The sequence below is a fragment of the Micromonospora yangpuensis genome (assembly GCF_900091615.1).
Classification (GTDB): Bacteria; Actinomycetota; Actinomycetes; order Mycobacteriales; family Micromonosporaceae; genus Micromonospora; species Micromonospora yangpuensis.
In genome coordinates, this window is the sequence record NZ_FMIA01000002.1 from 2684966 (window position 1) to 2741886 (window position 56921).

Here is a 56921-nt window from a genome sequence, read left to right on the forward strand (position 1 = left end):
CCGAGGAGCCCCGGCTCACCGAGGGCGCGCAGATGCACGAGGGTGAGGTCTCCACCCGGCTCGGCCTGACCGGCTGGCCGGCGGTCGCCGAGGAGGCGATCATCGCCCGGGACGTGCTGCTGGCCGAGCACGTCGGCAGCCGCCTGCACATCTGCCACGTCTCCACCGCCGGCAGCGTCGAGGTGCTGCGCCACGCCAAGGCCCGAGGGGTACGCGTCACCGCCGAGGTGTGCCCCCACCACCTCCTCCTGACCGACGAGGTGATCGGTGGAAGCGGGGCGGGTGCCGTCGCGGGAAGCGGTGAGCCTGGGAGCCCCGCAGGTCGGAGCTACGACCCGGTGTTCAAGGTCAACCCGCCGCTGCGGACCGCCACCGACGTGGCCGCGTTGCGTGCCGCCCTGGTGGAGGGGGTGATCGACATCGTCGCCACCGACCACGCGCCGCACGCGGTGGAGGACAAGGAGTGTGAGTGGGCGTACGCCCGACCGGGCATGCTCGGGTTGGAGACGGCGCTGTCGATCGCGCTGGAGGTGCTCGGGCCCGAGTGGGACCTGATCGCCGAGCGGCTCTCCCGCGCCCCGGCCCGGATCGCCGGGCTCAGCGGACACGGCGTCGACCCCGCGCCCGGGGTACCGGCCAACCTCACCCTGGTCGACCCGGCGGTCCGGCGCACCATCGAGCCGGCCGACCTGGCCAGCCGTAGCCGCAACACCCCGTACGCCCACATGACGCTCCCGGGTCGCGTCGTCGCGACCTTCCTGCGCGGCGAGGCGACCGTGCTCGACGGAAAGGCCGTGAAGTGACTGTCAGAAAACCCGCGATTCTGGTTCTGGAGGATGGTCGGACGTTCCACGGTGAGGCGTACGGCAGCGTCGGGGAGACCTTCGGCGAGGCGGTCTTCAACACCGGCATGACCGGCTACCAGGAGACGCTTACCGACCCGTCCTACCACCGTCAGGTGGTGGTGCAGACCGCACCGCACATCGGCAACACCGGGGTCAACGACGACGACGACGAGTCGGGGCGGATCTGGGTGGCCGGGTACGTGGTCCGCGACCCGGCCCGGGTCAGCTCGAACTGGCGCGCCCGGGGCGGGCTGGCCGACCGGCTGGCCGCCGAGGGTGTGGTCGGGATCAGCGGCATCGACACCCGGGCGCTGACCCGGCACCTGCGGGAGCGGGGTGCGATGCGGGTGGGTATCTCCAGCGTCGACGACGATCCGCAGGCCCTGCTGTCCCGGGTCCGGCAGGCCCCCGAGATGGTCGGCGCGGATCTCTCCGCCGAGGTGAGCACCGCGCAGCCGTACGTGGTCGAGGCCGAGGGGGAGCACCGGTACACGGTGGCCGCGTTGGACCTGGGGATCAAGCGCAACGTGCCGCGTCGGCTCGCCGCCCGTGGGGTGACCACCCACGTGCTGCCGGCCGGTTCGACGATCGAGGACCTGCTCGCCACCGGCGCGGACGCGGTCTTCTTCTCGCCCGGCCCGGGGGACCCGGCCACCGCCGACGGCCCGACCGAGCTGGCCCGGGAGGTGCTGCGTCGGCGGGTGCCGCTGTTCGGCATCTGCTTCGGCAGCCAGATCCTCGGCCGGGCGCTCGGCTTCGGCACCTACAAGCTCGGCTACGGCCACCGGGGCATCAACCAGCCGGTGCTCGACCGGGCCACCGGCAAGGTCGAGGTGACCAGCCACAACCACGGCTTCGCGGTCGCCTGGCCGGGCCGCGAACAGCAGCCCGGTGCGGTGCGGGTGCCGGGTGCCCAGCCCGGCGCGGTGGTGCCCGACCAGGTGGTCGAGACGGACTTCGGTGGGGTGCAGGTCTCCCACGTCTGCCTCAACGACAACGTGGTGGAGGGGCTGCGGGCCAGGGACGTGCCCGCCTTCACCGTCCAGTACCACCCGGAGGCGGCGGCCGGCCCGCACGACGCGGACTACCTCTTCGACCGCTTCGCCGAACTCATCGAAGGTGGGAAGAATGCCTAAGCGGACCGATCTCAAGCACATCCTGGTGATCGGCTCCGGGCCGATCATCATCGGGCAGGCCTGCGAGTTCGACTATTCCGGCACCCAGGCCTGCCGGGTGCTGCGCGAGGAGGGGATCCGGGTCAGCCTGGTCAACTCCAACCCGGCGACGATCATGACCGACCCGGAGTTCGCCGACGCCACCTACGTCGAGCCGATCACCCCGGAGTTCGTCGAGCTGGTCATCGCCCGGGAGCGCCCGGACGCGGTGCTGCCCACCCTGGGTGGGCAGACCGCGTTGAACACGGCCGTCGCCCTGCACGCCGCCGGGGTGCTGGACAAGTACGGCGTGGAGCTGATCGGCGCGAACGTCGACGCCATCAACCGGGGCGAGGACCGGCAGCTGTTCAAGGACGTCGTGGCCCAGGCCGGGGCGCGGCTGGGGGTCGAGGACCCGACCGCCCTGGTGCCCCGCTCCCGGGTCTGCCACTCGATGGCCGAGGTCGAGGCGACCGTCGCCGAGTTGGGCCTGCCGGTGGTGATCCGGCCGTCGTTCACCATGGGTGGCCTCGGCTCCGGTATGGCGCACACCGACGAGGACCTGGCCCGCATCGCCGGTGCCGGGTTGGCGGCCAGCCCGGTGCACGAGGTGCTGATCGAGGAGAGCGTGCTCGGCTGGAAGGAGTACGAGCTCGAACTCATGCGCGACCGGCACGACAACGTGGTGGTGGTCTGCTCGATCGAGAACGTCGACCCGATGGGCGTGCACACCGGCGACAGCGTCACGGTCGCGCCGGCGATGACCCTTACCGACCGGGAGTACCAGCGCCTGCGTGACCTGGGCATCGCGGTGCTGCGTGAGGTCGGGGTGGACACCGGTGGTTGCAACATCCAGTTCGCGGTGAACCCGGCCGACGGCCGGATCGTGGTGATCGAGATGAACCCGCGGGTGTCCCGCTCCTCGGCGCTGGCGTCGAAGGCGACCGGCTTCCCGATCGCCAAGATCGCCGCGAAGCTGGCCATCGGGTACACCCTCGACGAGATCCCCAACGACATCACCCGCAAGACCCCGGCGGCGTTCGAGCCGAGCCTGGACTACGTGGTGGTGAAGATCCCCCGGTTCGCGTTCGAGAAGTTCCCCGGCGCGGACCCGGAGCTGACCACCACGATGAAGTCGGTGGGCGAGGCGATGAGCCTGGGGCGTAACTTCACCGAGGCGCTGAACAAGGCGATGCGCTCGATGGAGACGAAGGCGGCGGGCTTCTGGACCGTGCCGGACCCGGCCGACGCGACCAGGGAGAACACCCTGGCCGCGCTGCGGGTGCCGCACGACGGTCGGCTCTACACCGTCGAGCGGGCGCTGCGGCTCGGCGCCTCGATCGACGAGGTCCATGCCGCCTCGGGCGGGATCGACAGGTGGTTCCTGGACCAGATCGCCGGTCTGGTCGAGCTGCGGGCGGAGATCGTGGCCGCCCCGGTGCTCGACACGGAGCTGCTGCGGGTGGCCAAGCGGGCCGGGCTGTCGGACCGGCAGCTGGCCGCGTTGCGTCCGGAGCTGGCGGCCGAGGACGGGGTACGCACCCTGCGGCACCGGCTCGACGTCCGGCCGGTGTTCAAGACGGTGGACACCTGCGCGGCCGAGTTCGAGGCGACCACGCCGTACCACTACTCGACGTACGACGCCGAGACCGAGGTGACCGGTTCGGCCCGGCCGAAGGTGCTGATCCTGGGCTCCGGACCGAACCGGATCGGGCAGGGCATCGAGTTCGACTACTCCTGCGTGCACGCGGTACAGGCGCTGCGAAGCGCGCCGAGCGGGGCAGCCGTTGCGTCCGGTTCCGGTGCCGACGGTGCCGGCTTCGAGACCGTCATGATCAACTGCAACCCGGAGACGGTCTCCACCGACTACGACACCGCCGACCGGCTCTACTTCGAGCCGTTGACCTTCGAGGACGTGCTGGAGGTCTGGCATGCCGAGGACACCTCCGGCCGGGCGGCCGGCGGTCCGGGCGTGGTCGGGGTGATCGTGCAGCTCGGCGGGCAGACCCCGCTGGGGTTGGCGCAGCGGCTCAAGGACGCCGGGGTGCCGGTGGTCGGCACCTCCCCGGAGTCCATCCACCTGGCCGAGGAGCGGGGCGCCTTCGGTGAGGTGCTGGCCCGGGCCGGGCTGCGCGCCCCGGCACACGGCATGGCCACCTCGTACGAGCAGGCCCGGGCGATCGCCGAGGAGATCGGCTACCCGGTGCTGGTCCGCCCCTCGTACGTGCTGGGCGGGCGGGGTATGGAGATCGTCTACGACGACCCGACGCTGCGGGACTACATCGGCCGGGCCACCGACATCTCCCCGGACCATCCGGTGCTGGTGGACCGCTTCCTCGACGACGCGATCGAGATCGACGTGGACGCCCTCTGCGACGCCGACGGCGAGGTCTACCTGGGTGGCGTGATGGAGCACATCGAGGAGGCCGGCATCCACTCCGGTGACTCGTCGTGCACCCTGCCGCCGATCACCCTGGCCGCCTCGCACATCGAGCAGGTCCGCCGCTACACCGAGGCGATCGCGCACGGGGTGGGCGTACGCGGTCTGCTCAACGTCCAGTACGCGCTCAAGGACGACGTGCTGTACGTCCTGGAGGCCAACCCCCGGGCGTCGCGGACCGTGCCGTTCGTGTCTAAGGCGACGGCGGTGCCGTTGGCCAAGGCGGCGGCCCGCATCGCGCTCGGCGCGAGCATCGCCGAGCTGCGCGCCGAGGGGATGCTGCCGCCCAGCGGGGACGGTGGCACGATGCCGCCGGGCGCGCCGATCGCGGTGAAGGAGGCGGTGCTGCCGTTCAAGCGGTTCCGCACCCCGGCCGGCAAGGGGGTGGACTCGCTGCTCGGCCCGGAGATGAAGTCCACCGGCGAGGTGATGGGCATCGACCCGCACTTCGGGCACGCCTTCGCCAAGTCCCAGTCGGCCGCGTACGGTTCGCTGCCGACCGGGGGGAAGATCTTCGTCTCGGTGGCCAACCGGGACAAGCGCGCGATGATCTTCCCGATCAAGCGCCTGGCGGACCTGGGCTTCGAGATCGTCGCGACCGCCGGCACCGCCGAGGTGCTGCGCCGGCACGGCGTCACCTGCGAGGAGATCCGCAAGCACTACGAGACCGGGCAGGACGACGACGCGGTGTCGCTGGTCCTGCGCGGCGAGGTGGCCCTGGTGGTCAACACGCCGCAGGGCTCCGGGGCCAGCGCCCGCTCCGACGGGTACGAGATCCGCAGCGCCGCCGTGACCGCGGACATCCCGTGCGTCACCACGGTTCCCGGTGTGGCGGCCGCGGTGATGGGCATCGAGGCCCGGATCCGGGGGGACATGCAGGTCCGCCCCCTGCAGGATCTGCACGCCACCCTGCGGGGACTGCGGTGACCGGGTGCCTGCTGCCGGGCGAGGGCGGTCCGGCGTGATCTTCGAGCGGGCGGTACGTCCGTGGCTGTTCCGCCTCGGCGGCGGTGACGCCGAGGCGGCGCACGACTGGACGCTGCGCCGGCTGGCGGTGCTGGCCCGGCAGCCGGCGGCGCTGGCCGCGCTGCGGGCCCGGTACCTGGTCCAGGCCCCCCGCACGGTGTTCGGGGTGCGGTTTCCCAACCCGGTCGGGCTGGCCGCCGGGATGGACAAGAACGGGTTGGCGTTGCCGGCCTGGTCGGCGCTGGGCTTCGGCTTCGTCGAGGTCGGCACGGTGACCGCGCACGCCCAGCCGGGCAACCCCCGGCCCCGGTTGTTCCGGCTGCCCGACAGCGCCGCCGTGGTCAACCGGATGGGCTTCAACAACGCCGGGGCCGAGGCGCTCGCGGTCCGGCTGGCGGCGTTGCCCCGCCCGCTCGGGGTACCGCTGGGCATCTCGCTCGGCAAGTCCAAGGTGACCCCGTTGGACGAGGCGGTCGAGGACTACCTCGCCTCCTACCGGGCGTTGCGTTCCCACGGCGACTACTTCGCGGTCAACGTCTCCTCGCCGAACACCCCGGGGCTGCGGTCGTTGCAGGACAAGGAGCACCTGGACGCCCTGCTGGCGGCGCTGGTGGGGGAGAAGCCGGTGCTGGTCAAGATCGCTCCGGATCTGACCGAGCCGGCCATCGCCGAGCTGCTGGAGGTCTGTCTGGCCCGGGGTGCGGCCGGGGTGATCGCCACCAACACCACGTTGTCGCGCGACGGCCTGGCCGCCGCCGACCGGCCGCGGGGCGCGCAGGCCGGTGGGCTCTCCGGGCGACCGTTGGCCGAACGGGCCCGCGCGGTGGTCTCCTTCGTGCACACCGAGACCGGTGGGCGGCTGCCGGTGGTCGGGGTGGGTGGGATTCTCGACCCGGACGACGCCACCCGGATGTTCGACGCCGGCGCGAGCCTCGTGCAGCTCTACACCGGTTTCATCTACCGTGGGCCGGGCCTGACCCGCGCCGTGGCCCGAGCCGCGGCGGGTGTCGCGCCGCCGACCGCGGCCACCCTCCGGTGACCCCCGCCCGGCGTCCGCGACGTCGATCCGGCGCGCGCCGCCGGGCGGGACACCCCCAGCAGGTACGGCAGGAGCAGCGGTGACGCCCGAGGAGATCCTGGCCGCCGACCGGGCCCACGTCTGGCACCCGTACGCGCCACTGCCCCCGGCCACCCCGCCGTACGTGGTGGCCGGTGCCGAGGGGGTGCGGCTGCGCCTGGCCGACGGGCGGGAGCTGGTCGACGGCATGTCGTCGTGGTGGTCGGCGATCCACGGGTACCGCCATCCGGTGCTCGACGCCGCGGTCACCGACCAGCTCGGCCGGATGAGTCACGTGATGTTCGGCGGGCTGACCCACGAGCCGGCGGTACGACTGGCCCGTACCCTGGTCGAGCTGGCCCCCGACGGGCTGGAGCGGGTCTTCCTCTGCGACTCGGGGTCGGTCAGCGTCGAGGTGGCGGTCAAGATGTGCCTGCAGTACCAGCGGGCCACCGGTCGACCGCAGCGGCGCCGGCTGGGCACCTGGCGCGGCGGGTACCACGGGGACACCTTCCACCCGATGAGCGTCTGCGACCCGGTCGGCGGGATGCACCATCTCTGGACCGACGTGCTGCCCCGGCAGGTCTTCGCCCCGCAACCGCCGGACGGCTTCGCCGCCCCGCCCGATCCGGCGTACGCCGCGACGCTTGTCGAGGCGGTGGAGCGGCACGCCGACGAGCTGGCCGCGGTGATCGTCGAGCCGGTGGTGCAGGGCGCCGGCGGGATGCGCTTCCACCACCCCGAGTACCTGCGGGTGCTGCGCGAGGTGACCCGGGCGCACGGGGTACTGCTGGTCTTCGACGAGATCGCCACCGGGTTCGGCCGGACCGGGACGATGTTCGCCGCCGAACACGCCGGGGTCACCCCGGACGTGCTCTGTCTCGGCAAGGCGCTGACCGGCGGGTACCTCAGCCTGGCCGCCGCGCTCTGTACCCCGGAGGTCGCCTGGGGCATCTCCGCCGACGGCGGTGTGCTGGCGCACGGCCCCACCTTCATGGGCAACCCGTTGGCCTGCGCGGTGGCCAACGCCTCCGTGGGGCTGCTGCGCGCCGGTGACTGGGCCGCCGAGGTCCGCCGGGTGGGCGCCGGTCTGGCGGCCGGGCTGGAGCCGCTGCGCGGCGCGCCGGGGGTACGCGACGTGCGGGTGCTGGGCGCGATCGGCGTGGTGCAGCTCGACCACGAGGTGGACCTGCCCGCCGCCACCGCCGCGGCGGTGGGGCGGGGCGTCTGGCTGCGTCCGTTCCGGGACCTGGTCTACGCCATGCCGCCGTACGTGACCGACGACGACGACCTGGCCCGGATCACGGCCGGGATGGCCGCGGCGGTGGCGGCGGGCTGAGCCGCCGGGACCCTCGGGCCGCCCCGTCCCACCGGGCGGCCGGTGGGAGGCCGTGGGCCCGCCCCACGACGGGGGACCGGTCGGGAAGTGTCCGGGCCACCCGGTGGCGTCGGTCGCCCCGGTGTGGGGCCACCCGGGGGCGTCGGGGACCCGACGGCGTGAGCCACGCGACGGCGTGGGAGGACGTGCGACGGCGCAGCCGTCGCGGGAGAGAGGGAGTTGCACAGCGATGGAGACCTTCGGGAGCCGACTGCACCGGGCGATGACCGAGCGGGGACCGCTCTGTGTCGGCATCGACCCGCACCCCGAGTTGCTCCGCCGGTGGGGCCTGCCGGACACCGTCGAGGGGCTGGACCGATTCGCCCGGACCGTCGTGGAAGCGCTCGGTGACCGGGTTGCGGTGATCAAGCCGCAGTCGGCCTTCTTCGAACGTTTCGGAGCCTCGGGCGTGTCGGTTCTAGAGTCAACTATCCGACAGTTACGAGATGTCGGCTCGCTCGTTCTGCTGGACGTCAAGCGCGGTGACATCGGTTCGACGGTGCGCGCGTACGCCTCCGCGTACCTCCATCCATCCAGCTCGCTGTATGTCGACGCGATCACCGCGAGTCCGTACCTGGGGGTCGGGTCGCTGGCTCCGATGTTCGAGTTGGCCGCCGAGCACGGTGGCGGCGTCTTCGTCCTCGCGCTCACCTCGAACCCGGAGGGTGCCGCCGTGCAGCGCGCGGTCAGTCCCGACGGGCGGACTGTCGCGCAGACGGTCATCGACGAGATTTCCCAGCTCAACAGCGGTTGTGAACCGCTCGGTAACTTTGGGTTGGTGGTGGGGGCGACCATTGGCGAGACAGGTCACGACCTGTCGTCGGTGGGCGGGCCGCTGCTCGCCCCGGGGCTCGGCGCACAGGGTGCCACGGCCGCCGATCTGCGTACCGTCTTCGGCTCCGGGCTCTCCGCCGTGCTGCCGTCGTACTCCCGGGAGGTGCTCAACGCGGGCCCGGACACCGCCGCGCTGCGGGCCGCTGCGGACCGGGTGCTGGCGGACTGCCGGGCCGCGCTGAGGCCTGTCGACTGACTGACGGCTCGGTCACTTTGCGTCCATGGGCGCGTGCCCACGTTGCCGAAAGCTCCGTTGACCGCTAGTTTTCCCCGCGCTGGGAACCACGGACCCCTTTGGTTGCCAGCGACACCACGTTTCACAGATGCGGCGGTGCGTCCCGCCCGTCGCGATAGGGACCTGAGGAGAACTGGTGCCGCTCCCGTCACTGACCCCCGAGCAGCGCGCAGCCGCGCTGGAAAAGGCTGCGGAGATCCGCAAAGCCCGTGCTGAGCTGAAGGAGCAGCTCAAGCAGGGCAAGACCACCCTCGCCGCCGTGCTCGACCGGGCCGAGTCCGACGATGTCGTCGGCAAGCTCAAGGTCTCGGCCGTCCTGCAGTCGATGCCGGGCATCGGCAAGATCCGGGCGACCCAGATCATGGAGAAGCTGAAGATCGCCGACAGTCGCCGCCTGCGTGGGCTCGGCGAGCAGCAGCGCAAGGCGCTGCTGGGAGAGTTCGCCGCGAACTGAATCGCGGCAGCGTGTAGAAACAAGCAGTGAGCACGGACGGCGAGACGCGCCCGGCAGCTCGGCTCACTGTCCTGGCCGGACCTTCCGGTGCCGGCAGGGAGAGTGTGGTCGAGCTGGTCCGGGCGCGTTCCCCGGCCATCTGGACTCCGGCGCCGGCCACCACCCGGCCGCGCCGCGAGTGCGAGGTGGACGGAATCGACCGGGTCTTTCTCGACCCGGTCGAGTTCGACCAACTGGCCGCCGCCGGCCAGTTGCTGGAGTGGGCCCGGATCGGGCCGTACCGGCGGGGTACGCCGGGCGAGTCGGTCCGGTCCCGGTTGCGTGCCGGTCGGCCGGTGCTGCTCCCGCTGGACCTGGTCGGCGCGTCGCAGGTGCGTGCGGCGTTCCCGGGGTCCCGGCTGGTGCTGCTCCGGCCGCCCGGGTACCGTCCCGAGCCGGCCGTCGACGCCCTCGTGGACCACACCGTGCTGCACGACCGTACCGAGCGGGCCGTGGACGAACTGGTAGGCTTGCTCGGTTCTGTCACTTGAGACGACGCTGAGGTTATTCGTGGGATCCATCGCCAACCCCGAAGGCATCACCAACCCGCCGATCGACGAGCTGCTCGACAAGACCACCTCGAAGTACGCGCTGGTGATCTTCGCCGCCAAGCGTGCCCGTCAGGTCAACGCCTACTACAGCCAGCTCGGCGAGGGCCTGCTGGAGTACGTCGGCCCGCTGGTGGAGACCACCCCGCAGGAGAAGCCGCTCTCCATCGCCATGCGGGAGATCAACGCGGGCCTGCTCACCGCCGAGCCGACCGACCAGCCGTAGTCCGCCCCGGCCCGCCGATGTCCGCCGAGATCGTCCTCGGAGTCGGCGGCGGCATCGCCGCCTACAAGGCGTGTGAGCTGCTGCGACTGTTCACCGAGTCGGGGCACCGGGTCCGCGTCGTGCCGACTGGGTCGGCCCTGCGCTTCGTCGGCGCGCCGACCTGGGCCGCGCTCTCCGGACAGCCGGTCGCCGACGACGTCTGGGCGCAGGTGCACGAGGTGCCGCACGTGCGGCTCGGTCAACGGGCCGACCTCGTGGTGGTCGCGCCGGCCACCGCCGACCTGCTGGCCCGTGCCGCCCACGGCCTCGCCGACGACCTGCTCACCAACACCCTGCTCACCGCCCGGTGCCCGGTGCTGCTGGCCCCGGCCATGCACACCGAGATGTGGGAGCACCCCGCCACCGTGGCCAACGTCGCGACCCTGCGCTCCCGCGGGGTACGGGTGATCGAGCCGGCCGTCGGGCGGCTCACCGGCGCGGACAGCGGCAAGGGGCGGCTGCCCGATCCGGCCGAGATCTTCGCGATCGCCCGCCGGACGTTGGCCCGGGGCCCGGCCTCCGCCGACCTCGCCGGCCGGCACGTGGTGGTCACCGCCGGTGGCACCCGGGAGCCGTTGGACCCGGTGCGGTTCCTCGGCAACCGCTCGTCGGGCAAACAGGGCTACGCCTTCGCCCGCGCGGCGGTGGCCCGGGGCGCCCGGGTGACCCTGATCTCGGCCAATGTCTCCCTCGCCCCGCCGGCCGGCGTGGACCTGGTCCGGGTCGGCACCACCGAGCAGTTGCGTACCGCGACGCTGTCGGCAGCCGCCGGAGCGGACGCGGTGGTGATGGCGGCGGCACCTGCCGATTTCCGACCGGCGAGCTACTCCACCAGCAAAATCAAGAAGTCGACGGACGAAGCCCCTACCATCGAACTCGTCATCAATCCCGACATCGCCGCCGAGTTGGGTCGGGACCGTCGGCCGGAGCAGGTACTGGTGGTGTTCGCAGCGGAGACCGGTGACGCCGAGGCCAACGGCCGGGCCAAACTCGCCCGCAAGCGAGCCGACCTCATCGTCATCAACGAGGTCGGTCCGGACAAGGTCTTCGGCGCCGACACCAACGCGGCCACCGTCGTCGGTGCCGACGGCGCCACGCACACCCTGGCCGAGCGGTCCAAGGAGGAGCTGGCCGACGACGTCTGGGACCTCGTCGTCGCGCGGTGGCCGGCCCTTCCCGAAAGGTGAGTGTGGCCCACCGTTCAAGCGTTCGTCGAAACCCGATGACTACACTTCCGCGGAACGACTTTTCCTCAGCTTAGGAGTGCCGTGACACGCCGCCTCTTCACTTCCGAATCGGTCACGGAAGGCCACCCGGACAAGATCGCCGACCAGATCAGCGACGGTATTCTGGATGCGCTGCTCGCCGAGGACCCGCACAGCCGGGTGGCCGTGGAGACCCTGATCACCACGGGTCAGGTCCACGTCGCCGGCGAGGTGACCACCAAGGCGTACGCCGACATCCCGACGATCGTGCGGGAGACCATCCTGCGGATCGGGTACGACTCGTCGAAGAAGGGTTTCGACGGGGCGTCCTGTGGCGTCAGCGTCTCGATTGGCGCCCAGTCGCCGGACATCGCCCAGGGCGTCGACAACGCCTTCGAGCTGCGTACCGGGTCGTCGGAGAGCGCGCTCGACGCGCAGGGCGCCGGTGACCAGGGCATGATGTTCGGCTTCGCCTGCTCCGAGACGCCGGAGCTGATGCCGCTGCCGATCGCGCTGGCGCACCGGCTGTCCCGCCGGCTCGCCGCGGTCCGCAAGGACGGCACCGTGCCGTACCTGCGCCCGGACGGCAAGACCCAGGTCACCATCGAGTACGAGGGGCTGCGCCCGGTCCGGCTGAACACCGTCGTGGTGTCCAGCCAGCACGCCGCGGACATCTCGCTGGAGTCGCTGCTCACCCCGGACGTACGGGAGCACGTGATCACCCCGGAGCTGGAGGGCCTCGGCCTCGACACCGAGGGTTACCGGCTGCTGGTCAACCCGACCGGCCGGTTCGAGGTCGGCGGCCCGATGGGCGACGCCGGCCTGACCGGGCGGAAGATCATCGTCGACACCTACGGCGGGTACGCCCGCCACGGCGGCGGCGCGTTCTCCGGCAAGGACCCGTCCAAGGTGGACCGGTCGGCCGCGTACGCGATGCGCTGGGTGGCCAAGAACGTGGTGGCCGCCGGCCTGGCCGAGCGGTGCGAGGCGCAGGTCGCGTACGCGATCGGCAAGGCCCACCCGGTCAGCCTCTTCATCGAGACCTTCGGCACCGAGACCGTGCCGGTCGCCTCGATCGAGAAGGCCGTCAGCGAGATCTTCGACCTGCGTCCGGCCGCGATCATCCGCGATCTCGACCTGCTCCGCCCGATCTACCAGCAGACCGCCGCGTACGGCCACTTCGGCCGGGAGCTGCCCGAGCTGACCTGGGAGAGCACCGACCGGGCCGCCGACCTCAAGTCGGCTGCGGGAGCCTGACCGGCACCAGGCGCAGCGACCGGCGACCCGCGACGGGGTCGCCGGTCGCTCGTGTCTGTGTCGACGTACCCCTGCCCCACCTGGACCGCCCCTTCGACTACCTGGTCCCCGCCGACCTGGCCGACATCGCGGTGCCCGGTGCCCGGGTCAAGGTGCGCTTCGCCGGGCAGCTCGTCGACGGCTGGCTGCTGACCCGGGTCGCCGAGTCGGCGCACCCGGGCAAGCTGGCATACCTGGAGAAGGTGGTCTCGCCGGTGCCGGTGCTGGCCCCGGAGATCGCCCAGCTCGCGCGGGCGGTCGCCGACCGGTACGCCGGCGTCCTGGCCGACGTGCTCCGCCTCGCCGTGCCACCCCGGCACGCCCGGGTGGAGAAGGAGGTCACCGCCGAACCACCGGCCCCAGCCGGCACGGCCGAGCTGACTGAGCCGGCCGGCACCGCCGGCGTGCCGGTCGCCGTCGGCCAGCCGACGCCCACCGCCGCCCCGGGTCGGCCCGAGCCGGCCGACACCGGGTGGCGGGACTACCCGGCCGGGTCGGCCCTGCTGCGGGCGTTGACGCAGGGCCGGGCCCCCCGGGCCGTCTGGTCGGCGTTGCCCGGCGCGGACTGGGCCGACCGGTACGCCGAGGCCGCCGCGGCCACCGTGGCCGGTGGCCGGGGCGTGGTGATGGTGGTCGCCGACGCCCGTGACCTGGACCGGCTCGACGCGGCGCTCACCGCGGTGCTGGGCGACGGCCGGCACGTCTGCCTCTCCGCCGCACTCGGGCCGGCCCGGCGCTACCGGGCCTTCCTCGCCGCCCGGTTCGGTGCCGTGCCGGTGGTGATCGGCACCCGGGCGGCGATGTTCGCCCCGGTACGGCGACTCGGTCTGGTGGCGATCTGGGACGACGGGGACGACCTGCACGCCGAACCCCGGTCCCCGTACCCGCACGCCCGGGAGGTGCTGCTGACCCGGGCCCGGCTCGCCGACGCCGCCGCCCTGGTCGGCGGGTACACCCGTACCGCCGAGGCACAACTGCTGGTGGAGACCGGGTGGGCCCGGGAGGTGGTCGCCGGCCGGGAAACGGTGCGGGCGCGTACCCCGGCGATCGCCCCGACCGGTGACGATCCGCAACTGGCCCGCGACCCGGGTGCGGTCACCGCCCGGCTGCCCAGCCTGGCCTGGACCACCGCCCGGGACACCCTGCGGGCCGCGCTGCCGGTGCTGGTGCAGGTGCCCCGCCGGGGTTACCTGCCGGCGGTGGCCTGCGCCGAGTGCCGCACCCCGGCCCGCTGCCCGCACTGTGCCGGGCCGCTGGCCCTGCCGTCGGCGACCGGTACGCCGGCCTGCCGCTGGTGTGGCCGGGTCGCCGCCGCCTACGCCTGCCCGGAGTGCGGCGGGCGGCGGCTGCGGGCCGCCGTCACCGGTGCCCGGCGCACCGCGGAGGAACTCGGTCGGGCCTTCCCCGGGGTGCCGGTGCGCACCTCCGGACGGGAGGAGGTGCTGGCCACGGTGCCCGGCGGGGCCGGGTTGGTGGTCGCCACGCCGGGGGCCGAGCCGGTCGCCGAGGGTGGCTACGGCGCGGTGCTGCTGCTGGACTCCTGGGCCCTGCTCACCCGCGCCGACCTGCGGGCGGGGGAGGAGGCGCTACGCCGCTGGATGAGCGCCGCCGCGCTGGCCCGGCCCGCCGCGGCCGGCGGGCGGGTGGTGGTGGTCGCCGACGGCGCCCTGGCCCCGGTGCAGGCGCTGCTGCGCTGGGACGCCGGCTGGTTCGCCGCCCGGGAGCTGGCCGAACGCCGGGAGCTGGGCTTCCCGCCGGCGGTCCGGATGGCCAGCCTCACCGGGTCGGCCGCGGCGGTGGCCGACCTGCTGGCCGAGGCGCGCCTGCCGGACGCGGCCGAGGTGCTCGGCCCGGTCCCGGCCGACGACGACCGGGAGCGGATGCTGGTCCGGGTCCCCCGGGCGCGGGCCGCCGCGCTCGCCGAGGCGTTGCACTCCGCAGCCGGCGTACGCACCGCCCGTAAGGCCACCGATCCGGTACGTCTGCAGGTCGATCCGCTGAGCCTGTTCTGAGCGTCGCGGTGACGGAGTGTGCTGGGCGGGGTGGTAGCATCGCCCGTCATGCCGTGCCGGTCCCGGTGTCCCCATGGTGCCAGGGTCGATGACGTGTTCCATTGGTGATCTGAGGTGGACCAGCGTGACCGTTCGTCAGTCGATCGTCTTCAACGGTGACCTCGGTAGCGGCAAGAGCACCGTTTCCGTCGAGATCGCCAAGCGGCTGGGGCTGCGCCGGGTCAGCGTGGGTGACCTGTACCGGCAGATGGCCCAGGAGCGGCAGATGACCGCGCTCCAGCTGAACCTGCACGCCGAGCTGGACCAGGCGGTGGACGGTTACGTCGACCAGCTCCAGCGGGACATCGCCGCCTCCGGTGAGCGCCTGGTCATGGACTCCCGGCTGGCCTGGCACTTCTTCACCGACGCGCTCAAGGTGCACATGATCACCGAGCCGGGTGAGGCGGCCCGGCGGGTGCTGGCCCGTCCGTCCGGCCCGGCCGAGAGCTACACCTCGCTGCAGGAGGCGAAGGCCAAGCTGCGCGAGCGCAGCGAGAGCGAGCGGAACCGGTTCATCGTCCGCTACGGCGTGGACAAGGCCCGGCTGCGCAACTACGACCTGATCTGCGACACCACCCGGGCCCCGGCGGAGGAGGTGATCGAGCACATCGTCGCGGTGTTCACCGGCGCGCTCGGCACCGACGTGGTGCAGGACAGCCCGCCGTTGCTGCTGCTCGACCCGGCCCGGGTCTACCCGACCGAGGACATCGCCGCCCTGCGGGACCTGTGGGACTCCGACTTCGTCGACGCGGTGGCCGCCGGCGGCAACGCGGCCCTCGAACCGCTGCGGATCGGCTTCACCGGGGAGTACTTCTTCGTCGTCGACGGGCACCGCCGGCTCAGCGCCGCGCTGCAGGGCGGGTTCCGGCTGGTCCCGGCCCAGTTGGTCGCCGAGGTGGACGAGCCGGTGGTGGGCGGGATGAGCGCGGTGGACTACTTCGCCGCCCAGGTCCGCCCCAGCACCGTCTACGACTGGGAGGCGGCGCACCGGATCCACCTCCCGTTGCCCGAGCACGCCCTGCTCGGCGGGGACGCGGTGCTGGCCGGGGAACCGGGCCCCGCCCTCTGACCGGTGGTGGGGTGACCCGACACGCCGCGACCGGTCCGTAGACTGGTACGGCAGAGTTCCACCCGCCGTCTTCCGCCGTCGCGGCACCGATCCGCCGTAGTGGTACCAATCGGCCGTTACGGTACCGATCCGCCGCAGCGGTGCTCATCCGCCGTCGCGGTACTAAGGAGCATTCCCGCGTGACCGTCCAGCCCATCCGTCTCTTCGGCGATCCCGTGCTGCGCACGCCGGCCGATCCGGTGGTCGACTTCGACGTCGAGCTGCGCAAGCTCATCACCGACCTCACCGACACGATGCGTGACCGCAGCGGTGCCGGCCTGGCCGCACCGCAGCTCGGGGTGGGTCTGCGGGTCTTCGCCTTCGACGTCGACGACGTGGTCGGGCACCTGGTCAACCCGGTGCTGGAGTTCCCCGATGCCGAGGAGCAGGACGGCCCGGAGGGGTGCCTGTCCATCCCCGGCCTCTACTTCGACACCAAGCGTCGACAGAACGTGATCGCCAAGGGCTTCAACGGCTACGGCGACCCGATGCAGATCGTCGGCACCGGGCTGATGGCGCGCTGTGTCCAGCACGAGACCGACCACCTCGACGGGGTGCTCTTCCTCGACCGGCTCGACCCGGCCGGCCGGAAGGCCGCGATGAAGGCCATCCGGGAGGCCGAGTGGTACGACGCGGCCGCTCCACCGACGGTCAAGACCAGCCCGCACGGCAGCCCCTTCGGCCTGGGGCGGTGACCGGCCGATGCGACTGATCTTCGCTGGTACGCCCGCTGTCGCGGTACCCGCCCTGGCCGCCGTGGCGGCCTCCGGGCACGAGCTGCTCGCCGTGGTCACCCGCCCCGACGCGCCCGCCGGCCGGGGCCGGGGTCTGGTCCGCTCCCCGGTGGGAGCCTGGGCCGACGAGCACGGGGTCGAGGTGCTGACCCCGGCCCGCCCCCGGGAGCCCGAGTTCCTGGACCGGCTGCGCGAGCTGGCCCCGGACTGCGCGCCGGTGGTCGCCTACGGCGCCCTGGTGCCGCCGGTGGCGCTGGAGGTGCCCCGGCACGGCTGGATCAACCTGCACTTCTCGCTGCTGCCGGCGTGGCGGGGGGCCGCGCCGGTGCAGCACGCCGTACTGCACGGCGACGAGCTGACCGGGGCCAGTGTCTTCCAGCTCGAAGCGGGCCTGGACACCGGACCGGTCTTCGGCACCCTGACCGACGAGATCCGCCCCGCCGACACCTCCGGGGACCTGCTGGAGCGCCTCGCGCACTCCGGTGCCGGCCTGCTGGTGGCGGTGCTGGACGCGATCGAGGCGGGCACCGCGCGGGCCGAGCCGCAGCCCGCCGACGGCGTGTCGTTGGCCCCGAAACTGACCGTGGAGGACGCCCGGGTGCGCTTCGGCGACCCGGCCTTCGCGGTGGACCGGCGGATCCGGGCGTGCACCCCGGCACCCGGTGCGTGGACCACCTTCCGGGGTGACCGGGTCAAGCTCGGCCCGGTCACGCCGGTGCCGGACGGCCCGGCGCTGAAGCCCGGCGAGCTGCTGGTGGAGAAGGCCCGGGTGCTGGCCGGTACGGCCACCACCCCGGTGCGCCTCGGTGAGGTGCGGGCGGCCGGCAAGAAGGCGATGCCGGCCACCGACTGGGCCCGGGGTGTCCGGGTGGGCGCCGGCGAGGAGCTCGCGTGAGCGCCGCGCCGGTCGGCGGAGAGCCCGGCCACCCGCAGCGCCGTGACGACCGACCGCGCCGTGACGACCGACCGGGCCGTCACGACCGCGGGGACCGGGGCAGCGGCCGGGACCGGGACAGCAGGGACACCCGGGGCAGCGGCCGGGACCGGGACACCCGCGGTGGCGCCGGCGGACGCGACGGTCGAGGTCGGGTCGACTCCGGCCGGTACGGCGGGGGACGGGTGGCCCGGGCGGCCGTGGACCGGCCCCGGTTGGCGGCGTTCGAGGCGGTGGCCGCGGTGCACCGCGACGACGCCTTCGCCAACCTGGTGCTGCCGATCATCCTGCGCGAAGCCGGGCTGTTCGGTCGGGACGCGGCCTTCGCCACCGAGCTGACCTACGGCACGCTGCGTCACCTCGGCACCCTGGACGCGATCCTCACCGCCGCCGCCGGGCGGGACGTGGCCCGCATCGACCCGCCGGTACGCGACGCGCTGCGGATCGGGGCGTACCAGCTCCTGCACACCCGGGTGCCGGCGCACGCGGCGGTTTCCTCCACGGTCGACCTGGTCCGGGTGATCGGTGAGGGGGCGACCGGGTTCGCCAACGCGGTGCTGCGCGAGGTCACCACCAAGGACGCCGACGCCTGGGTGGCCCAGCTCGCCCCGCCGGTGGACACCGATCCGGTGGGACACCTCTCGGTGGCGTACAGCCATCCCCAGTGGATCGTGCGGGCCTTCTCCGACGCGCTCGGCGGTGACCTGGGGGAGACCACCCGGCTGCTGATCGAGGACAACGTCCGGCCGCCGGTGCACCTCTGCGCCCGGCCGGGGCGGGCCGACGCGGCGGCGCTGGCCGACGAGGTAGGCGGTGCCCCCGGCGCCTTCTCGCCGTACGCGGTGTATCTCTCCGGTGGCGCGCCCGGTGACCTGGCGGCGGTGGCCGACGGCCGGGCGCACGTGCAGGACGAGGGTTCCCAACTGGTCGCCGACGCCCTGGTCGCCGCGGACCTGGACGGCCCGGACCGGCGCTGGCTCGACCTCTGCGCCGGACCTGGCGGCAAGGCCGGGCTGCTCGGCGCGCTGGCCGTGGGGCGGGACGCCCAGCTGACCGCGGTCGAGGTGGCCGAACACCGGGCCCGGTTGGTCGCCGAGGCGACCCGGGGGCTACCGGTGACCGTGCTGACCGCCGACGGGCGTGACGTCGGCGTCGAGCCGGAGCTGCCGGAGGGGCACTTCGACCGGGTCCTGGTCGACGCGCCCTGCACCGGCCTCGGCTCGTTGCGGCGGCGGCCGGAGTCACGGTGGCGGCGGCAGCCCGCCGACCTGCCGCCGTTGACCCGGTTGCAGCGGGAACTGCTCACCGCCGCCCTGCGGGCGGTCCGTCCCGGCGGGGTGGTGGCCTACGTGACCTGCTCACCGCACACCGTGGAGACGCACGTGACAGTGACCGAGGCGGCCCGCCGCTGCGGCTTCGGGGTGGATTTCGTCGACGCCCGGCCGCTGCTGCCGGCGGGGATGCCGGGGCTGGGGGACGGGCCGACGGTCCAACTCTGGCCGCACCGGCACGGCACCGACGCGATGTTCCTGGCCGTTCTGCGCCGCAGCTGAGCCACTCCGGTGGGCGTCGGCCGGGGGTGACCCTCCCCCGGCCGACGCGCGCGCCTGGGCGGCCCGGACAATTGACCGCCCATCCCGGGTGGCTCAGATGGCCGGCAGCCCCTTCGGTCCGGCGTCGCGCATGGACCGGGTCAGCTTGCGGTCGTCGCTCCACAGGAAGCAGCGCACCCCCCGGTCGCCCTCCTCCCACTCCCGCTGCGACGGCGGGTAGAAGATCGAACCGGCCCGGTACGGCAACTCGTTGTTGTTCGGCACGGCGGCGAAGGCCGCGATCAGGCTCATGCACCGCCGGTGCACCTGCGCGTTGGCCTTGCTGAACGCGGCCCAGCTCATGTCCTTCTCGACGTACACGCCGACGAACTCGGCCCGGTGCGGCTCGGTGCAGAGCACCGGGGCCATGTAGTTGAGATTGCCGCCGATCAGTTTGGGGTCGAAGCACCGGTGCGCCAGCGGGGAGTCGCCGAGCAGGGCCCCGCGCAGGCTGCCGACCCGGTTGACCGGGCGGGTGTTGTCGATGCTGTCGGTCTCGCTCAGATCGCAGCGGAACCAGCGGGCGCCGGCCCGCCAGGCGGAAGTGGACGGTACCGCGATGTTCAGGGTGAGCCGGGCCGACCGCCAGTCGCCACCGAGCACCTCCCGGACGCGTAGGTCGCACTCGCCCCGGGCGGTCCGCAGGGCCGGTGATCCCGGCTCCGGGCGGGTGTCGTCGGTGACCTCGTCGGCCACGAAGCTGCCGACGTGGATGGCCTCGGCCAGGTGGGGCCGGGAACAGTCCACCGTGTCGTAGGTGCTGGCCTGCGCGACCACGCTGATCCGGGGCAGGCAGGCGCCGGCGGCGGGGACGAACAGCTGCGGCTCCCGCAGGGCCGGCCAGTCGTCGGTCAGGTCACCGTCTCCGCCATGCGCCGGCAGGCAGCCGCCCAGCACCACTGTGCCGGCCAGCGCCAGCGCCCCAAGCCACCGTCGCATCGTCTGCCCTTTCCGGGAGCTGACGGCCGGTTGCCGCGACCCGAGCGGCGTTGCCCCGCCGGGCGTGCAGCATACGACACCGTCCCTCATGGAGTTTCGTCCCGTTTCCGTCGATCGGCCAGTCATCATTGGCCTTTCGTGCTAGATCGCCGGATCGGACGGGTCATTCTGCACCGCCGGTCACGGTTGGGTGACAGGGGGTTCGGAATGGTGCCGCGATGGCGACCGGGGATGGCTGCGTTCGTACACTGGCCTGGTGACCGTACCGCCGCCGATCGTGGCACCCAGCATCCTGGCCGCTGATTTCTCCCGTCTGGCCGAGGAGGTGCGCGCCGTCGAGGGCGCCGCGGACTGGCTACACGTCGATGTCATGGACAACCACTTCGTGCCCAACCTGACCATCGGGCTGCCGGTGGTGCAGAGCCTACGGGCGGTGACCGAGCTGCCCTTCGACGTGCACCTGATGATCACCGACCCGCGCCGGTGGGCACCCGGGTACGCCGACGCCGGGGCGTACAACGTCACCTTCCACGCCGAGGCGTGCGACGACCCGGTGGCGTTGGCCAAGGACCTGCGCTCGGCCGGGGCGAAGGCGGGGCTGGCCATCGACCGGGACACCCCGATCGAGCCGTACCTCGACCTGCTGCCCAGCTTCGACACGTTGCTGATCATGACGATCAAGGCCGGCTTCGGCGGGCAGCGATTCCTGCCGCACCTGCTGGACAAGGTGCGTGCCGCCCGTCGGCACGCCGCCGCCGGTCACCTGGAGCTGCGCATCGAGGTCGACGGCGGGATCGCCGCCGACACCATCGAGCAGGCCGCCGCCGCCGGTGCCGACGCCTTCGTCGCCGGCACCGCCGTCTACGGCGCTGACGACCCCGCCGAGGCGGTGCGCAACCTCCGGTCCCTGGCCGACCGCGCGACCAGCGGTCACTGAGCGTGGAGCAGGCCGACGACGCACCCGACGTCATCCTGGTCGTCGACGACGACGAGGACATCGCCCGCTTCGTCGAGTTCAACCTCCGCCTGCACGGTTTCGACGTGCTGCACGCCTTCGACGGCCAGGAGGCGCTGGAGGTGATCGAGCGGCGGCGGCCGGACCTGGCGGTGGTGGACCTGATGATGCCGCGCATCGACGGGATGGAGCTGACCCGGCGGCTGCGCGCCAACCCGCTGACCTCCGCCCTGCCGGTGATCATGTTGACCGCCAAGGGCATGACCGTGGACAAGGTGCACGGGCTCAGCGCCGGCGCCGACGACTACCTGGTCAAGCCCTTCGACACCGCCGAGCTGGTGGCCCGGGTCAGCTCCACGCTGCGCCGCAACAAGGAGTTCCGGGAGGTCTCCCCGCTGACCGGCCTGCCCGGCAACAGCCGGATCCGGCGGGAGATCGGTGACCGGGTCCGCAGCGGGGTCGACTACGCCGTCGGCTACATCGACATCGACCGGTTCAAGAGCGTCAACGACCGGTACGGCTTCGTCCGGGGCGACGAGTTCATCTCGACGCTGGCCCGCAGCCTGCACCGGGCGGTGGTCGCGGTCGGTCAGCCGCCGGCCTTCCTCGGCCACGTCGGCGGCGACGACTTCGTGATCGTCTGCAGCCCGGACCAGATCCGCCCGCTGACCTCCCGGGCGGTGGTCGACTTCGAGACCGCCGCCGACCGGCTGTACGACCCGACCGACGCCCAACGGGGCTTCGTCGAGCTGAAGGACCGGCGGGGCAACATCCGCAAGGCCGCCCTGGTCACGCTCTCCATCGGGGTGGCCCTCTCCGACGTGAACAAGCGGATCACCGATCCGCTCGCCGCCATCGCCACCGCCTCGGAGATGAAGACCGTGGCCAAGAGCCAGCCCGGCTCGTACGTCGCGGTCGACCGTCGCCGAGCCGACGGTGTGAGGTAGCACGCCGGAATAGCGACATCCGGCGGTTGGCGTGTAAGACTTCTTCAGGTACCCACCACGCGCTGGCGGGACTCGGTGTAATTCCGAACCGGCGGTGATCCACGGCCCCGGCCGTGGTAAGCCCGCGACCCGGACGGCTCTGCCGCCCGGTGGACCTGGTGAGACCCCAGGGCCGACGGTTGAGTGCGGCACCACCGCGCTCAGACAGTCCGGATGGGAGACAGCGCGCGGGACGGACGGGTCTGCCCGGCCGCTGGTCTCAGCTGCCGCGTCGCCCCCCGGGGTCGGCTCTGCCGTACCCGGCCTCCGCCACCGCCGTGCTCCACCGCCTGCGCGCGACCGGCGAGTGAGAGGGCAGGCAGACGATGACCGGCGTCTCCGTCGACGAGGCGATGCGTCGCGCGAACGAACTGGCCGCGCGGGGGCTCGGCACCACCAGCCCCAACCCGGTGGTCGGCTGCGTGCTGCTGGACGCCGACGGTCAGGTCGTCGGCGAGGGCTTCCACGCCTACGCCGGCGGCCCGCACGCGGAGATCGTCGCGCTGGCCCAGGCCGGCGAGCGCGCCCGCGGCGGCACCGCGGTGATCACCCTGGAACCCTGCAACCACACCGGCCGCACCGGCCCCTGCAGCACCGCCCTGGTCTCCGCCGGCCTCGCCCGGGTGGTGATCGCGGTGGAGGACCCCGATCCGGTGGCCAAGGGCGGCGCCGACACGTTGCGCGCCGCCGGCATCCGGGTGGATCTCGGAGTACGCGCCGACGAGGCCGAAGCCGGCAACATCGCCTGGCTCACCTCGATTCGCCGGGGCCGGCCGTACGTGATCTGGAAGTACGCGGCGACCCTCGACGGGCGGTCGGCGGCGGCCGACGGCACCAGCATGTGGATCACCTCCGAGGCGGCCCGCATGGACGTGCACGCCCTGCGCGCCACGGTCGACGCGGTGATCGCCGGGATCGGCACCGTGCTGGCCGACGATCCCCGGCTCACCGCCCGTAACCTGCGCGACGGCAGCCTGGCCATCCGCCAGCCGCTAAGGGTGGTGGTGGACTCCTCGGGGCGTACCCCGGCCGACGCCCAGGTCCGCGACGGTGCCGCCCGGACGTGGATCGCCACCGGTGCGGAGGTCGGGGTCGACCCGGCCGGCCGGGTGGACCTCGCGGCGCTGCTCGACGCCCTGCACACCAGGGGCATCCGGGCGGCGTTGCTGGAGGGCGGCCCCCGGCTGGCCGGCGCGTTCCTCGCCGCCGGTCTGGTCGACCGGGTGGTCGCCTACCTCGCACCCCGGCTGCTCGGCGCCGGCCCGACCGCGCTTGTCGACGCCGGGGTGCACACCATCACCGAAGCCATCGACCTGGACGTGACCGACGTGACGCAGTTCGGTCCGGACCTGAGGATCACCGCAGTACCCCGCAAGAGGGAGGGCTGACATGTTCACCGGCATCGTCGAGGAACTCGGTGAGGTCGTCCGGGTGACCGGGACGGGCGGCGACTCGTCGCTGTTCGCCCTGCGTGGCCCGGTGGTCACCGCCGACGCCCGGCACGGCGACTCGATCGCCGTCAACGGGGTCTGTCTGACCGTGGTCGACGTCGACGGCGACGTCTTTACCGCCGACGTGATGGGCGAGACGCTGCGCCGCTCCGCCCTCGGCGCGCTGCGCCCCGGTGACCCGGTCAACCTGGAACGGGCCGCGACGCTCGGCAGCCGGCTCGGCGGGCACCTGGTCCAGGGCCACGTCGACGGCGTCGGCGAGGTGCTCGCCCGGGAGCCCGCCGAGCAGTGGGAGACGGTCCGCTTCCGGCTCCCCGACGCCCTGAGCCGGTACGTGGTGGAGAAGGGTTCGATCACCGTCGACGGGGTGTCGCTGACCGTCGCCGCGGTCGGCCCGGACTGGTTCACCGTCGGGCTCATCCCCACCACCCTCAAGCTGACCACGCTCGGCGCCCGAGGCGTCGGCGACCCGGTCAACCTGGAGGTCGACGTGCTGGCCAAGTACGTCGAACGGCTCCTGGGCGCCCGCCCGGACGCGGGTGAGCGGTGATGGACCCGCTGAGCTGGCTACTGCACGCCGAGCTGGTCGTGGCCGGCGCGCCGGTGCTGGTCCGCGAGATCGTCGGCAACGGCTTCGGGCTCGCCTCGGCGCTGCTCGGCCTGCGCCGGGTGGTCTGGGCCTGGCCGGTAGGCATGGTCGGCAACGCGTTGCTGCTCACCGTCTTCCTCGGCGGCGTCTTCGCCACGCCACAGGCCCACGACCTCTACGGCCAGGCCGGCCGACAGGTCTTCTTCTTCGCGGTCAGCCTCTACGGCTGGTGGCGCTGGTCGCGGACCCGTCGCTCGGGCACCGCGCCGCATGGCGCGGCGGTGACCCCCCGCTGGGCCACCGGTCGGGAGCGGCTCGGGCTGCTGGTCGTCGCCGTCCTCGGCACTGCGGTGGCGTACCCGGTGCTCGCCGCGCTCGGCTCCTGGGGGCCGCTGCCCGACGCCTGGATCCTGGTCGGCAGCCTGCTGGCCACCTACGGCATGGCCCGGGGCTGGGTCGACTTCTGGCTGATCTGGATCGCCGTCGACGCGGTCGGCGTGCCGTTACTGCTGCGCGGCGGCTTCTACCCCTCGGCGGCGATGTACCTGCTCTACGGGGGCTTCTGCGTCGCGGGTCTGGCCACCTGGTGGCGGACCTCCCGGGCGCTGTCCGCCCGGCACGCACCGGCGCTCGGCTCGACCTACTCGGAGGCTGTCGCATGAACGAGCAACCCACGGACGGTGCTGCCGGCATCAGCGCGTTCGGCAGCATCGAACAGGCGCTGGCGGAGATCGCCGCCGGCCGGCCGGTGGTCGTGGTCGACGACGCCGACCGGGAGAACGAGGGCGATCTGATCTTCGCCGCCGAGCTGGCCACGCCGCAGTTGCTGGCCTTCATGGTCCGCTGGACCTCCGGCTACGTCTGCGTCCCGATCACCGAGGCGGAGGCCGACCGGCTGGACCTGCCGCCCATGCACCACACCAACCAGGACCGGCGGGGCACCGCCTACACGGTGACCGTGGACGCCCGCGAGGGCGTCGACACCGGCATCTCCGCCGCCGACCGGGCGCACACCATCCGGCTGCTCGCCGACCCGGCGACCGGCCCGACCGACCTGGCCCGCCCCGGGCACGTGGTGCCGCTGCGCGCCCGTCCCGGCGGGGTGCTGCGCCGTCCCGGGCACACCGAGGCGGCCGTGGACCTGACCCGGCTGGCCGGGCTGCGTCCGGCCGGGGTGCTCTGCGAGCTGGTCAACGACGACGGCACCATGATGCGTCTGCCGGAGCTGGAGAAGTTCTGCGCCGAGCACTCGCTGACCCTGATCAGCATCGCCGACCTGATCGCCTACCGGCGGCGTACCGAGAAGCAGGTGGAGCTGGCCGCGGAGGCCCGGATGCCGACCCCGCACGGGGTGTTCCGGGCCCTGGGTTACCGCACCGCGCACGACCCCGCCGAGCACGTCGCCCTGGTCATGGGTGACCTCGGCGACGGACACGACGTGCTGGTCCGGGTGCACTCCGAGTGCCTGACCGGTGACGTCTTCGGCTCGTTGCGCTGTGACTGCGGCCCACAGCTGGACGCCGCGCTGGCCCGGGTCGCCGCCGAGGGGCGGGGCGTGGTCCTCTACGTCCGGGGCCACGAGGGGCGGGGGATCGGGCTGCTGCACAAGCTGCAGGCCTACCAGTTGCAGGACACCGGCCGCGACACCGTCGACGCCAACCTCGACCTCGGCCTGCCGGCCGACGCCCGGGACTACGGCACCGGCGCGCAGATCCTCTACGACCTGGGCGTGCGCTCGATGCGGCTGCTGACCAACAACCCCGCCAAGCGGGCCGGCCTGGAGGGCTACGGCCTGACCATCCTCGGCCGCGAGGGGGTGCCCGTCCGGCCGCACCCGGAGAACGTCCGCTACCTGCGTACCAAGCGGGACCGGATGGGACACCTGCTCGACGGACTTGACGACCCACCAGCCGACCGCGTGACGGTCGGCGACGAGATCGGAGCATGATCATGGCAGGCTTCGGGGAGCCCGGGGTGGACGCGATCGACGCCGCGGGCCTGACCGTCGGCGTGGTCGCCGCGCGGTGGCACGGCCAGTTGACCGACCACATGCTCGACCGGGCGGTGGCCGCCGCGCGGGCCTGCGGCGCCCGCCCGGTGGTGGCCCGGGTGGCCGGCTCGGTGGAGCTGCCGGTCGTCGCGCAGGCGCTGGCCCGGCGCTGTGACGTCGTGGTCGCCCTGGGCGTGGTGGTACGCGGCTCGACCGCGCACTTCGACTACGTCTGCCGGTCGGTCACCGACGGTCTGACCCGGATCGCGCTGGACGAGGGCAAGCCGGTGGCCCACGGGGTGCTCACCGTGGACACCATCGAGCAGGCCCGGGACCGGGCCGGGCTGCCCGGCTCGGCCGAGGACAAGGGCTGGTCGGCGACGGTGGCGGCGCTGGACGCGGCGCTGGCGATCCGGGGTCTGGACGCGGCCACCGGCCAGCGGGTGGGCTTCGGCGGCTGACCTCCCGCGGTCGGCGGCGTTTCTCCGGTGCTGCTCACCCGGCCCGCGAACGCACCTCCGCCGAGCGGTTCACTCATCGAGGTTGATGGATTGGGAGCGCTCCCGTAACATGCCTGACACGGCTGTTAACGCTCACACAACGGCGATTGTCCGACTGTGCCGGCCGTCATCCGTCAGGAGGGTGCTTCATGATCAAATTGAGACCGGCGAATGTCGGCCTGGCGTCGGCCGTCGCGTTGCTGGTGCCGGCCGCGGCGGTCGTCGTGGCGCTGCCGGCCGGCGCGGCAGCTGCGGGCTGTTCGGTCAACTACACGGTGTCGTCACAGTGGGGCGGCGGATTCGGTGCCAACGTGGCGGTCACCAACCTCGGTGACCCGGTGAGCAGCTGGACGCTCACCTGGTCGTTCGGTGCCGGACAGGCGGTCACCCAGGCGTGGAACGCCACGGTGACGCAGAGCGGCTCGGCGGTCACCGCGAAGAACGTCAGCTACAACGGGGCGATCGGGGCCAACGCCAGCGTGTCGTTCGGCTTCAACGGCTCGTGGACCGGCAGCAACCCGGTGCCGGCGAGCTTCGCGTTGAACGGCGTGACCTGCACCGGCGGCGTGGCCCCGACCAACCCGCCGACCACGCCGCCCACCACCCCACCCACCACGCCGCCGACCACCCCGCCGCCCACCAACTGCGCCCTGCCGTCGACGTACCGCTGGTCGTCGACCGGTCCGCTGGCGCAGCCGAAGTCCGGATGGGTGTCGCTGAAGGACTTCACCACCGTGCCGTACAACGGTCGGCACCTGGTCTACGCCACCACGCACGACAACGGCACGCGCTGGGGCTCGATGAACTTCGGCCTCTTCAGCAACTGGTCCGACATGGGCTCGGCCAGCCAGAACACGATGAACTCGGGCACCGTCGCCCCGTCGCTGTTCTACTTCGCCCCGAAGAACATCTGGGTGCTGGCGTACCAGTGGGGTGGGCCGGCGTTCTCCTACCGGACCTCGAACGACCCCACCAACGCCAACGGCTGGGGGCCGGCGCAGACGCTCTTCTCCGGCAGCATCTCCAACTCCGGCACCGGGCCGATCGACCAGGCGCTCATCGGTGACGGGCAGAACATGTACCTGTTCTTCGCCGGTGACAACGGGCGGATCTACCGGGCCAGCATGCCGATCGGCAACTTCCCGGGCAGCTTCGGTACGAACTACACCACGATCATGACCGACACCACGAACAACCTCTTCGAGGCGGTGCAGGTCTACAAGCTCCAGGGTGAGAACCGGTACCTCATGATCGTCGAGGCGATCGGTGCGCAGGGTCGGTACTTCCGGTCGTTCACCGCCACCAGCCTGGGTGGTACGTGGACGCCGCAGGCGGCCACCGAGAGCAACCCGTTCGCCGGCAAGGCCAACAGCGGCGCCACCTGGACCAGCGACATCAGCCACGGCGAGCTGATCCGGACCAGCGCCGACCAGACCATGACCATCGACCCCTGCAACCTGCAGCTGCTCTACCAGGGCCGGGACCCGAACTCCGGCGGCGACTACGGGCTGCTGCCGTACCGGCCGGGTCTGCTGACCCTGCGCCGCTAGACACCGGGGGACCCACTCCGGCAAGTGGCAGGAGGGGGTGTGCCCACCGTGAGAGCGGCGGGCTCGGTACCAGACCGAGCCCGCCGTCACGTATGACGGAGGTGCTCCCGGGTCCACTGCGCCAGCAGGCGGGCGCAGGCGTCGACGGACTCCTGCCAGGTCCGCTCCGCGCCGTCGCCGGCGGCGTCACTCACCTGCTTGACCAGCCGGACCGGCACCCCGAAGTGCTGTGCGGTGGCGGCCAGGGCGTAGCCCTCCATGTCCACCAGATCGGCGTGCCGGGCCAGCCGGTCCCGGGCGTCGTCGTCGGCGACGAACTGGTCCCCGGTGGCCAGCACCGGCCCGGTACCGGCCAGGGCCAGCGGTGCGCCGACGGTCTGCCCGGTAAGCGTCCGGAGGAAGTCGGTGTCGAGGTCGTGCTGGCGTACGCTGCTCACCTCGTGGACGCCGTGGTAGCCGGGACGCAGCGCGCCGGCCGTGCCGAGGTTGACCACCGAGGCGGGCAGCGGACCCCGGGCGAGCGTGCTGGCCAGGGCGAGCGTCGCATTGACCTTACCCATCCCGGTGAGCAGGACCGGTAGGTCGGCGTCGAGATGAACGGCCTCCTCGGCGAGGGCCAGGACGAGCAGCGGACGGTGCGGGCTGATCGTTCCGCGTAGATCCATCGCGCGATGGTAGCCGGACCCGCTCTCGCCAGGAGCCACCCCTCTCGGCTCGACCAGCCTCGTCCGCCGAGGTAGTCGTGTGACTCCGTCAGGCATAAGCTGTGATTTATAGTATCGCTATGTGGCAGGTCGTCTTGCTCTCTCCAGTCGAGGACTGGTTCCTGGATCTCTGTGAACGGGATGCCTTGACCGCGAATCGCGTCTTCGAGGCCGTCGAGATGTTGGCGGAGGCTGGGCCCGGTCTCGGCCGTCCGATGGTCGACCGGATTCAGGGCAGCCGGTTGCATAACCTGAAGGAGTTGAGGCCGGGATCGACCGGCCGGTCAGAAATCCGATTACTGTTCATGTTCGATCCCGAGCGGGAAGCGGTCGTGTTGGTCGCTGGGGACAAGGCCGGTCAGTGGAACCGCTGGTACCGGGAGAACATCCCGGTCGCGGAGCGGCGTTACGAGCAGTATCTGGTTGATCGCAAGAACGAGGAGGCGTCATGACTGGCCGCCGATGGAACGACGTGAAGGCTGAGGCGATGGCTCGGCACCCTTGGTTGGTCGGTGCTGAGGCCGAGGCTGATCGCGAGAAGATCCGTGCCGAGAATCTCGGCCGCATCCGTGGACACGAGCTGGCCGAAATGCGTAAGTCCGTTGGTCTGACCCAGGCGGAGGTGGCGGTTTCCCTTGGTGTGAGCCAGGCGCGGATCTCGCAGATCGAGCACGGTCAGGTCGACAGTCTGGACACTCTCCGTGCGTACGCGGAGGCACTTGGTGCCGAGGTTTCGATCGTCGTGTCGCGAGGGCCGATCACGCTGCGGGTCGCCTGACGCAGGTCGGCACGCCGGGAACGGCCGGTCACGGTCAGAGGCGGCCGGCTTCGATGATGCGGGCCAGGAACTGGCGGGTGCGGGGTTGGGTCGGGGCGCCGAAGAGCTGCTGCGGCGCTCCGGTCTCGATCACCCGGCCGCCGTCCAGGAAACAGACCTGGTCGGCGACGTCGCGGGCGAAGGTCATCTCGTGGGTGGCCAGCACCATCGTCGTGCCGTCGGCCTTGAGGTCGCGGATCAGGGCCAACACCTCGCCGACCAGCTCCGGGTCCAGCGCCGAGGTGACCTCGTCGAGCAGAAGCAGCCGGGGGTTGTTGGCCAGCGCCCGGACGATCGCCACCCGCTGCTGCTGGCCGCCGGAGAGCCGGTCCGGGTACGCCCCGGCCCGGTCACCCAACCCCACCCGGTCGAGCAGTTCCCGGGCGTGCGCCTCCGCCTGCGCCCGGCTGCGGCCGTGCACCCGGCGCGGGGCGAGCGTGACGTTGTCCAGCACGCTCAGGTGCGGAAAGAGGTTGTACGCCTGGAAGACCAGGCCGATGCGGCGGCGTACCCGGTCGGGGTCGACGCCGGGGGCGGAGATCTCCTCGCCGTCCAGCTCGATGGTGCCGTCGTCGAGGTCGTCCAGCAGGTTGACGCAGCGCAGCAGGGTCGACTTGCCCGAACCGGAGGCCCCGATCAGCGCCACCACCTCGTGTTCGGCCACGGTCAGGTCGAGCTGGTCGAGGACGACCTGCCCGCCGAAGACCTTGCGTAGCCCTCGACACCGCAACAACGCCACGGTCAACCTCCGGACTGGCGGCGGGCGGCCCGCAGGGTCACCCGGTCGGTGACCGCGATCAGCGGGACGGCGAGCAGGACGAAGAGCACCCCGGCCACGACGTACGGGGTGTAGTTGAAGGTCTGGGCGGTGGCGATCTGCGCGGCGCGTACCGCGTCGATCGGGCCGGCCAGACTGACCAGCCCGACGTCCTTCTGCAGCGCGACCACGTCGTTGAGCAGCGGCGGCGCGACCCGGCGGACGGCCTGCGGCAGCACCACGTGCCGCATGGTCTGCCGGTGGGTCAGCCCCAGCGAGCGGGCCGCGGCGAGTTGGCTCGGGTGCACCGACTCGATGCCGGCGCGGAACACCTCGGCCAGGTACCCGCCGTAGGTGAGCACCAGGGCCAGCCCGCCGAGCACCAGCACCGGCGGCATGCCCTGCAACCGCAGACCGGGTGCGCCGAGGGTGAGCAGGTAGAGCACGATGATCAACGGCAGGCCCCGGAAGGTGTACGTGTAGCCGGCGGCCAGGGCTCGGACCGGGAAGAGCACCGGGCCGCGCAGGGTGCGCAGGACCGCGACGAGCAGCCCGAGTCCGAGCGCGCCGAGGGCACAGCAGACCAGCAGCCGGACGTTGAGCCAGAGCCCGGTGAGCACCGCCGGCAACGCGTCGCGGGCGATCGTCGGGTCCAGGAACGACTCGCGTACCCGCGGCCAGCCGGGCGCGCCGGTGACCGCGACCGCCAGCAGCGTGCCGATCGCCGCCGTGGAGGCGGCGGCGACCAGCACGCTGAGCACGCTCTGCCGACGCCGGTACGCGTCGCGGGCCCGCTGGGCAGGCGACGGCAGGTGGGTCACGTCGCTCATGTGATGTCGGGTGCCCCGGCCTCCTCGGTGAGCCACCGCTGTTCCAGCTGCTTGAGGAAGCCCTCGTTGGTGAGCTGCCCGACGGCCCCGCTGACACAGCCGGTCAGCGGCGAGTCACGGTCCAGCAGCAGGCCGAAGACCTCGGGGGAGCCGACCTGGGGCAGTTGCCCGACGACCACCGCGTCCTTGATCTCCGTGCCGGTGATGTAGAACGCCGTGGGCAGGTCGACCACCAGCCCGTCGAGCTGGCCGTTCTGCAGGGCCTTCTTGGCGTCGTCGTTGCTGTTGTAGACAAGCGGCCTGACCTTCGGCTGGATCAGGTCGGTGATCGCCTGGTAGCTGGTGGTGCCGACCTGGGCGCCGAGTTTGGCGTTCTTGAGGTCGGCCAGCGACCGCTTGCCGGCGATCTTGGAGGACTTCAGCGCGATCACGGTCTGCCGGACCAGGTAGTACGGTGCGGAGAAGTCGACCGCCTGCTTGCGCTCCTCGGTGATGGAGAACTGGTTGATGTCGAAGTCGAACTCCTTGGGCCCCGGCGCGATGGCGCTGTCGAACTTGACCCGGGTCCAGGTGACGTCCTCGCGGGCGTACCCGAGTTTCGCAGCCACCGCGTAGGCCACGGCGGACTCGAAGCCCTCGCCGCTGTCGGGCTTGTCGTCGACGAACCACGGCGGGTACGCCGGCTGGTCGGTGGCGATGGTGAGCTTGCCGGGGGTACGGGTCGCCAGGTTCTCCTTGGTGCACGACGCGGAGGCGGCGGGGCCGGGAGTGCCGGTGGGCTGCTGCGGGGAGCAGGCGGTCACCGAGAGGACGACGGCACCGGCGAGGGTCAGCGCGACTGTTCGTGGGGTGCGGGCCATGGCCGACAGCGTAGAGGCATCCCTCGATGTCGTCGACGATCTTCCCACCATGTTGGTGGGAAACGCCGAACCGGTGATCCGTCGATATGTCGGACGGCCGGGGGCCGGCCCGCCGTCGACGGCTCGACGACGGGCCGGCGGTGGGACCGCCGGCTGACCGGGACCGTCAGCCGGTGATCTGGATCTTGCGGCCGATGCCGGCCCGGAACTGGGCCATCGCCTCGGCGTACCTGTCCAGCGGGAAGCGGTGGCTGATGAACACCTGCGGGTCGATCACCCCGGCGGTGAACAGGTCGCCGGCCCGCTCGAAGCTGTGCAGCACCGCCATCGACCCGGTGACGGTGATCTCCTTGTTGTAGATCCGGTACGGCTCGATGCCGGCCCGGGTCCGGTACTCGGAGACGCCGAACTGCAGGAAGGTGCCGGCCGGGGCGACCCGGCCGAGACCGTCCTCGATGGCCGCCTGGACACCCGTGCAGTCGATCACCACGTCCCAGCCGCGCGGGCGGTCCAGCTCCTCGGCGCTGGCCGCCGAGGCCGTGCAACCCAACTGCACCGCGGTGGCCAGCCGGTCGGCGTTCAGGTCCACCATGCTCACCGTCGCCGCCCCGCACCGCTTGGCCAGCTCCATCATCATCAGCCCCATGGTGCCGGCGCCGTAGATCAGGTAGTGGTCGGCGAGCCGCCGGGGCAGCACGTCGAAGCCGCGTACCGCGCAGGAGAGCGGCTCGATCAGGGCGGCGTCGGCAGGTGCAACCGACTCCGGCAGGGTGACGCAGTTGCGCACCGGGGCCAGGGCGTACTCGGCGGCCCCGCCGGAGACGGTGACCCCGATGGCGTTCCACCGTTCGCAGAGGTTGCCCCGGCCCCGCCGGCACTGGTAGCACTCCATGCAGTGCAGCGACGGGTCCACCGCGACCGGGTCACCGACGCGTACCTCGGTGACGTCCCGGCCGACCGCGGCCACCGTGCCGGCGAACTCGTGGCCCGGCACGATCGGGTACGCGGGCGCGAACTCACCGTCCATGATGTGCAGGTCGGTGCCGCAGATGCCGCTGCCGGCGACCTGCACGACGACGTCGCGGGGGCCGGGCGTGGGGTCCGGCACGGACTCGACGCTGATCTGCCCGGGTGTGACGATGACTGCTGCCTTCACTTGACGGCTCCCATTGAAAGTCCTCTGACCAGTTGCTTCTGGGCGATCCAGCCGGCCAGCACGACCGGCAGCGACACGATGGTCGCCGCCGCGCAGAGCCGGGCCAGGAACAGCCCCTCGGAGGTGATGAAGCCGACCAGGAAGATCGGCGAGGTGCCGGCCCGGGTGGCGGTCAGGTTGACCGCGAAGAAGAACTCGTTCCAGCTGAAGATGAAGCAGATCAGCGCGGTGGCGGCCAGGCCGGGCGCGACGATCGGCAGCAGGATCCGCCGGATGGTGACCAGCAGGCTGGCGCCGTCCATCGCCGCCGCCTCGATCAGCGCCGTCGGCACCTCCAGCAGGAACGAACGCATCATCCACACCGCGAGCGGCAGGTTCATGGCGGTGTAGAGCACCACCATGGTCCAGATGTTGTCCAACATGCCCACCTGCTTGACCAGCAGGTAGATCGGCAGCAGCGCGGCGACCACCGGCAGCATCTTGGTGCTGATGAAGAAGAACAGCACGTCGCGCCAGCGTTCGACCGGCCGGATCGACAGCGCGTACGCCGCCGGGGTGGCCAGCACCAGCACCAGCAGGGTGGAGACCACGCTGGCCGTCATCGAGTTGAGCAGGTACGGGGTGATGTCCCGGTCGAAGACCTGCCGGTAGCCGTCGAGCACCGGGGTGAAGAACCAGGTGGGCGGGTTGCTGGCGGCGTCGACCTCCTGCTTGAAGCCGGTCAGCACCATCCAGAGCACCGGCAGGAAGAACAGCAGCCCGGCCAGCCAGGCCAGGGTGGTCCAGAGCGCCCCGGCCGGGTCGGTACGGCGCCGGCGCGCCCGGACGGTACGGCTCTCGGCGACTCGGCTGTCGCCGGTACGGGTGACGGTCATCGGGCGTCCTCCATCCGGAACAGGCTGGAGATCACCCGCAGTGCGAAGGTGGCCACCACGATGGTGCCGACCACCGCCACCACACCGGCCGCGGCGGCCTCGCCGTACTCGAACTTGCGGAAGGTGGTCAGGTAGATCTCGTACGGCAGGTTGGTGGTGGCCCGGCCGGGGCCGCCCTGGGTGATGGTGAAGACCGCGTCGAAGGTCTGCACCAGGTAGATCGAGCCGAGCAGGGCGCCCAGCTCCAGGTACGGCCGCAGGTAGGGCAGGGTGATCCGGGTGAAGATCTGCCAGGCCCCGGCCCCGTCGACCCGGGCGGCCTCCAGCGTCTCGGTGGACTGACCCTGCAACCCGGCCAGGATGATCAGCATCATGAACGGGGTCCACTGCCAGACCAGCGCGGTCACCACCGAGGTCATCGGGTACGCCGAGACCCAGTCGGTGCTGCCCCCGAGGATTCCGTTGATCAGGCCGTACGACGGGTTGTAGATGGCGTGCTTCCACAGCAGTGCCGCCGCCATCGGCATCACCAGGAACGGGGTGATGAGCAGGGTGCGCACGATGCCCCGGCCGGGGAACCGGCGGTCGAGCAGGAGTGCCAGGCCCAGCCCGAGCAGCACCGAGACGATCACCGACGAGGCGGTGAGCATCACCGTGTTCAGCAGGGCCGAGCGGAGCCGGTCGTCGGTCAGCACCTGACCGTAGTTGGCCAGCCCGGCGAACTCGCGGCTGCCCGGCCGCAACGCGTTCCAGCTCTGGGTGGACAGGTAGATGGTGAACAGGAACGGCAGCTGCGTCACCACGATGGCGAAGATCAGGGCGGGCAGCAGCGGGGCCCGCCGGGACCAGCGTTGGGCCGGGCCGGGGCGACGGGCGGGCGGAACGGTGCGGCGCGGTGTCGCGTCCGCACCGGTGGTGACGGTCGTGGTCATCGGGGTCCACCTCGGGACAGGGCCGGGGCCGGCCGACGGGCCGGCCCCGGCGCGCGGCTACCGGTGCCTGGCGGCGACGCCCTCGGCCAGTCGCTGGCCGTCGGCCAGGGCCTTGTCGACGGTGGTCTGGCCGGCGATCGCGGCGGAGACCTCCTGCGAGACCTTGGTGCCCAGGTCGGCGAACTCGGGGATGCCGACGAACTGCACGCCGAGGGCGGGACGGGGCTGCGCCCCCGGGTTGACCGGATCGGCCTCCTGGATGGACTTCAGGGTGATGTCGGCGAAGGACTGGGCCGACTGCCGGTACTCCGGGATCTGGTACGTGGACTGCCGCTTGCCGGCGGGTACCCGGGGCCACCCGAGCGAGCCACCGATCAGCTTCTCGTACTCCTTGCCGGTGGCCCAGGAGATGAACTTCCAGGCGGCCTCGGCGTTCTTGGTGGTCTTCGGCATCGCCAGCGCCCAGGTCCAGAGCCAGCTCGACGACTCCGTCCTGTTGACCGGCGCGTACGCGTAGCCGACCTTGCCGGCGACCGCGCTGGACGCCGGGTCCTCCAGGGTGCCGGCGGCGACGGTGGCGTCGTACCACATGGCGGCCTTGCCCTGGCCGAACGTGTTCAGGCACTCGGTGAAGCCGGCCTGCGGCGCGCCCGGTTGGCCGTGCGCCCGCAGCAGGTCGACGTAGAACTTGGTCGCCTCGGTGAACTCCGGGGCGTTGACCTTCGGCGTCCAGTCCTTCTCGAACCAGGTGCCGCCGAAGGTGTTGACCACGGTGGTCAGCGGCGCGAACAGCTCACCCCAGCCGGGCAGGCCACGCAGGCAGATGCCGGCGACGCCGGCCGGCTTGTCGTCGAGCTGGGCGGCGAACCCGGCGACCTGCTGCCAGGTCGGCCGCTCGGGCATGGTCAGCCCCTTGGCCGCGAAGAGGTCCTTGTTGTACATCAGGAACGACGACTCGCCGTAGAACGGCGCGGCGTAGAGCTTGCCGTCGGTGCCCGACAGCGAGGCGACCATCGGTTCGAGCAGGTCACCCTTGTCGTAACCGGCGTCGGCGTCGGCGTACGAGCTGAGTTCGTGCAGCCAGCCGTTCTGCGCCCAGATGGGTGCCTCGTACGCGCCGATCGTGGCCACGTCGTACTGCCCGCCCTGGGTGGCGACGTCCTGGGTCACCTTGTCGCGAAGTTCGTTCTCCGGCAGGATCGTGAACCGCACCGTGATCCCGGTGTCCTTGGTGAAGTTCTCCGCGGTGACCTTGGCCAGGTCCTCCATCTGCGGGTTGCCGACCATCAGCACGGTCAGCGTGGTGTCGTCGTCGCCGGACGAGCCGCCGCCGGCTCCGGAGCAGGCGGTCGAGACCAGCGCGACCGTGAGGGCGACAGCGAGTGTGCTCCGCCATCGGCGGGGAGTTCGTGTTCTGGGCACAGCGAACCTCCGTTGGTGGGGTGGGGTGGGATGGTGCGGGTGGCGGGTCGGTCGGCGGCGCTCAGACGCGCAGGACCACCGGACCGAGCAGCGAGTAGCGGTGGGCCTCGGACGCCGGCAGGGCGGTGTCGGTGACGATGGTGTCGAGGTCCGCGACGTCCCCGAAGCGGCAGAAACTGCTCGCGCCGAACTTGGTGTGCACGCCGGTGAAGACCACCCGGCGGGCCACCGCCATCACCTGGGCCTTGACCGCCGCCACGGCGGGGTCGGGGGTGGTCAGCCCGTGTTTGCGGGAGATGCCGTTGGCCCCGACGAAGGCCAGGTCGATGACGAAGCTGGCGAGCATGGTGGTGGCCCACTGGTCGACCGTGGCCAGGGTGCGGCCCCGGACCCGGCCGCCCAGCAGCAGGACGGTGACGCTCGGGCTGGCCGCGAGCGTCGCCGCGGTGTGCAGGGACGCGGTCACCACGGTCAGCGGGCGGTGGGTGGGCAGCGCCTCGGCTACCAGTTGCGGGGTGTAACCCTCGTCGATGAAGATCGACTCGGCGTCACCGAGGTGCTCCACGGCGGCGGTGGCGATCCGCCGCTTCTCCACGGTCAGCCGGGTGGTCCGGCTCTGCAGGGCCGTCTCGAAGCGCGCGGTCTCCACCGGGTACGCCCCGCCGTGCGTGCGGCGGACCAGCCCCTGTTGGGCCAGCAGACTCAGGTCGCGGCGGATGGTCTCCGGTGCGACCTCCAGGTCGACGGCGAGCTTCTGCACGTCGACGTCGCCCTGTCGACGGGCCAGCGACAGGATGTGCTGGCGGCGTTGCGCTGCGTCCACTTTGCGCCTCCCGTCGGCTGGTGTCTCTTTTGTAACACCGGCCGCTGAGGGCAACATCGATCGTTGTGCGGGGAATCTGGTGGGTTTGCTGCCCGGTTGTCGGCCCGATCGGGCGGATAAAAACGGATCTACTTCGTGCATGGTGCGTAACCTCTGCCCGATATCGCTGTCAACCCGCCCGATTGTGGCCCGCTATGCCCGCTCGGGCAGGCGCCGACCATCGGGTGGCACCGACCGGGCCCGCTGCGCGGCACCGGTGGCCGACTGGAAGAATCGCCGGCGTGAAGACGTTCGAGGAGTTGTTCGCCGAGCTGCAGGCCAAGGCCGCTGCCGGCACCCCCGGCTCGGGCACCGTCGCCGCGCTGGACAAGGGGGTGCACTTCATCGGCAAGAAGGTCGTCGAGGAGGCCGCCGAGTCGTGGATGGCGGCCGAGCACGAGGGGCCGCAGCGGGCCGCCGAGGAGATCTCACAGCTGCTCTACCAGACCCAGGTGCTGATGCTGGCGGCCGGCCTGGAGCTCAAGGACGTCTACCGACATCTGTGAGTGCCCCCACCGTTGATCCCCGTCGATCGAAGGAGCACTCCGTCATGCTGCGTGTCGCCGTACCCAACAAGGGCACCCTGGCCGAGCCGGCCGCCCAGATGCTGCGCGAGGCCGGCTACCGCCAGCGCCGCGACCCGAAGGACCTGGTCTGCCGGGACGAGGCCAACGAGGTCGAGTTCTTCTACCTGCGCCCCAAGGACATCGCCACCTACGTCGGCTCCGGCGACCTGGACCTCGGCATCACCGGCCGGGACCTGCTTGTCGACTCCGGGGCCCCCGCCGAGGAGGTCCTCGACCTGGCCTTCGGCGGAGCCACCTTCCGCTTCGCGGCCCGCCCGGGCACCGTCGCCGACGAGAAGGAGTTGGGCGGGCACCGGATCGCCACCGCCTACCCCGGGGTGCTGCGGCGCTACCTCGACGAGCACGGGTTGACCGCCGACGTGATCCGGCTGGACGGTGCGGTGGAGAACGCCGTCCGGCTCGGTGTCGCCGACGTCGTCGCCGACGTCGTCTCCACCGGCGCCACGCTGCGCCAGGCCGGTCTGGAGATCATCGGTGAGCCGTTGCTGCGTTCCTCGGCGATCATGGTCCGGCGGATCGCCGCCACCGGGTGCCCCCCGGCCGACCAGATGCTGCGTCGCCTGCAGGGGGTGCTGGTCGCCCGGCGCTACGTGATGCTCACCTACGACGTGCCGGCCGGTCTGCTCGACCGGGCCAGCGCGCTCACCCCGGGCATCGAGTCCCCGACGGTCTCCCCGCTGCACCGCGAGGGCTGGGTGGCGGTGCAGGCGATGGTCAAGCGCGACGACGTGCACCGGATGATGGACGAGCTGTACGACCTGGGCGCCCGGGCGATCCTGGTGACCAACCTGCACGCCTGCCGGCTGTGAGGCGACCGCCGACCGCGGTGGCGTTGACCGTCGCCGTGCTCGGTGGGGTGGCCGCCGCCGGGCAGGGCACGATCAACGCCGAGCTCGGCCAGCGGGCCGGCCACCCGGTGCTCGGCGCGGTGGTCAACAACCTGGGCGGCACCCTGCTGTTGTTGGTGGGGCTGCTGGCCCTGCCGTCGATGCGCGCCGGGCTGGCGGCGCTGCGGCGTACCCGGCCGCCCTGGTGGACGTACCTGGGTGGGTTGGGTGGCGCGACGATCGTGGTGATCGTCACCTACGCCGTGCCGGTGCTCGGGATCGCCGTGTTCACCATCGCCCAGGTCGCCGGCGGCAGCCTCGGCGGGCTCGCGGTGGACCGGGCCGGGTTGGCCCCGATCGGGCGGATCGGGCTGACCGGTCCCCGCGTCGCCGGGGCCGTGTTGGCGGTGGGCGCGGTCGCGTTGGCCCAGGTCGGCCGACCGCTCGGTGAGCTGGCCGGCATGGTGGTGCTGCTGGTGGTCGTCGGTGGCGCGGTGGTGTCGCTGCAGGCCGCCCTCAACGGTCGGCTCGCCGTGGCCAGCACCACCACCGCGAGCGCCCTGGTCAACTTCGCGGTGGGCACCGTCGTGGTGCTGGCCGTCGCGCTGGCCGTCGGTGCCACCACCGGGGCGGCGGGCTGGCCGCCGGTCTGGTACCTCTACACCGGCGGGCTGCTCGGGGTGTGCATCGTGGTCGCCCTGCTGGTCGGGGTGCACGCCGTCGGGGTGCTGCGGGCCGGTCTGGCCGTGGTCACCGGTCAGCTCACCGGTGCCCTGCTGCTGGACCTGCTGCTGCCCGGCGGGGAGGGGCTGCGGTGGCCGGTGCTGGTCGGCGCGGCCCTGACCCTGGCAGCGGTGCTGGTCTCCGGCGGTCGGCCCGGCCGGCGGCGGCCCGGTGGCCCCCGACACCCGGTCTCGGTGGCCTCCGAAGCGCGCCCGGGCGGCGATGGCAGACTGGTGGGGTGAGTGGATCAGAGATGGTGACCCTGCGACCCCGCCGTATCCGGGTGGTCTGCTGGGGCTCGGCGATCGCGCTGGTCCTGGTGTTCAGTCTGATCGCGACCTCGTTGCAGGGTCCGACCGGTGACGGTTACGGCACCTTCCAGCGCGGCGACCAGTTCGCCATGGTCGGCCTGGGGGTGCTCGGCGCCCTCGCGATCCTGCTCTTCACCCGGCCCCGGGTGCAGGCGGACGCCTGGGGTGTGCGGGTGCGCAACCTGATCGGCTCCTACGAGCTGCCCTGGGAGGTCGTCCGTGGGGTCCGGTTCGACCGGGGCGCGCCCTGGGCCAGCCTGGAGCTGCACGACGACGACCTGCTGCCGATGGTCGCCCTGCAGGCCGCCGACAAGGACCTGGCCGTCGAGGGGGTACGCGCGCTGCGCCGCCTGCACCAGGCCCACCACGCCACCCCGGCCCGCCCCTGACCGGCGCGCCCCGGTTGGGGCAGGTCCGGGTGGCCGTGTAGAGTGACGGAGTCGACCAGGCTGTCCGACGCTCGATCACACGTGGTTGAGTGCTGACAGCCTCGAAGCGGAGCGCCTGCTCCCACCCGTGTCACCGTCTTCAGGTGGTCGGGTCCGGTCACCGGTTCCGGGGGCGACCCTGGTCCGGATGCACGATCCTGTGATCGTGCCGACCGGTCGAGCGGGCCCTGGCATGCGCCGGGGCCTTCTGCTTTCCGGGCGGCTCCCACCCGGGAGCCCACGGAGTCGGTCACCCGTAGGAACGGACTCGAGGAGGCCCCATCAGCGTCGAACCACGCGTGAACGAGCAGATCCGGGCACGTGAGGTCCGACTGGTCGGCCCCGAGGGTGAGCAGGTGGGCATCGTCCCACTGGAGCGCGCCCTTCAGCTGGCCGCGGACGTCGATCTGGACCTGGTCGAGGTTGCGCCTATGGCCCGCCCGCCGGTGTGCAAGCTCATGGACTTCGGCAAGTTCAAGTACGAGAGCGCACTCAAGGCCCGCGAGGCACGGCGTAACCAGCAGCAGACCGTCATCAAGGAGATGAAGCTCCGGCCGAAGATCGACCCGCACGACTACGAGACCAAGAAGGGTCACGTGGTGCGGTTCCTCAAGGCCGGCGACAAGGTCAAGGTGACGATCATGTTCCGCGGTCGCGAGCAGAGTCGCCCGGAGCTGGGTTACCGGCTCCTGCGTCGACTCGAGTCCGAGATCACGGAGCTGGGATACGTCGAGGCCGCCCCGAAGCAGGACGGCCGAAACATGATCATGGTTCTCGCACCGCACCGGGCCGTCAAGGCCTCCGCGGTCGCCGCGACGGCGTCCCGTGGCGGCCCTCGCGACCGGGCCGCGGAGGATTCCGCAGCACCGGCGGCTGGCGAGACCCCGGCGGCCGGCGAGACCGCAGTAGCCGGCGAGACCGGCACGACCGCCGACACCAGCGGTCAGTAACAGGGAGAAGACGTTCCAATGCCGAAGATGAAGAGCCACACGGGTATGGGCAAGCGGGTCAAGGTGACCGGCAAGGGCAAGATCGTTGCCCAGCAGGCCGGGCTGCGCCACAACCTGGAGAAGAAGGCCTCCACCCGGACCCGCCGGTTGACCGGCACGGTCGAGCTGGCCAAGGCTGACGTCAAGCGCATCAAGAAGCTGCTCGGCCGCTGACGCGCGCCACCTTTACGCACTTAAGGAGTTGAGATGGCACGCGTCAAGCGGGCTGTGAACGCCCAGAAGAAGCGCCGTACCCTGCTGGAGACCGCCAGTGGCTACCGCGGTCAGCGCTCCCGGCTGTACCGCAAGGCCAAGGAGCAGGTGCTGCACTCGATGCAGTACGCCTACCGGGACCGTCGCGACCGCAAGGGCGACTTCCGGCAGCTGTGGATCACCCGGATCAACGCCGGCGCCCGCGCCAACGGGATGACCTACAACCGGCTGATCCAGGGCCTGAAGCTAGCCGGCGTCGAGGTGGACCGCAAGATCCTCGCCGATCTCGCCGTCCACGACGCCACGGCGTTCGCCGCCATCGTCGAGGTGGCCCGCGCGGCCGTCGCCGCCGAGGGCACCGGTGGCGCCGCGGCCCAGGCCGCCTGATCCACCCGTACCAGGTCGAGGCGTCTCCCATGCGGTCACCGTCGCAGGGGAGGCGCCTTGACGTCGTACCGGACACCACGCTGTTCACCCCACGCACGCCGCGGGTGGTCGCGGCCCGTCGGCTGCACCGCCGCCGGGACCGCGACAGCGCCGGCCGGTTCCTCGCCGAGGGCCCGCAGGCGGTCCGCGAGGCCCTGGCCGTCCCCGACGTGGTCACCGAACTCTTCGGTACGCCCGGCGCGCTGGAACGCCACGCCGACCTGACCGGGCTGGCCACCGTCGCCGGGGTGCCGGTCTCCCCGGTCACCGACGAGGCGCTCGCCGCCCTCACCGACACCGTCGCCCCGCAGGGCCTGGTGGCGCTCTGCCGGCACCTGGACGTGCCGCTGACCCAGGCCCTGAGCGCCGCGCCCCGCCTGGTCGCGGTGCTGGCCGGGATCCGCGATCCGGGCAACGCCGGCACCGTGCTGCGTACCGCCGACGCTGCCGGGGCCCGCGCGGTGGTCTTCGCCGGCGCGGCCGTCGACCCGTACAACGGCAAGTGCGTGCGCGCCTCCGCCGGCAGCCTGTTCCACGTCGACGTGGTCCGCGCCGCCGACCCGGTCGAGGTGGTCGCCGCGCTGCGGGCCGCCGGGCTGCGGGTGCTGGCCACCACCGGGTACGGCGACACCGACCTGGACGACCTCGCCGACGCCGGTACGCTGGCCGCCCCGACCGCCTGGCTGTTCGGCTCGGAGGCGCACGGCCTGCCCGAGGAGTTGACCGCCGCCGCCGACGCCCGGGTCCGGGTGCCGCTGCACGGGCGCGCGGAGAGCCTCAACCTGGCTGCGGCAGCCGCCGTCTGCCTGTACGCTTCCGCCAGAGCACTGCGCTGACGCCACCGCGGGGTCGACCCCGCGTCCGGGGCCGGCGCGGCCACCGCCACCTCGGGTGCGCGGGCACACAGCAGGGGAGTCGGTCACGTGCGCGACGCGCCACGGCGTTCGTTTAGCCAGCCCGCCGGTGTCGGCGGGCGGCGGGCCTGACCCTTACCCCTGCTCGACTCCCCACCGGCGGGCTGCGGCACAGCCGCGCCTCCGTAGACTCGCCTAGCCGCCCGAAAGGGTCGGCCCGCCGTGAGGGAGTGCCCGTACGCCATGAGCTACCGCAACGATCCGTACGACCCGAAGCAGGTCGCCCTGCTCGACCCGGCCGCCCTGGCCGAGGCCGTCGCGGACGCCGAGAAGACGTTCGCCGACGCCGCCGACCCCGACGCGCTGACCGCGCTGCGCCCCGCGCACCTGGGCGACCGGTCGCCGGTGTCGCTGGCCCGCCGGGAGATCGGCGCGCTGCCGCCGGCGGCCAAGTCCGACGCCGGCAAACGGGTGAACGAGGCCCGCCGCGCCATCGAGGCCGCCTACGCCGCCCGCGCCGAACTGCTGGAGCGGGAGCAGGCCGCGCGGGTGCTGGTCACCGAGCGGGTCGACGTGACGCTGCCGTACGACCGGCGGCCCCGCGGAGCCCGCCACCCGGTCAGTGTCCTGATGGAACGGGTGAGCGACTTCTTCGTCGGGATGGGCTACGAGGTGGCCGAGGGGCCCGAGGTCGAGCTGGAGTGGACCAACTTCGACGCGCTCAACATCCCCGCCGACCACCCGGCCCGGGGCCTGATGGACACCTTCCACGTCGCGCCCGAGGGCTCCGGCCTGGTGTTGCGGACCCACACCTCGCCGGTGCAGGCGCGCACCATGCTCACCCGCAAGCCGCCGATCTACGTGGTGGTGCCCGGCCGGGTCTACCGCACCGACGAGTTGGACGCCACCCACGCCCCGGTCTTCCACCAGGTCGAGGGGCTGGTGGTCGACAAGGGCATCACCATGGCCCACCTGCGGGGCACCCTGGACCACTTCGCCCGCGCCATGTTCGGCGCGGACGCCAGGACCCGCTTCCGGCCGCACTACTTCCCGTTCACCGAGCCGTCGGCCGAGTTCGACGTCTGGTTCCCCGAGCACCGCAAGGGGCCGCAGTGGGTCGAGTGGGGCGGCTGCGGCATGGTCAACCCCCGGGTGCTGCGGGCCTGCGGGATCGACCCGGAGGTCTACTCCGGATTCGCCTTCGGCATGGGCATCGACCGCACCGTGATGTTCCGGCACGGGGTCGCCGACATGCGGGACATGATCGAGGGCGACGTGCGGTTCACCCGCGCGTTCGGGGCCGGGGCGTAGACGATGCGGGTACGAGTCACGGGAACGGTGAACTGAGTCATGCGAGTTTCTGTCAGCTGGTTGCGGGAGTACGTCGACCTCCCCACCGACCTGTCCACCGGCGACCTGGAGCAGGCCCTGGTCGACCTCGGCATCGAGGTTGACGCCGTCACCGACCTGCGGGAGTCGGTCACCGGGTCGCTGGTGGTCGGCGAGGTCGTCGAGATCGAGGAGCTCACCGGCTTCAAGAAGCCGATCCGGTTCTGCCGGGTCGACGTCGGCGCCGCCAACGGCACCGGCGAGCCGCAGGAGATCGTCTGCGGGGCGCGCAACTTCGCCCCCGGCGACCGGGTGGTGGTCATCCTGCCCGGCGGGGTGCTGCCCGGTGACTTCGCCATCGGGGCCCGCAAGACCTACGGGCGCAACTCCCACGGGATGATCTGCTCGGCCAAGGAGCTGGGCCTCGGTGACGACCACGACGGCATCATCGTGCTGCCCGCCGACACCGCCGCCAAGCCCGGCGACGACGCCCGTCCGGTGGTCGGCCTCGACGAGGTGGTCCTGGAGCTGGAGGTCACCCCCGACCGGGGGTACGCCCTCAGCGTGCGCGGCCTGGCCCGGGAGCTGTCCCTGGCCCTCGGGGTGCCGTTCCACGACCCGGGGCTGGCCGCGGCCCCCGGCGCGACCGCCGAACCGGCGTACCCGGTGGTGGTGCGGGACACCGTCGGCTGCGACCGGTTCGCCGCCCGGCTGGTCCGCGGCGTCGACCCGACCGCGCCGACCCCCGGGTGGATGCAGCGGCGGCTCACCGTCGCCGGCATCCGCAGCATCTCGCTGCCGGTCGACATCACCAACTACGTGATGCTGGAACTGGGCCAGCCGATGCACGCCTTCGACGTCGACCGGATCACCGGGCCGCTGGTGGTCCGCCGGGCCGAGCCGGGCGAGAAGCTGACCACCCTGGACGGTGTCAGCCGGGTGCTGACCGCCGAGGACATGGTGATCTGCGACGCCGGACTACCCAGCCCGGTCGCCGGTGACGGCGGGACGCCGATCTCACTGGCCGCGGTGATGGGCGGCGAGACCAGCGAGGTGATCGCCTCCACCACCGACGTGCTCTTCGAGGCCGCGCACTGGGACCCGGCGATGGTCGGGCGGACCGCCCGCCGGCACAAGCTGTTCAGCGAGGCCGCCAAGCGCTGGGAACGGGGCGTCGACCCGGCGCTGCCGCTGGTCGCCATCGACCGGGCGGTCCGGCTGCTCACCGAGCACGGCGGCGGCACCGCCGGCGCGGAACTTCTCGACCTCGACCACGTCGCGGCGCGTACCCCGGTGGTCCTGCCGGCGGACCTGCCCAGCCGGCGGGTCGGGGTGGACTACCCGACCGAGCGGGTGGTGACGATCCTGGAGCAGATCGGCTGCGCCGTCACCCGGGGCACCGACCGGCTCGCCGAGGACCCGGGCGACGCCGGCGTGCCGGCCGGCGGCGCTGACGTGCTCACCGTCCTCCCGCCGACCTGGCGGCCCGACCTGACCGACCCGGCCGACCTGGTCGAGGAGGTGGTCCGCCTCGACGGGTACGACCGGGTGCCGTCGGTGCTGCCCACCGCACCGCCCGGACGAGGGCTTACCTGGCCGCAGCGCCGCCGACGGTCGGTCGCCCGGTCGCTTGCCGAACAGGGCTACGTCGAGGTGCTCAGCCAACCGTTCGTCGGCCCGCAACTCGCCGACCAGCTCGGCCTGGGCGCCGACGATCCGCGTCGCCCCGCCGTCCGACTGGCCAACCCGCTGTCAGAACAGGAGCCGCAGCTGCGCACCACGCTGCTCGGCCCGCTGCTCGACGCGGTCCGCCGCAACCTCGGCCGGGGGCAGCGCGACCTCGCCCTCTACGAGATCGGCCTGGTCTTCCACCCCCGTACGGGCGCCGGCGCCCCGCCGGCCATGGGCGTGGACCGGCGGCCCACCGACGAGGAGTTCGCCGCCGCCGACGCGGTGGTGCCGGCGCAACCCCAGCACGTCGCCGTCGTGCTCACCGGCGACGTCGAACCCGTCGGCTGGTGGGGTGCCGGCCGACCGGCCGGCTGGGCCGACGCCGTCGAGGCCGGCCGGATCGTGCTGGCCGCCGCCGAGATCCCCGCCGACCGGATCGAGGTACGCGCCGCCGAGCACGCCCCCTGGCACCCGGGCCGCTGCGCCGAACTGCTCGTCGACGGCACCGTCGTCGGGTACGCCGGCGAACTGCACCCGGCGGTGCTCGCCGGCCTGGAACTGCCCCGGCGTACCTGCGCCATGGAACTGGACCTGGACGCGCTGCCGACCGCGGCAGCCGTCGCCGCGCCCACCGTCTCCGGTTTCCCGCCGGCCCTGATCGACGTGGCGGTGGTCCTCGACGACCAGGTCCCGGCGGCCAAGGTCGAGCAGGCGTTGATCGAGGGGGCGGGTGAGCTGCTGGAAAGCGTCCGCCTCTTCGACGTGTACGCCTCGGAGCAGCTGGGCGCGGGCCGACGCTCGTTGGCGTACAAGCTCACCTTCCGTGCCCCCGACCGCACCCTGACCGTCGAGGAGGCCGTCGCCGCCCGCGACGCCGCCGTGGCCCGCGCCGCCACCCTCTACGGCGCCACCCTCCGCTGACGTGTAAGGAAGGGCCCCTTGTTAACGCTTTCTGTATAGAAGGGGCCCTTTCTAACCGTCCTCGGGGTCAAGCTGGCCCAACTGACGCAGGCCGGCGAGGTCCCGTACGGTGATCCGCCGGTAGCCGATGTCGATCAGGCCGTCGGCGCGGAGTTCCCGCAGCGCCTTCTGGATGGTGGTCTCCGCCGCACCGCAGATGGTGGCCAGCTCGGGCTGGGTCAGGCGCACGTCGATGATGACCCCGTCGCGGCTGCTCCGGCCATGGGTACGGGACAGCTCGGCGATGACCCGGGCCACCCGGACGGACACCCCGTACGAGGTGAAGTCGATCCGGCGTCGGTTCGACCAGCGGAGCCGGTCGGAGACCATGGCCGCGAGTTCCAGAGCCGCCTGCGGATGCTCACGCAGGAAGTGGCTGAAGCGTTCTCGCGGGATGACCCGGTAGCGGGTGGGGCCGCAGGTGGTCACGGTGGCGGACCGGGGCTTGTCATTGAGAGCGGACATCTCGCCGATGAGGTCGCCCCCGACCCGCAGCGACAGCAGCGCGGACCGCCCGTCGGGCAGCGCCGCCGTCACCTTGGTCAGGCCCGCCTCCAGCAGTATCAGGTGAGACTCCTGTATTCCCTCATGGATCAGGATTTGTCCGTTGCGGACCGTGCGGTGTACCCCCAGGTCGAGCAGGGCGCGTCGGACTGCCGGATCCAATCGCCGCAGGAATGTCCCGGTCGGCCAATCCTGTGCCGACGGTTCGCCTCGCCGCATCGACAACTTTGCCCCTTCGGTTCGATGAGATCCGTCGAAGAGTAGTCGCCCTCGCGCGTAGCGCAACTGTCCGCTTCTCAGGGCGGCACCGAGGAGCGCCTGCAACGCCACCACCCCGAGGATCTGGGCGGGTGGCCACCCCGTGGCCAGAAGCAACTCGGTCACGTCGATCGTCATCTGTCCAGCACACCCGCTCCGGCTCCGAGACATTCCTGCTCCGGGTGGGATGACCGATGCTCGACAGGCTCGGCGAATGCCGTACATCTACGGGGTCTCGCCCCGCCGCCGGCGGTTCGATGTCCTCTGGCCCGCCCGACGGGGGCGGGCCGGGGCGAAAGGCGACAGATAGATGCGCCATCCGGAACGGCGACTCTTGATATCGGTGGACATGGAGAGGTACAGCGGGCGCGGCAACGTTCAGCAGTACGAGGCGCAGGAGGCGTTCCACACGCTCCTGCACGCGGCGGCTCGGGACGTCGGTCTCGACCGGGCTTCCTGGACCACCCAGCAGGCCGGTGACGGGGAACTGGCGATCCTTCCCCGGGACGTGCCGGAGTCGCGGGTCATCGGCCGGTTCGTGCCGGAGGTGAACCGACGGCTTCGGGCGTACAACGAAAGCCGGATCCAGGCGGCTCGGGTCAGGTTACGGTTGGCCGTACACCAGGGGCTCGTGCATCTCGACGGGGCGAACGGCTTCCCGGGCCACGCCGTGGTGTTCGTCTCCCGGCTCTGCGACGCCGGCCCGGTACGGCGAGCCCTCGCGGCCTTTCCCGACGCGGGCGTCGCCCTGGTCGTCTCCACCGACATCTACCGGGACGTGGTCTCGGAGTATCCGGAGGAGATGCGTCCAGAGCGGTTCCGTAGGGTGCGGATCAGTCGTCCCGACAAGGGTTTTCACGAGTACGCCTGGGTCTGCGTGGTTGATGAGAACCTCGTCGGAATCGCATCGCTGGACGACGTCCCCCCTCCCGAAAGCCCGGACGATCCCACCGGCTCGACCTCGACGCCGACCGACCCCGGACCTCGGCCGACGTCCGGCGGATCTGGTGACCATGCCGTCGACGCCAACGAGCGGATCCGTACCGGAGACATCCGGGTGAAGGGGCAGAACGCGATCGGCCGGAACGCGACGGCGATCGGTTCGGTGGGGCGTGATCTCAACCTCGGCCCTGAGCGTGGTGGCCGGTGAACGTCGGCGACGAGTACGGAGTGCCCAGTGGGCCGGACCTGGCACCCCGTGCGGAGCCCGCGGTCGACTCGGGCATCGAGACCGAGCGGGAGGTGGGACCGGCCGATCTCCCGCCGGTACGGCAGACGGCGGGGAGTAGCGACGAGGAACCACCGGCCGACCAGCCGGAGGAGCAACTCGATCCCACCGACGTGCTCACCCGCCTGTCCTCCCTGCTCGGCGCGTCCGCGATCGAGGTCGGGGATGTCCGGGTCAGGGGTCAGAACGCCACCGGGCCAGGGGCGACGGCCATCGGTACGGTGAACATCACCACGGCGGTCAGCTCCGACGGCGGGCGAACCTGGTCCGAGACGCTCAGCGCGGAGTGGGTCGGGGCACTCGCGGCCGGGTATGCGCCCGCCCCCAGTGACGAGCAACTGGACCATCAGCTCAAACAGCGTCGTCTGGTCTGCCTCTCCGGAACAGCCGGTAGTGGGCGATACACGGCCGCCTGCCTTGCCTCAGCTCGACATCATGGCCTCGACCGGGTCGGCGTGCTGGGCGCGGAGCATCTGGCTGACCTTCTCCGGAGCGAGGCGCCGGTGCGCGGGGGGTACGGCTACGTGCTGCTCCTCGACGAGACCGCCGTTCGGAACCTGGACGGGATGACCCTGATCGGTCTTGCCGCCCGAGTGGAGTCCGGTGGGGCCACACTGATTCTGGTAAGCGAGTTCGATCGGAACCACCACGAACTCGCCGGCCGCCTGGTCGAGCACCGCGCTCCGGCCGCCGCCGACGTGTTCCAGGCGCAGCTGCGGCACCGGCTGCGGGACCGGTGTGTCGGGCGGTGCCCGGACGGTTGCCGGGGAGCCTGCGTCAACGCCTACCTCGAACAGCGGCTTCTCCGGCACCCCCTGCTGGCGGCTCATCTGGCGGGTGGTTGCCGGACATCCGAGGCAGTGCGACTGGCTGAGCTACTTGCTCCGCACGTCAACGTGGACACCGATCTCACCGAGTGGCTCGGACGGTGGCTGCCTCGACAGTTGCGGGACCGGGCGGCCCGGATCCTGGCTCTCGAGGACCGGAGCACCGAGGTGGCCACCGTAGCGGACCCTGACCAGCGTCGGGCCTTTCGGCTCACCTGCGCGGTGCTGGCCGGTCAGCCGGTTGCTGAGCTGCACGCCGCTGCCCGCCGGCTGACCGGTGCGCACGGCACTGGCCTGCCGGATGCCCGGCAGCCGACCGCGCTGGGTCAGCCGGACGCCGGCGCACCGCATGTCGGCTCTCTAGGGCCGGGAATCGAGGCGCTGCTCGGTCCGAGCCTGGGGCAGGTGGTGCAGTTGGTCGACGACGACCGTCCGGGCGGGCGGCGGATCGAGTTCACGACCGGCAACGAACAACTGCGGGCCAGCCTGCTGGAGGTCGCCTGGTCGGACTGGTGGCTGCCGGAACAGCTGCTCGGCTGGCTCGCGGAACTCGTCCGCAGCGACTCGGGAGGTGTGCGACAGGCCGCTGCGGGCGCCATCGGTTGGTCGGCCCGGCACGGGCTACGTACGGCGTTGGAGACGGTCGACCAGTTGGCGAGGGAACGACGGGCCGGGGTCCGTCAGGCCGCCGCCATCGCGTTGGTGGCGATGGCCATGCAACCGCAACTCCGGTTACAGATCCGGACGGAACTGGACCGGTGGGCTGCCGGCGGCCCGGCTCATCTGCGTGACACCGTCGCCCGGGCGTACGCTCTGGGTTTGGCTCGGATCTGGCCGGATGCCGCGTTGGTGCAGCTTCGTCTGGTCGCCCAGGCACGCATGCAGCGTTGGCACAACTCGGTCGTTCGTGGCCTGGTCGAGGTGTACGTCGCCGGACATGCCGCGAGCGTGCTTCCAGCGCTGGCCCAGTGGGCGACGTCGGACCACCCCGAGGTACGGCTGCATGCCGGCCGGGCGTTGCGGGTCCTGGCGGACCGGGCAGCCGACGCGCCACGGGAGCACTGGCCGGAACTGCTCGAGCTGGCTCGCAACGGCCGCATCCGGATGGATGACCTGGCCACCTGCTGGGTGGCGGCGTTGAGCATCCCCCAGACGGCGTACCGGGCCTGGCGGACGTTGGGTTTCTGGCTGAGTCGGGCCGAGGGCCGGGCCGAACTCTCCCACTTCCTGCTGGAGCTGTTGCGCCAGGTGGTGTCCGGTGAACGGCCGCTGCGTCGCCGGCTCGCGCACCAGCTCGATCACGTCTGGGCGGCGCAGTTGCCGCACGACGCCTTCCTTGCCGAGATACGACGACTCACCTACGAGGGCCAGTGATGAACATGCACTCCGTCCCGCCTACCGGTCCACGGGGGCCCATCCCCGCCCCGCACCGGCGTCACAGCTGGTGGCGACGGTTGTTGGAGGTGTTGGGCCTGATCGTCGAGCCGCCACGCCCACCGGTACCACCGGCGCCGGTGACACCGACCTCCACGGTGTACAGGCTGCACGCGCCGGAGCCGATTCTGGTGCCGGCCAAGGGCGACGCCTTCGACTTCCGGCTGAGGGTGATGTACGTCTGGACAGCGGAACACATGACCTATCCGGAGTTGCAGGCACGCGCCCAGTACCACCTGCCCTGGGCCGGTGGCGTGCTCTGGGAGCAGGCTATCGACCTGGCCCGGCAGTTCGAGCCCCATCGTGCCCATGACCTGGAAAAGGCGTTGAACGAACGGCTCGCGGCCCGGCGGTGGTTCCCGTCGGACAAGCTTCCCAGACTGACGGTGCGGGCCTGGGTCAGCCCCGACGAGCGGGTGCGGGAGCTGTTGCAGCCCTACTGGACGGAACGGCTCGGGCTTGAGTGCCAACACGAGTTGCAGAAGCTCAGGGCCGCGCACGCCGTCGAGCTGACGCGGCTCTGGCGCGCGGCGTTGGAGAGTCTTGAGGACGTGCCGGTGATGGCGTACGCCGCCCAGTTGACGAACGAGCAGTTCGCCGAGGTGTTCGGCAGGTACGTGGCGGAGCGGCGAGGGACCGTGCCGGAACTGGTGGACCTGCTCCGTGAGGCGGTACGCGGACACAACGACCTCGGTCTGGGGCCGTCGGAGTACACCCAGGCCTGGGACCTCGCGCTGCGCACGTACCAGCAGCGGCACGGCCTGGCACCCGGGGCCAACTGACGCCGGCCCCCGTCGTACAAGGAAGGGCCCCTTGTTAACGCTTTCTGTATAGAAGGGGCCCTTTCTAACACCGCCAACGGTTGCGCTTGACGGCGGCGAGCACGTCGCGGGCGGCACTCGCCACCGCGCAGTCGGGGGTGTGGCAGCGTGGGCAGCGACCGTCGGTGCCGGGTTCATGCTCACGAAGGACCCAGCGGGCGGTGAGGGTGAGCCGGTCGAGGATCTGGGCCAGGCTGTGGAAGGGGGCGGTCATCGTCAGGCCACCCCGAGGGAGGCAGCGAGCCGCAGGACCGTGGCCGGGGCTCTCGGATGCCGGGTGACGCCGCAGGGCTGGACGAAGTCGCCCAATCCAATCCAATCCAATCCAATCCAGTCCACCCGGCTGCATGCTCATACAGGGGGTTGCGTGACATTGCGGCTGTGTAACGCGGCCTGCTAATCTCCTCTGCATAGTCATGCGGAGGTGGGTATGGGCATTCGAGTCGCGGTGGCGGGAGCCAGTGGGTACGCCGGGGGTGAGCTGCTGCGCCTGATCGCCGGGCACCCCGAGTTCGACCTGGTGGCGGCGACCGCGCACCGCCAGGCCGGCCAGCCGGTCAGCGCCGTACACCCGCAGCTCGCGGGGCTGGACCTGGTCTTCGCCGGGACCGACCCGACGACCCTGGCCGACGCGGATCTGGTCTTCCTGGCGCTGCCGCACGGTGAGTCGGCGGCGTTGGCGGCCGAGCTGCCGGAGTCGGTCCGGGTGGTCGACCTCGGCGCCGACCACCGGCTGCGCGACGGCGCGGCCTGGCAGCGTTACTACGGTGGTACGCACGCCGGTGCCTGGACCTACGGCCTGCCCGAGCTGCCGGGACAGCGGGCGGCGATCGCCGGGGCGCGGCGGGTGGCGAACACCGGCTGCTACGCGGCGGCCATCACGCTCGCACTCGCCCCGCTGGTGGCCGCCAATGCGGTGCAGCCCGCCGACGTGGTGGTGGTCGCCGCCTCCGGGACCTCCGGCGCGGGTCGGGCCGCCAAGGGGCACCTGCTCGGCAGCGAGGTGATGGGGGACCTGTCGCCGTACAAGGTCGGGGCGCACCAGCACGTACCGGAGATCAAGCAGGCCACCGGCGCGACCGGGCTGTCCCTCACCCCGGTTCTCGCGCCGATGCCGCGCGGCATCCTCGCCACGGTCACCGCCGTGCCGACCGCCGCCGGCACCGACCCGCGTGCGGTGCTCACCCAGGCGTACGCGGACGCGCCCTTCGTGCACGTGCTGCCCGAGGGGGCCTGGCCGCATACCGCCGCCACCCTCGGCTCTAACTCCGCCCACCTGCAGGCCACCGTCGATGTCGACTCGGGCCGGGTGATCGTGGTCAGCGCCATCGACAACCTCGGCAAGGGCGCGGCCGGGCAGGCCGTGCAGTGCGCCAACCTGATGTACGACCTGCCGGAGCAGGCCGGCCTGTCCGTCTTCGGGGTGGCACCGTGACCGGCCTCGCGCCGGTTGCCGCCGGCACCCGGACCGGACGTGCGCCGGCGGCAGGGCGCGGCACCGGAACCGGCAGCGGCACCAGCACCAGCACCAGCAGCGGCAGCGGCGGAACGTGGATGGAGGAGACAGCATGAGCGTCACCGCTCCTCGGGGCTTTCGGGCGGCCGGGGTGGCCGCCGGGCTGAAGTCCGGTGGTGCCCGGGACATCGCACTGGTGGTCAACGACGGCCCGGATGCGGGGGTCGCCGGGGTGTTCACCGCCAACCGGGTGAAGGCCGCCCCGGTGCGCTGGACCCAGCAGGTGGTGCACGGCGGGGTGGCCCGCGCCGTGGTGCTCAACTCCGGCGGGGCCAACGCCTGCACCGGCCCGGCCGGCTTCCAGGACACCCACGCCACCGCCGAGCACACCGCCGCCGTACTCACCTCCGCCAGTGCCCGGCTGATCGTCGGGGCCGCCGACGTGGCGGTCTGTTCGACCGGCCTGATCGGCGAGCGGCTGCCGATGGAGCGGTTGCTGCCCGGCGTACGCGCCGCCACCCGGGCGTTGGCCCGCGACGGCGGGCCGGCCGCCGCCGAGGCGATCATGACCACCGACTCCCGCCCGAAGACGACCGTGACCCGGGGCAGCGGCTGGACGGTCGGCGGCATGGCCAAGGGTGCCGGCATGCTCGCCCCCGGCATGGCCACCATGCTCTGCGTGCTCACCACCGACGCGGTGGCCGGGCCGGAGACCCTCGACGCCGCGTTGCGGGCGGCCTGCCGGGTCACCTTCGACCGGCTCGACTCCGACGGCTGCATGTCCACGAACGACACGGTGCTGCTGCTGGCCAGCGGCTCCAGCGGCATCGAGCCCACCGCTGCGGAACTCACCGAGGTGGTCACCGCGGCCTGCCGGGACCTGGCCGGGCAGTTGCTCGCCGACGCCGAGGGCGCGACCAAGGAGGTCGCCATCGAGGTGGTCGGCGCGGCCAGCGAGGACGACGCGGTGCAGGTGGGACGGGCGGTGGCCCGCAACAACCTGGTCAAGACCGCGTTGTTCGGCAACGACCCGAACTGGGGCCGCATCCTCGCCGCCGTCGGCACCACCACGGCCGTCTTCGACGCCGACGAGGTCGACGTCGCGGTCAACGGCATCTGGGTGTGCCGCGCCGGCGCCGCCGCCGAGGACCGCTCCAAGGTGGACCTGACCGGCCGGGCCGTCACCGTCCGCGTCGACCTGCACGCCGGCACCGACACCGCCACCATCTGGACCAACGACCTTTCCCACGCGTACGTCCACGAGAACTCGGCCTACTCGACGTGAACGCGAGGAACGCAGCGAAGCGGAGTCCCGCAGTCGTGAACGGAAGGCCAGTCCGGTGAACGCGAGGAACGCAGCGAAGCGGAGTCCCGCAGTCGTGAACGGAAGGCCAGTCCGGTGAACGCGAGGAACGCAGCGAAGCGGAGTCCCGCAGTCGTGAACGAAAAGCCGGCCCAGTCGAGCGCATCCCTTTCCGCTGATCTCACCCGTGCCCAGACCAAGGCGGCCACGCTGATCGAGGCGCTGCCCTGGTTGGCCGAGTTCTCCGGGGCCACCGTCGTGCTCAAGTACGGCGGCAACGCCATGGTCGACCCCGAGCTGCAACGCGCCTTCGCCGCCGACATGGTCTTCCTGCGTTACGCCGGCCTCAAACCGGTGGTGGTGCACGGCGGCGGCCCGCAGATCTCGGCGATGCTCGGTCGGCTCGGCATCGCCAGCGAGTTCCGGGGCGGCCTGCGGGTCACCACCCCCGAGGCGATGGACGTGGTCCGGATGGTGCTGGTCGGCCAGGTCGGCCGGGAGCTGGTCGGGCTGGTCAACGCGCACGGCCCGTACGCGGTCGGGCTCTCCGGTGAGGACGCCGGCCTGTTCACCGCCGTGCGCCGGCCGGCGTACGTCGACGGGTCGCCGGTCGACGTCGGGCAGGTGGGTGACGTGGAGTCGGTGGACGTCTCGGCGGTGACCGACCTGATCGCGGCCGGCCGGATCCCGGTGATCTCCACGGTCGCCCCGGACGCCGACGGGGTGCTGCACAACCTCAACGCCGACACCGCCGCCGCCGCGCTCGCCGTCGCGTTGCGGGCCCGCAAGCTGGTCGTACTGACCGACGTGCCCGGCCTGTACGCCGACTGGCCGGACACCACCAGTCTGGTCAGTGAGATCACCGCCGACGACCTGGCGAAGCTGCTGCCGTCGCTGGAGTCGGGCATGGTGCCCAAGATGGAGGCCTGCCTGCGGGCGGTGCGCGGGGGAGTGCCCGCCGCACACGTCGTCGACGGGCGGGTCGCGCACTCCACACTGCTCGAGGTGTTCACCTCGGAAGGGTTCGGAACGATGGTGATCGACTCATGAGCGCCCTGGTGGACCGGTGGCGGCAGAGCATGATGGACAACTACGGCACCCCGCCGCTGGCGCTGGTCTCCGGTGCCGGCGCCGTCGTGGTCGACGAGACCGGCCGGGAGTACGTCGACCTGGTCGGCGGGATTGCCGTCAACGCCCTCGGGCACGCCCACCCGGCGGTGGTGGCCGCCGTGTCGAGGCAGGTAGCCACGTTGGGGCACGTCTCCAACCTCTACGTCGCCGAGCCTCCGGTGGCCCTGGCCGAGCTGTTGCTGGCGTTGGCCGGCCGGCCCGGCCGGGTCTTCTTCGCCAACTCCGGTGCGGAGGCCAACGAGGCGGCGTTCAAGCTGTCCCGGCTGACCGGACGCGGCCACGTGGTGGCCACCCACGGTGGTTTCCACGGCCGGACCATGGGCGCGTTGGCGTTGACCGGCCAGCCGGCCAAGGCCGACCCGTTCCGCCCGCTGCCCGGTGAGGTCACCCACGTGCCGTACGGCGACGCGCGGGCGTTGGCCGCGGCGGTCACCGACGCCACCGCGATGGTGATCCTGGAGCCGATCCAGGGGGAGAACGGGGTGGTCGTACCGCCGGCCGGTTACCTGGCCGAGGCCCGGCGGATCACCGCCCGGCACGGCGCCCTGCTGGTGCTCGACGAGGTGCAGACCGGCATCGGCCGGACCGGGCACTGGTTCGCCCACCAGGCCGAGGGGATCGAGCCCGACGTGGTCACCCTGGCCAAGGGGCTGGGCGGGGGGCTGCCCATCGGCGCCTGCCTGGCCTTCGGCCGGGCCGCCGAGCTGCTCGGTCCCGGTTCGCACGGCACCACCTTCGGCGGCAACCCGGTCAGCTGCGCCGCCGCCCTCGCCGTGGTCTCCACCATCGCCAGCGAGGGCCTGCTCGACCACGTCAAACGGGTAGGCGAACGGCTCCGGCGTGGCATCGAGGCGCTGGGGCATCCGCTGGTCGCCGAGGTACGCGGCGCCGGGCTGCTGCTCGGTGTGGTGCTCACCGCACCGGCCTCGGGCGCGGTTACCGAGCTGCTGCGTGCCGCCGGTTTCCTGGTCAACCCGGTGCAGCCGCACGTGGTCCGGTTGGCCCCGCCGCTGATCCTGGGCACCGGGCAGGTCGACGACCTGCTCGCCGCGCTGCCCGCCGCCCTCGACGCCGCCGCCCCCGCATCTCCGGAGACGATTGCATGACCCGCCACTTCCTGCGTGACGACGACCTGACCAGCGCCGAGCAGGCCACGGTGCTCGACCTGGCGGCCCGGATGAAGGCCGACCGGTTCGGCCACCGCCCGCTGGCCGGCCCCCGGTCGGTGGCGGTGCTCTTCGACAAGCAGAGCCTGCGTACCCGGATCTCGTTCGACGTCGGCATCGCCGAGTTGGGTGGCCATCCGCTGGTGGTGGACACCCAGGTCACCC

56 protein-coding genes and 1 riboswitch (2 of these 57 running past the window's edge) are annotated in these 56921 nt (G+C 72.2%); of the genes, 44 read left to right on the forward strand and 12 right to left on the reverse strand.

Annotated features, from left to right (window positions below; genetic code table 11):
- The 16 genes from GA0070617_RS12250 to GA0070617_RS12325 form a co-directional block, all read left to right on the forward strand.
- Positions 1–803, forward strand: partial view of a dihydroorotase gene (locus GA0070617_RS12250; RefSeq protein WP_091436628.1) — the 3' portion only. The gene continues 532 nt to the left of window position 1, outside the view; 803 of the gene's 1335 nt are visible here — the last part of the coding sequence; its start codon lies off the left edge, out of view; it ends in the stop codon at positions 801–803.
- Positions 800–1981 carry a glutamine-hydrolyzing carbamoyl-phosphate synthase small subunit gene (carA, locus tag GA0070617_RS12255; RefSeq protein WP_091436630.1) on the forward strand — a complete coding sequence of 394 codons (1182 nt, stop codon included), beginning with the start codon at positions 800–802 and terminating at the stop codon, positions 1979–1981. Before GA0070617_RS12250 ends, carA begins: the two co-directional genes overlap by 4 nt.
- Positions 1974–5366, forward strand: coding sequence for a carbamoyl-phosphate synthase large subunit (carB, locus tag GA0070617_RS12260; protein ID WP_091436633.1), 3393 nt, complete (start codon positions 1974–1976; stop codon positions 5364–5366). Before carA ends, carB begins: the two co-directional genes overlap by 8 nt.
- 34 nt (positions 5367–5400) lie before the next feature.
- Complete coding sequence (locus GA0070617_RS12265; RefSeq protein ID WP_091436634.1) at positions 5401–6444, forward strand: quinone-dependent dihydroorotate dehydrogenase; 1044 nt, start codon at positions 5401–5403, stop codon at positions 6442–6444.
- Positions 6445–6523: 79 nt separating this feature from the next.
- Entirely contained in the window at positions 6524–7801 is a 1278-nt protein-coding gene (locus GA0070617_RS12270; RefSeq protein ID WP_091436635.1) for an adenosylmethionine--8-amino-7-oxononanoate transaminase, read from the forward strand.
- 229 nt (positions 7802–8030) lie between these two features.
- Positions 8031–8870 (forward strand): orotidine-5'-phosphate decarboxylase, encoded by an 840-nt coding sequence (pyrF, locus tag GA0070617_RS12275; protein WP_091436636.1) that lies wholly within the window; start codon positions 8031–8033, stop codon positions 8868–8870.
- 175 nt (positions 8871–9045) lie between these two features.
- Positions 9046–9363, forward strand: coding sequence for an integration host factor, actinobacterial type (mihF, locus tag GA0070617_RS12280; RefSeq protein ID WP_091436637.1), 318 nt, complete (start codon positions 9046–9048; stop codon positions 9361–9363).
- Between the two features lie 26 nt (positions 9364–9389).
- Positions 9390–9893, forward strand: coding sequence for a nucleoside/nucleotide kinase family protein (locus tag GA0070617_RS12285; RefSeq protein WP_091436638.1), 504 nt, complete (start codon positions 9390–9392; stop codon positions 9891–9893).
- Positions 9894–9912: 19 nt separating this feature from the next.
- Positions 9913–10176 carry a DNA-directed RNA polymerase subunit omega gene (gene rpoZ / locus GA0070617_RS12290; protein ID WP_067373935.1) on the forward strand — a complete coding sequence of 88 codons (264 nt, stop codon included), beginning with the start codon at positions 9913–9915 and terminating at the stop codon, positions 10174–10176.
- A gap of 17 nt (positions 10177–10193) precedes the next feature.
- On the forward strand, positions 10194–11402 hold the full coding sequence (coaBC, locus tag GA0070617_RS12295; protein ID WP_091436639.1) for a bifunctional phosphopantothenoylcysteine decarboxylase/phosphopantothenate--cysteine ligase CoaBC: 1209 nt from the start codon (positions 10194–10196) through the stop codon (positions 11400–11402).
- A gap of 81 nt (positions 11403–11483) precedes the next feature.
- The gene (metK, locus tag GA0070617_RS12300; RefSeq protein ID WP_091436640.1) at positions 11484–12677 is read left to right on the forward strand and encodes a methionine adenosyltransferase; all 1194 of its coding nucleotides are present in this window, start codon (positions 11484–11486) and stop codon (positions 12675–12677) included.
- Positions 12674–14728 (forward strand): primosomal protein N', encoded by a 2055-nt coding sequence (locus GA0070617_RS12305; protein WP_175440763.1) that lies wholly within the window; start codon positions 12674–12676, stop codon positions 14726–14728. The genes metK and GA0070617_RS12305 overlap by 4 nt, the downstream gene beginning before the upstream one ends.
- Positions 14729–14852: 124 nt before the next feature.
- Positions 14853–15836, forward strand: a complete 984-nt coding sequence (locus GA0070617_RS12310) for an AAA family ATPase (RefSeq protein WP_091436641.1) — start codon at positions 14853–14855, stop codon at positions 15834–15836.
- Positions 15837–16015: 179 nt separating this feature from the next.
- Positions 16016–16570: a peptide deformylase gene (def, locus tag GA0070617_RS12315; protein ID WP_091436642.1), complete on the forward strand. Its 555-nt coding sequence runs from the start codon at positions 16016–16018 to the stop codon at positions 16568–16570.
- A 7-nt stretch (positions 16571–16577) separates the two neighbouring features.
- Positions 16578–17504 (forward strand): methionyl-tRNA formyltransferase, encoded by a 927-nt coding sequence (fmt, locus tag GA0070617_RS12320; protein WP_091436643.1) that lies wholly within the window; start codon positions 16578–16580, stop codon positions 17502–17504.
- On the forward strand, positions 17501–19096 hold the full coding sequence (locus tag GA0070617_RS12325; RefSeq protein ID WP_229688299.1) for an RsmB/NOP family class I SAM-dependent RNA methyltransferase: 1596 nt from the start codon (positions 17501–17503) through the stop codon (positions 19094–19096). The genes fmt and GA0070617_RS12325 overlap by 4 nt, the downstream gene beginning before the upstream one ends.
- Before the next feature lie 93 nt (positions 19097–19189).
- On the opposite strand, the gene GA0070617_RS12330 is transcribed toward GA0070617_RS12325, so the two are convergent.
- The gene (locus GA0070617_RS12330) at positions 19190–20074 is read right to left on the reverse strand and encodes a septum formation family protein (protein WP_091436644.1); all 885 of its coding nucleotides are present in this window, start codon (positions 20072–20074) and stop codon (positions 19190–19192) included.
- A 256-nt stretch (positions 20075–20330) separates the two neighbouring features.
- Between GA0070617_RS12330 and rpe the strand changes: the two genes are divergently transcribed.
- From rpe to GA0070617_RS12370, 8 genes are all read left to right on the forward strand, one after another.
- Entirely contained in the window at positions 20331–21011 is a 681-nt protein-coding gene (rpe, locus tag GA0070617_RS12335) for a ribulose-phosphate 3-epimerase (RefSeq protein WP_091436645.1), read from the forward strand.
- A 2-nt stretch (positions 21012–21013) separates the two neighbouring features.
- Entirely contained in the window at positions 21014–21976 is a 963-nt protein-coding gene (locus tag GA0070617_RS12340; protein WP_091436646.1) for a GGDEF domain-containing response regulator, read from the forward strand.
- A 57-nt stretch (positions 21977–22033) separates the two neighbouring features.
- A riboswitch (FMN riboswitch) is annotated at positions 22034–22205 on the forward strand.
- 136 nt (positions 22206–22341) lie between these two features.
- Positions 22342–23403, forward strand: a complete 1062-nt coding sequence (gene ribD / locus GA0070617_RS12345) for a bifunctional diaminohydroxyphosphoribosylaminopyrimidine deaminase/5-amino-6-(5-phosphoribosylamino)uracil reductase RibD (protein ID WP_091436647.1) — start codon at positions 22342–22344, stop codon at positions 23401–23403.
- A 1-nt stretch (position 23404) separates the two neighbouring features.
- Positions 23405–24016 (forward strand): riboflavin synthase, encoded by a 612-nt coding sequence (locus GA0070617_RS12350; protein WP_091436648.1) that lies wholly within the window; start codon positions 23405–23407, stop codon positions 24014–24016.
- Entirely contained in the window at positions 24016–24717 is a 702-nt protein-coding gene (gene pnuC / locus GA0070617_RS12355) for a nicotinamide riboside transporter PnuC (protein WP_091436649.1), read from the forward strand. The genes GA0070617_RS12350 and pnuC overlap by 1 nt, the downstream gene beginning before the upstream one ends.
- A gap of 29 nt (positions 24718–24746) precedes the next feature.
- Positions 24747–26003: a bifunctional 3,4-dihydroxy-2-butanone-4-phosphate synthase/GTP cyclohydrolase II gene (locus GA0070617_RS12360; protein ID WP_091446304.1), complete on the forward strand. Its 1257-nt coding sequence runs from the start codon at positions 24747–24749 to the stop codon at positions 26001–26003.
- Between the two features lie 2 nt (positions 26004–26005).
- The gene (gene ribH / locus GA0070617_RS12365; RefSeq protein WP_091446305.1) at positions 26006–26506 is read left to right on the forward strand and encodes a 6,7-dimethyl-8-ribityllumazine synthase; all 501 of its coding nucleotides are present in this window, start codon (positions 26006–26008) and stop codon (positions 26504–26506) included.
- Between the two features lie 188 nt (positions 26507–26694).
- The gene (locus tag GA0070617_RS12370; protein WP_091436650.1) at positions 26695–28095 is read left to right on the forward strand and encodes a glycoside hydrolase family 62 protein; all 1401 of its coding nucleotides are present in this window, start codon (positions 26695–26697) and stop codon (positions 28093–28095) included.
- Positions 28096–28181: 86 nt separating this feature from the next.
- On the opposite strand, the gene GA0070617_RS12375 is transcribed toward GA0070617_RS12370, so the two are convergent.
- Positions 28182–28760 carry a nucleosidase gene (locus GA0070617_RS12375; RefSeq protein WP_091436651.1) on the reverse strand — a complete coding sequence of 193 codons (579 nt, stop codon included), beginning with the start codon at positions 28758–28760 and terminating at the stop codon, positions 28182–28184.
- A gap of 119 nt (positions 28761–28879) precedes the next feature.
- Here GA0070617_RS12375 and GA0070617_RS12380 point away from each other — a divergent pair, with 119 nt between their 5' ends.
- Positions 28880–29251, forward strand: coding sequence for a type II toxin-antitoxin system RelE/ParE family toxin (locus GA0070617_RS12380; RefSeq protein ID WP_091446307.1), 372 nt, complete (start codon positions 28880–28882; stop codon positions 29249–29251).
- Positions 29248–29577: a helix-turn-helix domain-containing protein gene (locus tag GA0070617_RS12385; RefSeq protein WP_091436652.1), complete on the forward strand. Its 330-nt coding sequence runs from the start codon at positions 29248–29250 to the stop codon at positions 29575–29577. The genes GA0070617_RS12380 and GA0070617_RS12385 overlap by 4 nt, the downstream gene beginning before the upstream one ends.
- A 34-nt stretch (positions 29578–29611) precedes the next feature.
- Here the strand turns inward: GA0070617_RS12385 and GA0070617_RS12390 are convergent, their stop codons facing one another.
- The 8 genes from GA0070617_RS12390 to GA0070617_RS12425 all read right to left on the reverse strand — a co-directional run bounded on the left by GA0070617_RS12390 (position 29612) and on the right by GA0070617_RS12425 (position 37271).
- Positions 29612–30355 (reverse strand): amino acid ABC transporter ATP-binding protein, encoded by a 744-nt coding sequence (locus GA0070617_RS12390; RefSeq protein WP_091436653.1) that lies wholly within the window; start codon positions 30353–30355, stop codon positions 29612–29614.
- 2 nt (positions 30356–30357) lie between these two features.
- Positions 30358–31203: an amino acid ABC transporter permease gene (locus GA0070617_RS12395; RefSeq protein ID WP_091436654.1), complete on the reverse strand. Its 846-nt coding sequence runs from the start codon at positions 31201–31203 to the stop codon at positions 30358–30360.
- Positions 31200–32063, reverse strand: a complete 864-nt coding sequence (locus GA0070617_RS12400) for an ABC transporter substrate-binding protein (protein ID WP_091436655.1) — start codon at positions 32061–32063, stop codon at positions 31200–31202. The genes GA0070617_RS12395 and GA0070617_RS12400 overlap by 4 nt, the downstream gene beginning before the upstream one ends.
- A 166-nt stretch (positions 32064–32229) precedes the next feature.
- Complete coding sequence (locus GA0070617_RS12405; protein WP_091436656.1) at positions 32230–33219, reverse strand: zinc-dependent alcohol dehydrogenase family protein; 990 nt, start codon at positions 33217–33219, stop codon at positions 32230–32232.
- Entirely contained in the window at positions 33216–34094 is an 879-nt protein-coding gene (locus GA0070617_RS12410) for a carbohydrate ABC transporter permease (protein WP_091436657.1), read from the reverse strand. The genes GA0070617_RS12405 and GA0070617_RS12410 overlap by 4 nt, the downstream gene beginning before the upstream one ends.
- Positions 34091–35026: a carbohydrate ABC transporter permease gene (locus GA0070617_RS12415; protein WP_091436658.1), complete on the reverse strand. Its 936-nt coding sequence runs from the start codon at positions 35024–35026 to the stop codon at positions 34091–34093. The genes GA0070617_RS12410 and GA0070617_RS12415 overlap by 4 nt, the downstream gene beginning before the upstream one ends.
- Positions 35027–35083: 57 nt before the next feature.
- The gene (locus GA0070617_RS12420) at positions 35084–36448 is read right to left on the reverse strand and encodes an ABC transporter substrate-binding protein (protein ID WP_217628790.1); all 1365 of its coding nucleotides are present in this window, start codon (positions 36446–36448) and stop codon (positions 35084–35086) included.
- A 61-nt stretch (positions 36449–36509) separates the two neighbouring features.
- Complete coding sequence (locus tag GA0070617_RS12425) at positions 36510–37271, reverse strand: DeoR/GlpR family DNA-binding transcription regulator (RefSeq protein WP_217628791.1); 762 nt, start codon at positions 37269–37271, stop codon at positions 36510–36512.
- A 281-nt stretch (positions 37272–37552) separates the two neighbouring features.
- Here GA0070617_RS12425 and GA0070617_RS12430 point away from each other — a divergent pair, with 281 nt between their 5' ends.
- The 10 genes from GA0070617_RS12430 (at position 37553) to pheT (ending at position 46589) form a co-directional block, all read left to right on the forward strand.
- Positions 37553–37816, forward strand: a complete 264-nt coding sequence (locus GA0070617_RS12430; RefSeq protein WP_091436660.1) for a phosphoribosyl-ATP diphosphatase — start codon at positions 37553–37555, stop codon at positions 37814–37816.
- Positions 37817–37860: 44 nt separating this feature from the next.
- Positions 37861–38706 (forward strand): ATP phosphoribosyltransferase, encoded by an 846-nt coding sequence (gene hisG, locus GA0070617_RS12435; RefSeq protein WP_091436661.1) that lies wholly within the window; start codon positions 37861–37863, stop codon positions 38704–38706.
- Positions 38703–39689: a DMT family transporter gene (locus tag GA0070617_RS12440; RefSeq protein ID WP_091436662.1), complete on the forward strand. Its 987-nt coding sequence runs from the start codon at positions 38703–38705 to the stop codon at positions 39687–39689. The genes hisG and GA0070617_RS12440 overlap by 4 nt, the downstream gene beginning before the upstream one ends.
- A gap of 11 nt (positions 39690–39700) precedes the next feature.
- Positions 39701–40147, forward strand: a complete 447-nt coding sequence (locus GA0070617_RS12445) for a PH domain-containing protein (RefSeq protein WP_091436663.1) — start codon at positions 39701–39703, stop codon at positions 40145–40147.
- A 338-nt stretch (positions 40148–40485) separates the two neighbouring features.
- Positions 40486–41136 carry a translation initiation factor IF-3 gene (gene infC / locus GA0070617_RS12450; protein ID WP_091436664.1) on the forward strand — a complete coding sequence of 217 codons (651 nt, stop codon included), beginning with the start codon at positions 40486–40488 and terminating at the stop codon, positions 41134–41136.
- A gap of 18 nt (positions 41137–41154) precedes the next feature.
- Positions 41155–41349: a 50S ribosomal protein L35 gene (gene rpmI, locus GA0070617_RS12455; protein WP_091436665.1), complete on the forward strand. Its 195-nt coding sequence runs from the start codon at positions 41155–41157 to the stop codon at positions 41347–41349.
- Between the two features lie 33 nt (positions 41350–41382).
- A complete protein-coding gene (gene rplT, locus GA0070617_RS12460; protein ID WP_091436666.1) occupies positions 41383–41775 on the forward strand; it encodes a 50S ribosomal protein L20 in 393 nt (130 codons plus the stop codon).
- Between the two features lie 29 nt (positions 41776–41804).
- Entirely contained in the window at positions 41805–42650 is an 846-nt protein-coding gene (locus GA0070617_RS12465) for a TrmH family RNA methyltransferase (RefSeq protein WP_091436667.1), read from the forward strand.
- Between the two features lie 261 nt (positions 42651–42911).
- A complete protein-coding gene (pheS, locus tag GA0070617_RS12470; protein WP_091436668.1) occupies positions 42912–43979 on the forward strand; it encodes a phenylalanine--tRNA ligase subunit alpha in 1068 nt (355 codons plus the stop codon).
- Between the two features lie 39 nt (positions 43980–44018).
- On the forward strand, positions 44019–46589 hold the full coding sequence (gene pheT / locus GA0070617_RS12475) for a phenylalanine--tRNA ligase subunit beta (RefSeq protein ID WP_091436669.1): 2571 nt from the start codon (positions 44019–44021) through the stop codon (positions 46587–46589).
- Between the two features lie 51 nt (positions 46590–46640).
- On the opposite strand, the gene GA0070617_RS12480 is transcribed toward pheT, so the two are convergent.
- Complete coding sequence (locus GA0070617_RS12480; RefSeq protein WP_229688297.1) at positions 46641–47528, reverse strand: Crp/Fnr family transcriptional regulator; 888 nt, start codon at positions 47526–47528, stop codon at positions 46641–46643.
- Between the two features lie 211 nt (positions 47529–47739).
- On the opposite strand from GA0070617_RS12480, the gene GA0070617_RS12485 reads away from it, so the two are divergent.
- The 3 genes from GA0070617_RS12485 (at position 47740) to GA0070617_RS12495 (ending at position 51661) form a co-directional block, all read left to right on the forward strand.
- The gene (locus tag GA0070617_RS12485) at positions 47740–48540 is read left to right on the forward strand and encodes a hypothetical protein (RefSeq protein ID WP_229688325.1); all 801 of its coding nucleotides are present in this window, start codon (positions 47740–47742) and stop codon (positions 48538–48540) included.
- Complete coding sequence (locus GA0070617_RS12490; RefSeq protein WP_091436672.1) at positions 48537–50819, forward strand: hypothetical protein; 2283 nt, start codon at positions 48537–48539, stop codon at positions 50817–50819. Before GA0070617_RS12485 ends, GA0070617_RS12490 begins: the two co-directional genes overlap by 4 nt.
- A 158-nt stretch (positions 50820–50977) precedes the next feature.
- Positions 50978–51661 (forward strand): hypothetical protein, encoded by a 684-nt coding sequence (locus GA0070617_RS12495; protein ID WP_244891681.1) that lies wholly within the window; start codon positions 50978–50980, stop codon positions 51659–51661.
- Positions 51662–51725: 64 nt separating this feature from the next.
- On the opposite strand, the gene GA0070617_RS12500 is transcribed toward GA0070617_RS12495, so the two are convergent.
- Positions 51726–51914 carry a hypothetical protein gene (locus tag GA0070617_RS12500; RefSeq protein ID WP_091436673.1) on the reverse strand — a complete coding sequence of 63 codons (189 nt, stop codon included), beginning with the start codon at positions 51912–51914 and terminating at the stop codon, positions 51726–51728.
- A 216-nt stretch (positions 51915–52130) separates the two neighbouring features.
- On the opposite strand from GA0070617_RS12500, the gene argC reads away from it, so the two are divergent.
- The 5 genes from argC to argF form a co-directional block, all read left to right on the forward strand.
- Positions 52131–53135 carry an N-acetyl-gamma-glutamyl-phosphate reductase gene (gene argC / locus GA0070617_RS12505; protein WP_091436674.1) on the forward strand — a complete coding sequence of 335 codons (1005 nt, stop codon included), beginning with the start codon at positions 52131–52133 and terminating at the stop codon, positions 53133–53135.
- A 133-nt stretch (positions 53136–53268) separates the two neighbouring features.
- A complete protein-coding gene (gene argJ, locus GA0070617_RS12510) occupies positions 53269–54441 on the forward strand; it encodes a bifunctional glutamate N-acetyltransferase/amino-acid acetyltransferase ArgJ (protein WP_091436675.1) in 1173 nt (390 codons plus the stop codon).
- A gap of 153 nt (positions 54442–54594) precedes the next feature.
- Positions 54595–55509, forward strand: coding sequence for an acetylglutamate kinase (gene argB, locus GA0070617_RS12515; RefSeq protein WP_091436676.1), 915 nt, complete (start codon positions 54595–54597; stop codon positions 55507–55509).
- The gene (locus tag GA0070617_RS12520) at positions 55506–56696 is read left to right on the forward strand and encodes an acetylornithine transaminase (RefSeq protein WP_091436677.1); all 1191 of its coding nucleotides are present in this window, start codon (positions 55506–55508) and stop codon (positions 56694–56696) included. Before argB ends, GA0070617_RS12520 begins: the two co-directional genes overlap by 4 nt.
- Positions 56693–56921, forward strand: partial view of an ornithine carbamoyltransferase gene (argF, locus tag GA0070617_RS12525; RefSeq protein WP_091436678.1) — the 5' end (the start) only. 722 nt of this gene lie beyond the right edge of the window; only the first 229 of its 951 coding nucleotides appear in the window; its start codon is at positions 56693–56695; its stop codon lies off the right edge, out of view. Before GA0070617_RS12520 ends, argF begins: the two co-directional genes overlap by 4 nt.

Excerpts from the sequence above, each read along its gene's own strand:
- GA0070617_RS12480 (WP_229688297.1), bottom strand. The coding sequence starts at position 47,528 with ATGACGATCGACGTGACCGAGTTGCTTCTGGCCACGGGGTGGCCACCC.
- GA0070617_RS12380 (WP_091446307.1), top strand. The coding sequence starts at position 28,880 with ATGTGGCAGGTCGTCTTGCTCTCTCCAGTCGAGGACTGGTTCCTGGAT.
- carB (WP_091436633.1), top strand. The coding sequence starts at position 1,974 with ATGCCTAAGCGGACCGATCTCAAGCACATCCTGGTGATCGGCTCCGGG.
- GA0070617_RS12385 (WP_091436652.1), top strand. The coding sequence starts at position 29,248 with ATGACTGGCCGCCGATGGAACGACGTGAAGGCTGAGGCGATGGCTCGG.
- argJ (WP_091436675.1), top strand. The coding sequence starts at position 53,269 with ATGAGCGTCACCGCTCCTCGGGGCTTTCGGGCGGCCGGGGTGGCCGCC.
- GA0070617_RS12465 (WP_091436667.1), top strand. The coding sequence starts at position 41,805 with ATGCGGTCACCGTCGCAGGGGAGGCGCCTTGACGTCGTACCGGACACC.
- GA0070617_RS12485 (WP_229688325.1), top strand. The coding sequence starts at position 47,740 with ATGGAGAGGTACAGCGGGCGCGGCAACGTTCAGCAGTACGAGGCGCAG.
- pnuC (WP_091436649.1), top strand. The coding sequence starts at position 24,016 with ATGGACCCGCTGAGCTGGCTACTGCACGCCGAGCTGGTCGTGGCCGGC.
- GA0070617_RS12350 (WP_091436648.1), top strand. The coding sequence starts at position 23,405 with ATGTTCACCGGCATCGTCGAGGAACTCGGTGAGGTCGTCCGGGTGACC.
- pyrF (WP_091436636.1), top strand. The coding sequence starts at position 8,031 with ATGGAGACCTTCGGGAGCCGACTGCACCGGGCGATGACCGAGCGGGGA.
- GA0070617_RS12400 (WP_091436655.1), bottom strand. The coding sequence starts at position 32,063 with ATGGCCCGCACCCCACGAACAGTCGCGCTGACCCTCGCCGGTGCCGTC.
- ribD (WP_091436647.1), top strand. The coding sequence starts at position 22,342 with ATGACCGGCGTCTCCGTCGACGAGGCGATGCGTCGCGCGAACGAACTG.
- hisG (WP_091436661.1), top strand. The coding sequence starts at position 37,861 with ATGCTGCGTGTCGCCGTACCCAACAAGGGCACCCTGGCCGAGCCGGCC.
- GA0070617_RS12370 (WP_091436650.1), top strand. The coding sequence starts at position 26,695 with ATGATCAAATTGAGACCGGCGAATGTCGGCCTGGCGTCGGCCGTCGCG.
- argC (WP_091436674.1), top strand. The coding sequence starts at position 52,131 with ATGGGCATTCGAGTCGCGGTGGCGGGAGCCAGTGGGTACGCCGGGGGT.
- GA0070617_RS12330 (WP_091436644.1), bottom strand. The coding sequence starts at position 20,074 with ATGCGACGGTGGCTTGGGGCGCTGGCGCTGGCCGGCACAGTGGTGCTG.
- GA0070617_RS12415 (WP_091436658.1), bottom strand. The coding sequence starts at position 35,026 with ATGACCACGACCGTCACCACCGGTGCGGACGCGACACCGCGCCGCACC.
- rpmI (WP_091436665.1), top strand. The coding sequence starts at position 41,155 with ATGCCGAAGATGAAGAGCCACACGGGTATGGGCAAGCGGGTCAAGGTG.
- GA0070617_RS12375 (WP_091436651.1), bottom strand. The coding sequence starts at position 28,760 with ATGGATCTACGCGGAACGATCAGCCCGCACCGTCCGCTGCTCGTCCTG.
- GA0070617_RS12500 (WP_091436673.1), bottom strand. The coding sequence starts at position 51,914 with ATGACCGCCCCCTTCCACAGCCTGGCCCAGATCCTCGACCGGCTCACC.
- GA0070617_RS12520 (WP_091436677.1), top strand. The coding sequence starts at position 55,506 with ATGAGCGCCCTGGTGGACCGGTGGCGGCAGAGCATGATGGACAACTAC.
- fmt (WP_091436643.1), top strand. The coding sequence starts at position 16,578 with ATGCGACTGATCTTCGCTGGTACGCCCGCTGTCGCGGTACCCGCCCTG.
- rplT (WP_091436666.1), top strand. The coding sequence starts at position 41,383 with ATGGCACGCGTCAAGCGGGCTGTGAACGCCCAGAAGAAGCGCCGTACC.
- pheT (WP_091436669.1), top strand. The coding sequence starts at position 44,019 with ATGCGAGTTTCTGTCAGCTGGTTGCGGGAGTACGTCGACCTCCCCACC.
- GA0070617_RS12445 (WP_091436663.1), top strand. The coding sequence starts at position 39,701 with ATGGTGACCCTGCGACCCCGCCGTATCCGGGTGGTCTGCTGGGGCTCG.
- GA0070617_RS12410 (WP_091436657.1), bottom strand. The coding sequence starts at position 34,094 with ATGACCGTCACCCGTACCGGCGACAGCCGAGTCGCCGAGAGCCGTACC.
- coaBC (WP_091436639.1), top strand. The coding sequence starts at position 10,194 with ATGTCCGCCGAGATCGTCCTCGGAGTCGGCGGCGGCATCGCCGCCTAC.
- GA0070617_RS12395 (WP_091436654.1), bottom strand. The coding sequence starts at position 31,203 with ATGAGCGACGTGACCCACCTGCCGTCGCCTGCCCAGCGGGCCCGCGAC.
- pheS (WP_091436668.1), top strand. The coding sequence starts at position 42,912 with ATGAGCTACCGCAACGATCCGTACGACCCGAAGCAGGTCGCCCTGCTC.
- ribH (WP_091446305.1), top strand. The coding sequence starts at position 26,006 with ATGGCAGGCTTCGGGGAGCCCGGGGTGGACGCGATCGACGCCGCGGGC.